Genomic DNA, 56,432 nt, shown 5'->3' on the forward strand with positions numbered 1-56,432 from the left:
CCCCCCCCCCGCCGCCGGTCACGCTGGATCAGTTGACGGTGATCCGCACCGAGTCGAACGCGGGCGTCTGGTTGGCCCGCTCCATCATCGGCAGGCGGTGCGAACCGTCGCCGGCCCAGACGGAGCACTGTGCCGTACCCGACTCCGGCAGGCCCGGGATCTGGATGGTCACCTCGTCAGGCTGGGCGCCACCGCGGCCGTCCTCGGTCGCGACGAAGAACGCGGGCACCTCCTGCGGCTCCGGCGGAGCGGTCAGGCTGTCCAGCATCCGGCATGCGGTGTGGAAGTGGCCCCGGACCAGGCCCTGGGCGTTGAGCAGCGAGCTCTCCACGTAGTAACCACCCTGACCGGCGGCGAGGAAGCGGTCCCGGACCAGGTTGCGGGTGCTGACCCGCAGGGTGAAGGCCTGGTTCTGGCCGACCTGCTGGGGGAACTGGGTGATCAGCAGTGACGGGTTGTTCGCGGCGGCGCCGACCTCACCGAACTCGGTGCTCACGCAGCGGTTGCCGTTCTGGAAACCGTTGTGCGGCTCGAGCTGGCTCTCGTCACAGTCGTTGGCCAGCACGCCGAGCCCGGCGCCGGGGGCGGTGCCACCGTTGTTCCCGCCGTTGTTGCCACCGGGAGTGGTGGTGGGGGTGGTGGTGGGGGTGCCGCCACCGTTGTTGCCGCCGGAGTTGTTGGTCGGCTGCACCTGGCACTCGGCGAGCTGCGCGAGACCCTGCGGCCGGGGACCGACCCGGTCGATGGCCGTCGTGATCCGGTCCAGCACCGCGCGCCGCTTGCCGGCCAGCGGTTGGAGGATCGCGCTACGGATGAACGCCTCACCCTTGTTGCCCTCGGCGGCCAACCGGCGGTCCGCCTCGGCGATCTGGGCCTGCAACTGGGCGAGGTTGCGGTCCACCTCGGCCCGCGCCCGGTCCGGCACCTGCGGCAGTTTGGCCGTCACGTCCGGGCAGGCAATGGCTGTGCCGGTGCCCACCGTGCCGTCCTTACCGTCCTCACACTCGGGGACCGACTGCTGTCCGTCACCCCAGTGATTACGCACCCACCGACCGTTCTGCCAGGTGCGGCTGGTCGAACCGCCGCCCGTCGGCGCGGTCGCGCCAGGGCTCGGTTCCACGCACTGCCCAGCAGCCGGGCGCGGCTTATTTGTCCGCCGGTCCTGGGCCGACGAAATCTGGGTCACGGCGACGACTCCGCCGAAGACCGCGAGCGTGCCGACAACGGCCAGCAGACGCTTGCTCCGCGCGTTGCCGGATGACCGGCCCGCCCGTGTGGACCTGCGCATCGAATTGTTCTCCTTCTCGATCCGGTAGTGGATTCCTGGCCTCGGCGGACCGACGGATGTCAGATGGCACGCCACGGCGGCGAGCACCGTGACCTACCCGGTAATGCGTCGATGGCCGACGATGCCCTTTCCACACCGTCCCCCGGGTCCCGACGACGCGGATGGGAGATCCTGTTCATTCGCGCAGGAGTACGGGTGGGCGACGGGGAAGGTTCAACCGGCGCACAGGAAATTGCCACGACCCGGCATCGAGCCGGCGCGGAGCGGAAAATCAGCAGGTGGAACGGGTGCCGATCAGTCGGCGCAGAGGTGGTCGAAGGCGAACCCGCCCACCAGTTCGTGGCGGCGCCCGCTCAGCGCGACGATCTGCGCGGTCAACTCGTCGCGCGGCACCAGGTCCGAGGCGACGTTCTCCCGCAGCCGTTCCCCGACGGCGACCGTGGCGAGGTCCTCGGCCAACCGGGCCGCGTCGATGCCGCAGGAGAAGCGGTGCTCGGTCACCGAGACCCGCTCGACGAGGCACGCGTCGGGGCGGACCTGCACCCAACTCCACCCCTGCGCCGGCCCGTGCACCCAGCGCACGTGCAGCCCTCGCACGATCGGGTCGGCCACCCGCCCGGCCACGTACGCCTCGACGGCCGCCGCCCGGGTCAGCGCGCCGAGGTCGTTGACCGGTCCGGTACGGCCGTCGGGCAGCCGACCGAGGATGTCCCGGAAACCCACCGGGGCCGGGTCGTCCCCGGCAGCGGTCACGCCGGCGCCTCCCGCGGCGTAGGCGCGCGCGTCGATCACGTACTCCACCAGGCGGCGGCCATGCTCGGCCGCCCGCAACGTCGGCGACCCGATCCGCAGCACCGGCAGGCCGACGGCGGCGCTCACCGCGTCCTTCAGCCGCTCGACGCGCTGCTCGGCAGAGCCGGCGGGCGCGACGGGGCCGATCTCCACGGCGACGATCGCCCGGCCGGTGTCGGCCGCGTAGACCACGAAGTCGAAGCGGGCGCGGCTGGCCGAACTCCACTGGCTGCCGGTGACACCGGGCGGGCGGCCCTGGACCAGGTCACTGAGCCGGCGCCCCGGGTAGACCCGGTGGCCCGCGCGGGTGAGCAGCGGGTCGCGCCCATACTCGGCGGGCACCGCCCGCAGCCAGCCGCGGTCGTCGCTGCCGATGCTCGTCATCTGCCTGATCCATCCGCCGGTCGGTCGAGCCGGGCCGAGTCTAGGTGGTCGATCATGACCTACACCTCGGCGGTGCGGCCGGTCCGGCGTACCCGGCCGACCGTTACTCGGCGGCGCCCATCACCAGGCCCTCGATGGTGTGCTTCTGCCGGATCGGCTCCAGCCGGTCCACGACCGGGCAGGGCAGGTGCTCCCGGACCAACGGCGGCAGGCTCTCCCAGTAGCCGCGGGTGACGGCCATGTCGTGGTGGGCGGCGTTTCCCGCTCCCGGGGCGTCGACGCCGAGCACCAGCACGGGGCGGGCCGACCGGGAGACGTTCGGGGTGCCGCGGTGGATGGTCAGCGCCGAGCGGGCCGAGATGTCCCCGCGCTGCGGGTACTTGCGCACCGCCCGCTGCTGGTAGCGCGGGTAGCGCTCCCGTGGCGGGAACATCTCGTGGTCGAAGTCGGCGCCGTGGTCCCACTGGGTGCCCGGGGCGATCTCGAACGGCCCCATCTCCTCCACCGTGTCGACGGTGGTCAGATTGAACGCCAACGAGGTGAGGCGCCGCTGCCTGCGGGTCTCCTCCGGCATCGGGAAGTCCCGGTGCCACGGTTGCATGGCAGCGCCGGGGAAGGGAATGTCGAAGCCCAGCTCGACGATCTCGTACTCCGGGCCCAGGACCGCCTGGCAGACCGACACCACCCAGGGCTGGGTGACCAGGTCGACGAAGCCCCGCAGCTGCTCCGGATGGATCTCCACGTACCAGCGCTGCGGGCCTCGTCCGACGGCACCGTCGGGCCGGGAGCGCGCCTCGTCGAACGCGGCGGCGACATCCTCGCCGACCTGGTCCACCCACGCCACGTCGAAGGCGCCCCGGCAGGCCGTGATGCCGTCGCGGTAGAGGTCGCCGAGCGCCTCGACCGGCACCTCGTCCGGGGCGACGGACGTGGGGTGGGCGGGCGACGCCGCTGGTGGGGCCGGGGAGACGCGCATCGGGGGCTCCTGGGGGTCGAAGCGTGGATTACAACGTTGTAGAAGCGTGTCAAGAACCAACAACCGGTGCCAGCGCTCGAGGCGAACGTGTGACGCAGGTCACGTCGAAGTCGTGTTCCACGGGTGCGCGGCGGGTGTATTCAGCCGGGTCGCCGGTAGCGGACCGGCCGGGAGGTCAGCATGTCGCGACAACAGCTCGGCACCCCCGCCGGGAGCGGTCTGGCCGCTGGCCAGCGTCAGGATGACCCGCGTCGCGTCCGCCGGCCCCGACTGGCCGGTGACCCGACCATCCGCCGGCGCCCTCGCGCTGATCGCGCGGGCCGACACCACCGGCTTCCTTCGCGGCCCGTCGCCATCCGCCCGACCGTCGGCACCACAGGGACCACACGCGTCATCCGGACCAGCAGCCCCACCACGCCTGCCGACGCGGGCCGGTATCCGACCAGTCGACGTCGTGCCGGGCCGGACCGCGGTGAGCCGGGCACCGTCACGGCGGCGGACGTCGCACGGATCGCGGTCGAAGCGGCCCGCCGGGTGTCCGGCGTGACCGGCGCCCACCCGACCGCCGTGCGTCTGGGCGGCGGGTCCGTGGGGCTCGACCTGCACCTGGTCACCTCGTACGGGCACAGCGTGCCCGCCGTGGCCGAGGCGGTCCGGGTGGCGGTCTCCGAGCGGGTGGCCGCCGGAACCGGCGTCGGCGTCACCGCGGTGACCATCACTGTGGACGACCTGCTCGTCCCCGGGGTGGACAGCGCTGAGGCAGGGCGGCCCGTCCGGCGGCCGGAGGCCGACATGCCGACGATCAACCGGGCCGCCACGGTGCTGCTGGCCGTCGCCCTGCTCGCCGGTGGTGTGCTGCTGGCCGTACAGGCGCTGCTGGTCACGCTGGGTCGCCCGGCGTCGCTGCTCGCGCGCACCGGCTGGTACGACGCGCTGACCAGCACCCGTTGGCACGACCCGGAGGTTCGCGCCGTGGCCGGCGGGGCCGTACTGCTGGGCCTGGTGATCCTGGCCGCCCAGCTGCGACGCTGGACACCGGCCCGGCTGCGGATCGACGAGCGGGACGGCTGGCACCTGCGGCGGCGGTGCCTGGAACGCCGGTTGACCGAGGCGGCCGCGACCGTGCCGGGTGTACACCAAGCACGGGTGCGCATCCGGCGGGACGGTGACCAGTGGCGCCCCCGGGTGCGAGCCACCGGCGACCCGGCGGCCCGTTCGGAGGTCGAGTTCGCGGTGAGCCAGGAGCTGCGGCAGCTCGCCTCGCATCGTGTCGGTCGGATCGAGATCCGGCTGCTGCCCCGCCGGCGGCCGGCATGACGGACGCCGCACACCGGCTGCTGTGGACCGTCGTCGCGCTGCTGCTGGTGGCGCTCGGAGCGACAGCGCTGGGGGCCAGCCTCGGCGCGCTGCCCGGCAGCGACCCGGGTGCGCCGCTGCTCGGGGCGGGGTTGCTGGACGCGTGGCGAGTAGCCGCGCCGTGGAGCACAGTGGCCGCGGCGGTCGCCGGAGCGCTGACCGCCCTCACCGGGCAGCGCCTGTTGGGCCGTGAGCTACGTCGGCCCCGCCAGGCACTGCACGGCATGCTGAGCCACCCCGGACGCCACCCGGGACGCACCCGCCTGGCTACCGACGTGCTCGTCGACGCACTGGAGCGCGACCTGACCGGCGACCCCGGGGTGCGCCGGGCCCGGGTGGTGCTCACCGGCACACCGGGACGTCCCGACGTGTGGATCCGGGTGGATATGGCGGCCGACGCCCGGGCCGACGCCGTACGCGAGCACGTCGACGCCGCGGTCCGCCGGTTCGCGACGACCGCTGGCTGCACACCCGCGCACCTCGACGTGACCGCCCGCATCGAGCCCCGCCGGCCCGGACCGGGGTTGCCACGACGGGCATGATCGGTGCCGGGACCGGTGGCGGACGGAGGTGCGCGGGTGCGGGTGGTGTCGTTGGTGCCGTCACTGACCGAGGCGGTGGCGGTGACAGTGCCGGGAGTTCTGGTCGGGGCCACGGACTGGTGCAGCCACCCGGCCGGGCTCGACGTCGCCCGGGTCGGCGGCAGCAAGTACCCGGACCTGGACCGGGTGCGCGCCCTGCGGCCGGATCTGGTGCTGCTGAACGTGGAGGAGAACCGCCGCGACGACGCGGAAGCGCTGCGGGCGGCCGGCGTGCCGGTGCGGGTCACCTATCCGCGTACGGTCGCGGGCGCTCTGACCGAGCTGGGCGAGCTGCTCGCCGAGCTGGGGGCGCCGACCGAGCCGGCCTGGCTGCGCGACGCCCGGCGGGCGTGGGCCGAGCCGCCCCGGCTGGCCCCGCCCCGCCGGGCGGTGGTGCCGGTGTGGCGTCGGCCGTGGGTGGTGCTCGGCGGCGACACGTTCGCCGGTGACGTGCTGCGTCGGCTCGGTGTGGTCAACACCTACGACGAGCATCCCGAGCGCTATCCCCGTCCCACGCTTGCCGAGCTGCGCGAGCGGGAGCCTGAGCTGGTGGTGCTGCCCGACGAGCCGTACCGGTTCACGGCCGACGACGGGCCCGAGGCGTTCCCCGGCGTACCGTGCGCGCTGCTCTCCGGTCGGCACCTCACCTGGTACGGCCCCTCGCTGGCCGAGGCGCCCGCCCTGCTGGCCGAGCAGCTGACCCGCCCGGTCATGGTCGGCTGACCCGACGCGGCCGGCGGCTCAACCGCCGGCTCCGGCGGCCTGGCGCCTCAGCGGCCGTTTCCGGGACGCCGCGCGGCTGGGATGCTGGCGCCGATGGAGACCGCCAGGGTCAGCACCACCACCGCGAGGGTCAACCAGACCGGCAGTTTGCCCACCGGCGTCTCGGCGAGGATGAGCTTCAGCCCCGCGAAGGCCAGCAGCAGCGCGAGCCCGTACCGCAGGTAGCCGAAGTGTCGCAGCAGGCCGGCGAGGCAGAAGTAGAGGCTGCGCAGACCCAGGACGGCGAACGCGGTGGCCGTCCAGACCAGGAACGTGTTGGTGGTGATGGCGAGGATCGCCGCCACCGAGTCGATGGCGAACACCACGTCGGTGGCCTCGATCGCGACGAGGGCCACCAGCAGCAGCGTCGCCACCCGCCGGCCGGCGACCCGGGCGGTGAACCGGTCGCCGTGGTAGCGGGCGTCGGTGGGCACCAGCCGACGGAACAACCGGACCACGACGTTGCGGTCCGGGTCGACGTCCGGCTTTCCGCGTACGGCCAGCCGCCAACCGGTCCAGATCAGGAAGGCGCCCAGCACGAACCCGGCCCAGGCGAGCCGGTCCAGCAGCTCGGCGCCCGCGAAGATGAACAGCAGACGGAAGAGAAGCGCCCCCACGACGCCCCAGAACAGCACCTTGTGCTGGTAGCCGGGCGGCACCTGGAAGTAGCCGAAGAGCAGGGCGAAGACGAAGACGTTGTCCACCGAGAGCGCCTTCTCCAACAGGTAACCGGAGAAGTAGGCGATGGCCGGGTCGCCGCCGAGGCCCCACCACACGACCAACCCGAACAGCAGACCCGCACCGATCCAGACGGCGCTCCACAGGATCGCCTCGCGCAGCTCGATGACGTGGTTGTCCCGGTGCAGGAGCACGTCCACGGCGAGCATCACCGCGATCACCGCGCTGACCGCCGCCCAGGCCCACAGCGGGACCGTGACCGTCGCCTCAGCCACCGACGCCCTCCGCATCGACCACGGTGCACCGCCCGCACCCCGCCGGCCGGCCGCTCCCGAGCCTAGGCGAACAGCCGGCCCTACGTCGGTGGTCGGTCGAAGTCCGGCGCCTCTGGTCGTACCGTCGAGGGGTTCGTCGTGGCCGTCGGCCCTGCCACCGGCGGCGCGGCGCGGTGGGCGATCGAGCAGGTGGCGGGTCCGCCGCACATCGGTGAGGGGCGATCCGGCAGGATCGACGGTGACCGGACACATCACCCAACACGGCAGGAGATCCCCGCATGAACCAGGCAGCAGGCGCCCGATCGGGCAAGCCCGAGGTGGGTCCGATCGAGGGTGCACCGCCGGCCGACCTCGTGATCGAGGACATCACCGTGGGCGACGGCCCGCAGGCCGAGGCAGGCCAGCTGGTCAGCGTGCACTACGTCGGGGTGTCGCACTCCACCGGCGGCGAGTTCGACTCGTCGTGGAACCGGGGTGAGGCGTTCGAGTTTCCGCTCGGCGGCGGTCAGGTCATCGCAGGTTGGGACCGGGGCGTCGTGGGCATGCGTGTCGGCGGCCGCCGCCGCCTGACCATCCCGCCGCACCTCGGGTACGGCGACCGGGGCGCGGCCGGCGTCATCGCGCCGGGCGAGACGCTGATCTTCATCGTCGACATGCTCGGCGTGCGCTGACCGATTGTCCGGGGGTCGCCGGCTCACGCCGGCGGCCCTCGCGGCGCGCCTCGGGTCAGGCGACCAGCTGCAGGTGCGCGGTCGCGGGAAGCGGGCGGCGCGCCGCCTCGACCACCCGGGCCGGCTCCAGGATCGGCATCACGCGGTGCAGACCGGTTGCGCGCAGCACCCGCGCCACCACCGGGCTCGGGTCGACCAGGACCAGCTCGCCGCCGCGAGCCCGCACGCGCAGATGCGCGGCGAGCAGAGTGCGGATGCCGGCGGCGGAGAGCAGCCGCAGCTCGGACAAATCAAGCTGGAGCACCGGACGAGGCGGCGCGGACCACAGCGCGGAACGGAACGCGGCGACCGTGGCGATGTCGACCTCGCCGGCCACCCGCATGAGGACCATCTGGTCACCCACGCTGACCTGCACGTCGAGCCGGTCGCTGTGCTCTTCCATGCCCTGAAATCTAGCCCCCACCCCCGACAGTTTCGCCCCTCCGCGGAGTGATTCCGGGTACGCCCAGGGTCATACCCCGAGGTGCTGCCCATCCCCCTCAGGGTGGAGCCGGGGGGCGACCGTCGGCACGCCGCGCGAGCGGCGAAACGGGGACGGCCGACAGCGGCGGTGGAGAATAGGCGGATGCTGATCCCCCGGCCCCGGCCGCCCCGGCTGATCCGTCCCGTCCGCGAGCCGGCAACCGTCCCTCCGGCACTGACCGGGGCGTGGGCTCCCACCGACCGCCGGCTCGACCAGGCCGAGGTGCTGCCCCTCCCCGACGGCGCCGTCGGGCCCGAGGACGTGCTCATCGACCGCACCGGGCGGGTGATCAGCGGCGACGAGGAGGGTCGACTCTGGTGGTGGCCGGTCGACGCGCCGGCCGGCACCCGACCCCGGCTGCTGGCCGAGACCGGTGGTCGACCGCTCGGCATCGAGCTGGACCCGTCCGGTGAGGCCCTGGTGGTCTGCGACGCGTACCGGGGGTTGCTGCGGGTCACGCCCGACGGCACGGTACGCGAACTGACCGGGACGACACCTCCGGTGCACCTGGCCAACAACGCGACGGTGGGCCGCGACGGCACCATCTACTTCACCGACAGCTCCGACCGGTTTCCGGTGTCGCACTGGAAACGGGACCTGCTGGAGCACCGCCCCAACGGCCGGGTGCTGGCCTACCACCCGGGCAGCGGTCGCACCGAGGTGGTGGCCGACGGGTTGTACTTCCCCAACGGGATCGCGCTGACCCCGGACGAGTCGGCCCTGATGCTGGTCGAGACCAGCACCCACCGTCTGCTGCGCGTGGAGTTGGGCGGCGGTGTGCGGGTTCTGGCCGACCTGCCCGCGTACCCGGACAATCTCGCCGCGGTGGGCGACGGGACGTACTGGATCGCGCTGCCCAGCCCACGGGTGCCGATCGCCGAACGGTTGCTGCCGCACCCGCGACTGCGCCAGATCGCCGCGCTGCTGCCCGACGCGATGCAGCCACAGCCACGCCGCTACGGGCTGGTCGCGCTGGTCGACGGCGACGGCGGGGTCCGCCGGACGCTGCACGGTCCGAACGGGCACTACCGGATGATCACCGGGGTACGCCAGCACGGCGACCACCTGTGGCTGGGCAGCCTGATCGGGACCGGGGTGGCCCGCGTACCCCTGGGGTGATCGCTCCCACGCCCATTGGCGGTGCGGCCCTTGCCTCGACGACGTCAAGGCGACGACGGGGCCGGTCCGCCAGGTGGCGGGCCGGCCCCGAAGGCTGGCGGCGGTGGCTCAGCGACCGCTGACCGAGGGTGCCGGGGCGGGCGACCCGCCGGCCACCGCTCCCGGGTGCGCCGGGGCGACCGGCGCGGGCTTGAGCCCGGGCGGCACCGGCAGGGCGCTGCCCCGGACGAACTCGTCCCAGCTCACGTTCCACGCGGTCCAGCCGTTGCCGGGCTGCAACTCCACCTCGGTGCCCTTGACGGTGACCAGGTCACCGACCTGGGTCACCCCCATCAACCAGTCCGCCGCGGTGGCGGACACGTTGGCGCAGCCGTGCGAGACGTTGGTGTTGCCCTGGTCCCCCTCCGACCACGGGGCGGAGTGGATGAACTCGCCACCCCAGGTGTAGCGCTGCGCGTCGTCGACGTCGACCACGTAACCACCGTTGGGCTCACCCCGGGTGTCGAAGGTGGTCCGTTGGTGCTTCTCCATGATCACCATCTTGCCGCTGGAACTCGGGGTGCTCGGCTTACCCAGGCTGACCGGGATCCGGCGGACCTGCTTGCCGTCGCGCATCACCGTCATCTGCTTGGTGGCGTTGTCGATCTCCAGTGAGACCTGGCGTCCGATCTTGGAGGTCGCGGTCCGCTCGGAGTCGCCCACCCGGTCCTTCCCGATCGGCAGACCCTCCAGGCCGGCCCGGACGCTGATCGTGGTCCCCGGCTTCCAGAAATCGGGTGCCCGGTAATAGACCTGACTTCCGTCCTCGAGCCACGACCAGGTGCCCGGCTGCGGGGGATTCGTTTTCACGAACAACCGCCGCTGCACATCCGCTCTGGCCTCTTTCGGAATTCCCGGGTCGAAGGCGACGGTTACCGGCATCGCCGTGCCGTACGTCCGATTGCCAACGAAATAGAGAGTGCTGGTGATCTGCGGTTTGGCGGATTTCGCCATCGTGGTGAACGTGGTGGTGCGAGTGGTGGTGGCACCGGAGTCGCCGGTGGCGGTCACCTCGGCGGTGTAGGTCCGTCGCGGTTGCAGCGGCGCGCTCGGCACCCAGCCCGAGCCATCCTCGCGCGGCTCGGCGTTGACCTGCTTGCCCTTGTCGTCGGTGAGGCGTACGCCAGTGACCCGGCCGCCCTTGACCACGGTGCCCACTTCGGCGCTGACCGGCACGTCGCGGGTCTTGTCCCCCGGTGTCACGGCGAGCTCCGGCGGGGCGGCGTGCCCCTTGGCCGAACCGGTCGCCGACTCCCGGTTGGCGGTGCACCCACCCAGGACGAGTGGTGCGGCTGCGATGGTTACCGCCAACATCGTCAATCGCCGCCTAGACGTCATGTTCAGTCCCCCCGTTTTTGACTTCCCTCTGTCACATTCTCGCTTCTTCGACAGGGGCGTCCACGGCATTCGCAAATAATCGGAGGCGCATTTATCGACGCATTTTCCGCCAATGTTCCGCTTGGCGGATGAGGCGTTCAAGCGACCCGTGTCACGCTCTTTGCTCTGCTTGAGCGACCACCACACCGGCTGTCCGGATCAGGGCGTCTCGCCTGGCCCGGCCCGGTCCCGCCTGGGCCCGCCTGGGCCCGCCTGGGCCCGCCTGGGCGGAAGTGGCGCGAACGAGGCGTGCGAGGGTCGCACCCGTCATGATCGACTCGGTTTCATGGAAGTCGGGGTATCGGGACGTCCCGGACACCGCGACTTCCATGAACGCGAGTGGATCACGCCCTGGGGCGGCGAGGCGCGGCGCGGCGCGACCCGGCGCGACCGGCGCGACCCGGCGCGAACGACGCGGCCCGGCGCGGCGCGGCGCGGAAGTAGGAGGTCGCGGCAGGCGGCGCACCTCGGGGGCGGACTTTTGTCAGTTGGAGCGAAACTTCTGCCGATCACGACGAAGCTTTGCCTTCGTCCGGAGGCAAGGGTAGGGTCACGATCCAGATAGAGGGTTGCCCATTCGTCGATCAGCTCGCCGCCACCCTGCCGGGTCGCCGCGTTCCGCCCCCGAGGGGTCCGGGCCGCACCCGAGCACCGTCCCTCACCGTCCAGCCGGAGCCAGCCTCCGGCCGGTTCGGCGCGTCCGGGCGACGGCAGCCGGGGTCGACTGCCGTAGACGGCATGCCAGCCGTCAGGAAGGGACCACCACCATGGATCAACAGATCAACCAACCGGAGCCGACAGCGGTGTCCGAGCCGGTCAGCCGCCGTGCGGTTCTGCGCGCCGCGACCGTTTCCGCCGCTGCCGTCGGCGCTGCCGGTATGTTCGCCGCTCCGGCCGCCGCCGCGCCCGCCGCGCAGTCCCACGGACGGCGCCGGGTGCCGGTGGACCGGATCAGTATCCAGCTCTACACGCTGCGCGATCAACTCGCCGCCGACCTGCCCGGCACCCTGGACGCGCTGCGCCGGATCGGCTACCGGCGGGTGGAGCACGCCGGTTTCGTCGGACGCACCGCCGCGCAGTTCCGGGCGGCTCTCGACGAGGCCGGGCTGCGCGCCACCTCCGGGCACACCGGCATCCCGCAGCCGTTCGACGCCGCCACCTGGGAACAAGCCCTCGCCGACGCGAACGTCGTGGGGTGCAAGAAGATCGTCCACCCGTACTTCGGTCGGGACGCGAGCGGCCAGGCGATCCGGGACCCCAACGTCTACCGGGCCCTGGCGCGCGACCTGAACAAGGCCGGCCGGATGGCCGAACGTGCCGGGCTCGACTTCGGCTACCACAACCACCAACTGGAGTTCGTGCCGTTGACCGACGGCTCGACCGGGTTCGACATCCTCACCGGGCAGACCGATCCCCGACTGGTCCACTTCGAGCTCGACCTCTACTGGACCTGGCGGGGCGCGCACGACCCGGTCGACGTGATCCGGGCCAACCGCGGCCGGATCCGTCAGGTGCACGTCAAGGACCTCGACGTCGAGGGCGGTTTCGCCGACCTCGGTGACGGCCTCATCGACTTCGGTCGGATCTTCGCCCACGAGCGCGAGGCCGGCATCGAGGAGTACATCGTGGAGCGCGACGACGCAGGCACCCCGCCGCGCTCCCCCGCCGACGCCCTGGACACCGCCCGGGTCGGCTTCGACTATCTCGCTTCACTCCGGTACTGAAAGCACCTCGGGGGACCACTTGATGAACAGGACCGCATTCGCGTCCGCCCTGCTGCTGGTGACGACCGGCCTGGTCGTACCACCGTCAGCCGCGGCCGCCGCACCGGCCGCACCGCCGGACAGCAGCTTCCAGAAAGTGACACTGAACGACTTCCCGGGCGAGCCGATGAGCCTCGCCGTCCTGCCCGACCTGCGGGTGCTGCACACCTCCCGCACCGGCGAGGTCCGCATCCACGACCCGCGCACCGGGCTGAACACCCTCGCCGCCGACATCCCCGTGTACGAGCACGACGAGGAGGGGCTGCAGGGGGTCGCCATCGACCCGAACTTCGCCCAGAACAAGTGGGTCTACCTCTACTACTCGCCGCCGATGAACACGCCGGTGGACGACCCGGCGACGCCCGACGTCAACGAGGGGGACGCGCCGGAGGTCGGCACGGAAGCGGACTGGCAGCGGTTCAAGGGCGCGCTGCGGCTGTCCCGGTTCAAGCTGGACGGGATGAGGCTGAACCTCGCCAGCGAGCAGCAGATCATCGACGTGCCCACCGACCGGGGCATCTGCTGCCACGTCGGCGGCCAGATCGACTTCGACAGCCTGGGCAACCTGTACCTGTCGACCGGTGACGACACCAACCCGTTCGCCTCCGACGGCTACATCCCGATCGACGAGCGGGCCGACCGTAACCCGGCGTACGACGCCCAGCGCACCTCGGCCAACACCAACGACCTACGCGGCAAGCTGCTGCGTATCAAGGTGAAGGCCGGTGGTGGTTACACGGTGCCGGCCGGCAACCTGTTCAAGCCGGGCACGGCGAAGACCCGCCCGGAGATCTACGCGATGGGGCTGCGCAACGCGTTCCGGTTCGCCGTCGACCGGCGTACCAACGACGTGTACCTGGGCGACTACTCCCCCGACGCCTCCAACCCGAACCCGGAGCGCGGGCCGGCCGGGCACGGCCGCTGGATGCGGATCGACAAGCCGGCGAACTACGGCTGGCCGTACTGCGTCACGCCGACGATCGCCTACCGCGACTACGACTTCGCCACCGGTCAGTCCGGCGCCAAGTTCAACTGCAAGCGCCCGGTCAACGACTCACCCCACAACACGGGCAAGCGGATCCTGCCGCCGGTGGAGCAGCCGGAGGTCTGGTATCCCTCCGCCGCCTCCGGGGAGTTCCCGCAGCTGGGTTCCGGCGGCATCGGCCCGATGGGCGGCCCGGCGTACGACTACGACGGGACCAGCACGTCGCGTACCCGTTGGCCGGCCTACTACGACGGGGTGCCGCTGTTCTACGAGTGGACCCGCGACTACATCAAGGAGTTCCGCCTCGACGAGGACGGTGACGTCACCGACATCCGGCCGGTGGTGCCATCGCTGGTCGTGGACAACCCGATGGACATGGAGTTCGGCCCGGACGGCGCGCTCTACGTGCTGGAGTACGGCGACGGCTACTTCGCCGAGAACCCGGACGCCCAGCTGTCCCGGATCGACTTCGTCCGGGGCAACCGGACGCCGATCCCGAAGATCAGTGGCACCCCGACGGTCGGGCAGGCTCCGCTGACCGTCGCGTTCTCCAGCGCCGGCACCACCGACCCGGACGGTGACAGGCTCAGCTACGCGTGGGACTTCAACGCGGACGGCTCGGTGGACAGCACCGACCCCAACCCGACGTGGACGTTCCAGGAGAACGGCTCGTACACCCCGACGGTGAAGGTGACCGACCGCACCGGGCGCTCCGCCTCGGCGACCCTGCCGCTGGTGGTCGGGCCGACCGCGCCGATCATCGAGTTCGTCGCCCCGGTGGCCGGGCAGCCGTTCCAGTTCGGGCAGACCGTCGCGTACGAGGTGAAGGTCACCGACGACCTGCCGGTGGACTGCTCCCGGGTGAAGGTCACCTACGTGCTCGGGCACGACGAGCACGGGCACCCGCTCTCCACGGCGACCGGGTGCTCCGGGACGATTCCCACCTTCGTGGACGGTGGGCACAGCGGTGCGGACAACCTGACCGCGGTGTTCGTCGCCGAGTACACCGACGCGCCGACCGAGCCGGGTGTGCCGCCGCAGTCGGCCTCGGCCACTGTCGTACTGGACCCGGACCCGGTGGCGGGTCTGGCCGGCTGATCACCTCACGATGACAGCGGCGGCCCCCGGCGGGAGCCGGTCGCCGCCGCTCCTCGTTCCACCACCGACCGCCGGTCGAGGGCCGTTGCCCGGCTGACCGCCGCCGCCGGGTGGTCGCTCAGGTCCAGTCGCTGTCGACGTGGTTGTCCCGCCAGCGTCCGCCCACCGGCGGGGTGTCGAGCTGCATCCCCTCGTCGGCGTTGCCGGCGAGGTCGTTGTCCTCGACCCGGCTGCCCACGCAACTGCCCCGATCGGTGATCCACAGCCCGTGCGTCTGGGTCTGGTGGTCGTGGTTGTCCCAGATCCGGTTGCCGCGGATGGTGGCCGAGTCGAACGGGGCGTCGATGGTGATGCCGGCCCGCCGCTTCGGCGCGGCAGCCAGTTCGTATCCACATCCCGGTGGCGGGATGTCGCCGCTCCACGCGCTGAACGCGTCCGGGCGGACCGGGGCGAGGGTGAGTTCGTCGCCGGTGTTGCCGGCGACCATGGCGACGGACCGTCCGACCCGCAGCATCTTGCCCCGGTGCCCGTCGTGCGGCCAGTTGGCCGACCGGTCCACCACGGACCGCTCGCCGTAGCGCACGGCATCACCCGTCCCGCCGGTGCCTTCGGCGTACTGTCGCCCGTTGTTGCGGATCCGGTTGTTGAGCACCACCGCGTCGGTCATCTGGTGGTCGACCCGGACCGCGTCCAACCCGTTGCCCCAGATCTCGTTGCTCTCGATCACCACGTCCCGGATCGCGCCCTGGTAGCCGCGCCTGAGGTTGCGCGTGTGATAGCCGTGCTGGCCGTTGCCGCTGATCCGGTTGCCCCGGACGGTGTACGGGCCGGGGGTGTTGCCGATGCTGACCCCGTCGCGCAGGTTGCCGTCGATGACGCAGTCGGTGAGCAGCCCGCCCCGGCCGGCCACCGACGAGGTGCCCTGCGACGACACGTCGAAGCCGGTCTCCAGGTTGCCGGTCATCGTGCAGGCCGAGACGATCAGACCGTCGGCGCCCCAGTCGGAGATGCCGAACCGGTTGCCCTGACTGTGGCAGCCGATGATGCGGTAGCCGCGTGGCGGCTCCCAGTAGTCCTTCTGCAGCTCCAGGAAGATCCCGTTGGTGCCGTTGGCCAGGGCGGTGCAGTTGGCGATGGTCAGCCGCTCCACCGGGCCCCACCCGCCGATGCCGATCCCGATGCCGGCGCCGCCGATCTGCTCGCCGTTGTCGAGGCGACCACAGCCGACCACCACCACGCCGTCGATCAGGGAGTCCTGGAGGAAGTCGCAGCCCAACCCGGTGGCGGCGGTGTGGTGGATGTAGAGGTTGCGGAACACGCCCCGCACCATGTACTGGATACCGAGGCCCTTGGCCAGGTAGCTGTACTCGGCCATCGCGACCCCGGAGCCGTCGATCTGGAAGTCGGAGAAGGTGCAGTCGGCGATGTGCCGGTCCCGGTCGGCGCCGTGCTGCACTGTGGTCCAGAAGGCCAGCGGCGTCGGATCGGCCCGGTTGCCCTCGTTGCTGAGCATGAACCGGGTCGCCGCCGGGCCGGCCCCGATCAAGGAGACACCGCTGCGCCACACCGTCCCCGCGTCCCGGATCGAGTAGATGCCCGGCGGGCAGTAGATGACGCGGGCCCGCCCGTCCGAGGCGTAACCGGCGCCGAGACGTTCCACGAGGGCGGCCAACGCCGGCTGGTCATTGGTCGCGCCGTCACCGGTCAGCCCGTATTCCAGCGCATCGCAGTAGAGGGGCGCGCCCGCCGAGGCGGGTCGTCGTACCCGGACCGAGTTCAGTAGCAGCTCGTTCGCCACGGCCACAGGTGGCTCCCTTCGACGCGTGCGGTGCGTTCCGGCGGGGCCGACTTCCCGATGACACGGCCGGGAAACCCCCGGCCCGACGACGCACGCCGGGAAACCCCCGGCCCGACGACGCACGCCGGGCAACCCCGGACATGGGCCGGCCCCGGCGCCCCCCGGGCGGCGCCGGGGCCGGGGGGTGTACGTCGTCAGACGGCGGCGATCAGCAACGCCGGGCGCTCCACGCAGTCGGCGACGTGGCGCAGGAAGCCACCGGCCACCCCGCCGTCGCAGACCCGGTGGTCGAAGGTGAGGCTGAGCTGGGTCACCTTGCGCACGGCGAGTTGCCCGTCGACCACCCATGGCTTGTCCACGATCCGCCCGACGCCGAGCAGTGCGGCCTCGGGGTGGTTGATGATCGGCGTGGAGCCGTCGACGCCGAACACCCCGTAGTTGTTCAGCGTGAACGTGCCTCCGGTCAGCCGGGCCGGCGGCAGGCTGCCGGCCCGCGCGGCGGCGGTGGTCGCCGCCAGTTCGGCGGCCAACTCGGCGGTGGTGAGCCGCTGGGCGTCGCGCAGCACCGGCACCAGCAGACCCCGGTCGGTCTGCGCGGCGATGCCGAGATGCACGCCGGCGGACTGGACGATCCGCTGCGCCTCGGTGTCGACCCGGGCGTTGAGCTGCGGGAACCGGCGTAGTCCGCTGAGGCAGATCCGGGCCAGCAGGGCCAGGATGCTCACCGGCGCGTCGGGAGTCGCCGCGTTGATCGCCGCGCGGGTCTCCAGCAGGCCGGTGGCGTCCACGTCGACCCAGATGGTCACCTCCGGGATCTCCCGCCGGCTGCGGGAGAGCTTGTCGGCGATGACCTTGCGTACGCCGGTGAGCGGGATGATGACGTCGCCGTCCCCGGCCGGGGCGAGCGCGACGTGCGGGTCGGGCACGGCGGTGAGCCGGGCTGCGGGCACGGCCAGCGCCGCCTCCACGTCGGCGCGGCGGATCACCCCGCCCGGTCCGGTGCCCCGCACAGTGGCGAGGTCGAGGCCCTGCTCGCGGGCCAGCCGCCGCACGATCGGTGAGATGACCAGGGCAGTCGCCGCAGCTGCGGCGGGATGACCGCCCGCGGTCGGACCGGTGTCGCCAGCCACGTCGGACCCGCGAGCGGGACCGGCAGTGGCCGGTTCGGGAGCCAGCGACAGGCGGGGTCGACGCCGGCGCCGGGTGGCACCGCCGTGCCCGGTGCCGTAGCCGATCAGCACATTGCCGGAGCCGGCACGCTCCTCCTCGCGGTAGGTCGCGTGCCCGGCCGGCTCGTCGCCGCCGTCCAGGGGCGCGATGGTGATCAGCGGCTGGCCGACCGGGCGTACCTCACCGGCCGCGCCGTGCAGGGTGACGACCCGGCCGGCGTACGGGCAGGGCACGTCCACGACCGCCTTGGCGGTCTCCACCTCGACCACGCTCTGGTCGACGGTGACGATGTCGCCCACGGCGACCCGCCACTCGACGATCTCGGCCTCGCTCAGCCCCTCGCCCAGGTCGGGCAGGAGGAAGACCTGCGTGCGCTCGACGGTGGTCATGCCGCGCTGCCCTGCGCCGCCCAGCGCGGGTCCGGCTGGTCGTCCCACTGCAACCGGGCCACCGCGTCGAGCACCCGGTCCACGCCGGGCAGGTGGGTGTGCTCCAGCATCGGCGCCGGGTACGGGATGTCCAGCCCGGCGACGCGCAGCACCGGGGCGTGCAGCGCGTGGAAGCACCGCTCCTGCACCCGGGCCGCGATCTCCGCGCCGACACCCGCGAAGCCCTGCGCCTCCTGGATCACCACGCACCGGCCGGTCCGCCGGACCGAGGCGGCGATGGTCTCGTCGTCGAACGGCACGATGGTGCGGACGTCGACGACCTCCAGGTCCCAGCCCTCCTCGCGGGCGGCCTCGGCGGCCTCCAGCGCGACCGGCACCGCCGGCCCGTACGCCACCAGGGTCGCGTCGCGTCCCGGCCGGCGCACGACGGCCCGCCCGAACGGCTCGGTCCGGGTCGGCAGGGCCGCCTCGGCGCTGCCGAAGTAGAGCTTCTTGGGCTCCATGAAGACCACCGGGTCGGGGTCGTCGATCGCCTCGCGCAGCAGCGAGTACGCGTCCTCGACGGTGGCCGGGGTGACCACCTTCAGCCCGGGGGTGTGCGCGTAGTACGCCTCGGACGAGTCGCAGTGGTGCTCGACCCCGCCGATGCCGCCGGCGTACGGCACCCGGATGACGATGGGCACGCTGAGCTTGCCCCGGGTGCGGTTGCGCAGCTTCGCCACGTGCGAGGCGATCTGCTCGAACGCCGGGTACGCGAACGCGTCGAACTGCATCTCGACGACCGGCCGCAGCCCGGACATGGCCAAGCCCACCGCGAAACCGACGATGCCGGCCTCGGCGAGCGGGGTGTCGAAGCACCGTTTCTCGCCGAAGCGGGCCTGGAGGCCGTCGGTGATCCGGAAGACGCCACCGAGTTGACCGACGTCCTCACCGAAGACGACGACCCGGTCGTCGGCGGCGAGGGCGTCGGCGAGCGCGGTGTTGAGCGCCTTCGCCATGGTGGTGGCCATCAGGCGTCACCCTCCTCGTCGCGAGCGGCGGCCAGCTCGGCGCGGACCTGCTCGCGCTGTTCGATCAGCTGCGGGGTGGGTTCGGCGTAGACGTGGTCGAAGAGGCTCATCGGGTCCACGGTGGGCTGCTCGTTCATCCGGGTCCGCAGGTCCGCCGCGTACGCCTCGGCCTGTTCGGCGACCTCGGCGACCGCCGCGTCATCGAGCACACCACGGGCGCGCAGGTAGGTCTCCAGGCGGGCGACCGGGTCCCGGTCACGCCAGGCGTCGACCTCGGCGCCGTCGCGGTAGCGGCTGGCGTCGTCGGCGTTGGTGTGCGCCTCCATCCGGTAGGTGTGCGCCTCGACGAGGAACGGCCCGTTGCCGGCGCGGGCGTGTGCGACCGCGCGGGTGAGGACGGCGAGCACGGCGACCGGGTCGTTGCCGTCGACCTGCTCGCTGGGTACGCCGTAGCCGACGCCCTTGTAGGCCAGCGACGGCGCGGCGGTCTGCCGGGACAGCGGGACGCTGATCGCGTACCGGTTGTTCTGCACGAAGAAGACCACCGGCGCCTTGAACACGGCCGCGAAGTTGATCCCCTCGTGGAAGTCACCCTCGCTGGTCGCGCCGTCACCGATGAACGCCAGCGCGACCGTGTCACGCCCCTGGTACGCCTCGCCGTGCGCGAGGCCGGCGGCGTGCACGCACTGGGTGGCGAGTGGGGTGCACTGCGGTGCGGTGTGCACCTCGGTCGGGTCGTAGCCGCAGTGCCAGTCGCCGCGTAGCAGGGTGAGCACCTCGACCGGGTCGATGCCCCGGGCAACCAGCGCCATCGACTCGCGGTAGGTGGGGAAGACCCAGTCGGTGTCGCGGACCGCGAGAACCGCGCCGACCTGGCACGCCTCCTGGCCCCGCGAGGACGGGTAGACGGCCAGCCGGCCCTGCTTGGTCAGGGCGGTCGCCTGGGTGTCGAAGCGGCGGCCGAGCACCATCCGGCGGTACAGCTCGCGCAGCACCTCGACGGGCGGCTCCGGATAGTCGGTGCGGGCCGGCAGCGGCGTGCCAGTCGGGTCGAGCAGGCGGACGGGTTCGGTGTTCGGCAGCAGCGGGCGCGCCGGGTCGGGCGGGGTGGCCGCCCGACGGGTGCGCGGGGATGCCCTGCGGACCGCCTGGGGAGTGGTCGTCACGGCGGAACCTCCTGGGACGTGTGGTGAGCCTATGCTTCCGCCTGTTGGATGATTGACTCAAGATCCACGTAGAAGGCGGGACGGTTGGCATGGGGAGGGACCGGCAGTGAGCCAGGAGACCGCAGACGGCGCGGGCCGGGCGGCGGGATCGGGACGATCGGCCCGAGCCCTGGACGAGGTGGACCGACGGATCCTCGACGAGCTGGTCCGGGACGGTCGAACGTCGGTGCGCACCCTCGCCGAGCGGATCCACATCTCCCGCACCAACGCGTACGCGCGGGTGGAGCGGCTGCTGCGCGACGGGGTGATCACCGGCTTCCGGGCACAGGTGGCACCCGAGGCTGCCGGGCTGGGCACCTCGGCGTACGTCGCGTTGACGATCGAGCAGAACACCTGGCGGGAGGTGTCGGCCGAGCTGGCCCGGGTCCGCTACATCGAGCACGCCGCGCTGCTCGGTGGCGACCACGACGTGCTCGCGCTGGTCCGCGCGCCGGACAACGCCGCGCTGCGGGATGTGGTGCTGGGCCGGGTGCAGAGCATCCCGGGGGTGTTGTCCACCCGCACCTGGTTGGTGTTCGAGGAGTTCGACGGGGCCGGCAGCCCCTGGGCCTGAGCGCTCAGCGCTCCGGTGGGGCCTCCAGCCCGTCCCGGTCGGCCAGCTCCAGCAACGGCTCCAGCGAGTGCCGGTCGCCGTCCAGGCCGGCGTGCGGGTCGCCACGCTCGGCGAAGCGGGCCGGCATGCTGAGCACGTCGACGGCGAGGTTGCCGCTCGGTCAGGCGATCAGCAGCGCGCCGACCACAATCAGTGGCAGCCCGACGAAGAGGAAGATGCCGACCCCGGTGAGCACCCGCCCGCCGCCGGCAGTCTCGCGCTCCGATGCGGCGCCGAAGATGGCGCGCGGGCCCAGCATGCCGATCCGACTCATCGTCAGGTCACCCGTCACACCGAGGAGCCCGCCCACCACTATCAACGCGATGCCCAGCCGGTTGGTGTACTCGCCGCCGGCGACCGCCACCCAGATCGCTGCCGCGACCGCGACCAGCACCCCGGCGATCACGAACAACAGAAGCGCTTCCCGCAGACCTCGCACGATCGTCACATCGACACATCCCCACCGGTCGCCCCGGACACATTGTTCCGCATCGAACCGTCGTGGCGCTGCCCCCCAAGCCGACAACTGTGGCTGGCGCACCGTGCTGGTGGTCGGCCGCTCCCCCTTGACCCCGGCGCAGTGTTGCCCGCCGGAGTGGCCGCGCCGCGCGAGTTCGACGGGGCCGGCAGCCCCTGGGCCTGAGCGCTCAGCGCTCCGGTGGGGCCTCCAGCCCGTCCCGGTCGGCCAGCTCCAGCAACGGCTCCAGCGAGTGCCGGTCGCCGTCCAGGCCGGCGTGCGGGTCGCCACGCTCGGCGAAGCGGGCCGGCATGCTGAGCACGTCGAAGTCCTCCGGGCGAGCGTCGTCCAGCTCCGCCCACTCCAACGGCGCCGAGACCAGGGCCTGCGGTGTCGGCCGGATCGAGTACGCCGACGTCACCGTGTGGTCGCGGGCCATCTGGTTGTAGTCGATGAAGACCGGCCGGTCGCGTTGGTCGCGCCACCAGGTGGTGGTGACCAGCTCCGGCAACCGGCGTTGCATCTCCCGGCCCAGGGCGAGCACCGCCCGGCGACACTCACCGAAGCTCCACCGCGGCTCGATCGACAGGTAGACGTGCAGGCCCCGCCCACCGGTGGTCTTCGGGTAGCCGGTCATTCCCAGCTCGGCGAGGAACGCGTTGACCTCGCGGGCCACCGGCACCACCTGCTCGAAGCCGACGCCGGGCATCGGGTCGAGGTCGATGCGCAGCTGGTCGGGGCGTTCCACGTCGGAGGCGCTGACCGGCCACGGATGGAAACGCAACGTGCCCAGGTTGGCCGCCCAGATCACCACGGCCAGCTCGCTCGGCGCGATCTCGTCGGCGGTACGGCCACTGGGAAACGTGATGTGCGCGGTGCGAACCCACTCGGGTGCGCCCGCCGGCAGTCGTTTCTGATAGAACGCGTCGCCCCGGTTGGTCTGTCGGGTCGCGATTGTCGCGCCCTCGAAGACCCCACGCGGCCAGCGCTCCAGCATCGTCGGCCGGTCCCGCAGGGCACGCAGGATGCCGTCACCGACCGCCAGGAAGTAGTGGACCACGTCCAGCTTGGTCAGCCCTCGCTCCGGGAAGTAGGGCTTGTCGGGGCTGGAGACGCGGACCAGCCGCTCCCCCACCTGGATCTCCTCGGCCGCCGTCGCCACGCCACCGAGGGTACGACCTGCCCACACTCCGGACGCCCACCGAGCGGACATCGGCATGGCGGATCACCGGACACGGTTACCGTCGGTGGCGCCCGGGTAGGGGTGCCGCATGGCGGAACTGGCAACCCTCTGGATCGTCCGACACGGCGAGAGCACCGCGAACGTCGCGGCGACGCACGCCGAGGCGTCGGGCGCGGAGCTGATCGATCTGACCCACCGCGACGCCGACGTGCCGCTCTCCGCGACCGGCGAGGACCAGGCCCGGGCGACCGGCCGTTGGCTGGCCGAGCTGCCGGAGGCGAAGCGCCCGGACGTGGCGGTGGTGTCGCCGTACCTGCGCGCCGTGCAGACCTCCCGGCTGGCGCTGGCCGGCACCGACATTCCCGTTCACCGCGACGAGCGGCTGCGCGACCGGGAGCTGGGCATCCTCGACGGGCTGACCGGACACGGGGTGCGGCGGCGGCACCCGGACGAGGCCGACCGTCGGGAGCGGTTGGGCAAGTTCTACTACCGGCCGCCGGGCGGCGAGTCCTGGACGGACGTGGCGTTGCGGCTGCGGACGCTGCTGGGCGACCTGCGCCGTGACCACGAGGGTAGCCGGGTGCTGCTCTTCGGCCACGACGCGCTGGTCTTCCTGCTTCGCTATCTGGTGGAGGGGTTGACCGAGGATGAGCTGATGGCGCTCACCCGCCAAGAGGTGATCGCCAACTGTTCGATCACCGAGTGGTCGGCCGACGAGGGCCGACTGGCGCTCACCGCCTTCAACCGTGTCGAGCACCTGCGGCAGCAGGGCGCCCGGCCAACCAGGGAGGACGAGATCCATGCCGAGCCGGTCTGAGGTGAAGGTGATCACGCCGGGGCTGCTGCGGGACTGGGCACTGCCGGTACCGGCCGGGGGCAAGGAGAGCCGCGGCACCGTGCTGGTCGTCGGCGGCTCCCGTTTCACCCCCGGCGCGGTGCTCCTCGCCGGTGTGGCCGCGTTGCGCGCCGGGGCCGGGGTGCTCCAGCTCGCCGCCGCCGAGTCCACCGCCGCCACGCTGAGCATCGAGGTGCCCGAGGCGCTGGTGGTCGGCTTGCCGGAGACCGCCGACGGCGCTGTCGCCGCCGACCGGGACGGCCAGCTCGGCGAGCTGGTCGCACAGGCCGACGTGGTCGCCCTCGGCCCCGGGCTGAAGGCGATCGACGAGACCAACCGCCTGCTGAGCCTGGTCCTGGACGCGGCCCGGCCGCAGACGTCACTGGTGCTCGACGCGTACGCGCTCGGTGCCCTCAGCCACGCACCGGACCTGCTGGTCGGCTCGGGCCGGCCCGTGGTGCTCACGCCCAACGTCACCGAGGCCGGTCACCTGCTCGGGCGGGACCCGGGCGACGACCTGGACGCCGAGGCGGCCGAGCTGGCCGTCCGCTACGAGGCGGTCGTCTCGTTGTACGGGCACGTGGCCGCCCCCGACGGGCGGGGCTGGCGGGAGGAGAGCGGCGACGCCGGGCTGGGCACCTCCGGCAGCGGGGACGTGCTCGCCGGGTTGCTGGCGGGGCTGCTGTCCCGGGGAGCCGACCCGGCTCAGGCCGCCTGCTGGGGCTCGTTCGCGCACGCGGTGAGCGGTCAGCGGCTGATCCCCCGGTACGGCCGGATCGGCTTTCTGGCTCGGGAGTTGCTCGACGAGATCCCCCGCACCCTGGCGATGGTCTGAGGCGGTTTCACCTGTTTTCCGCGTTCGGCGTGGGGGTACCGGACCCCCACCAGCCGAGACTTTTCAGGGAGGTCATACCGGTGTCGACCGATGCCATCGTCCTGCTCAAAGAGGACCACAAGGAGATGCGCCGCCTGTTCAAGGCCTTCCAGGATGCCGAGGAGGGGCCTGCGAGCAAGCGGCAGAAGCTGGTCGGGCAGATCATCGAGGCCCTGACCGTGCACACCTACCTCGAGAACGAGGTGATGTACCCGGAGGTCCGCCGGCTGCTGCCCGACCTGGAGGACGACATCCTCGAGTCGTACGAGGAGCACCACGTGGCCGACGTGCTCTGCGCCGAGCTGGCCGCCATGGACGCGGACCACGAGCACTTCAACGCCAAGACGACGGTGCTGATCGAGAACGTGACGCACCACGTCGAGGAGGAGGAAGAAGAGTGGTTCCCCAAGGTCCGCGAGGCCCTGGGTCGTAAGCAGTTGCAGGAGATCGGCGAGAAGATGATCGCGCTGCGGGCGGACGCCCCTCGTACGCCCAGTGACCCGAAGGCGATCAAGAAGGCGATCGACGCGGTGACCGCCTGAGGCGCCTGCTCACACCGAAGGGCCCGGCACGATGCCGGGCCCTTCGTCGTGCACCGGGTCAGTCGCCCGAACCCGGCTCGGCCATCCGGCGGTGCTGTTCGGCCTTGAGCTTGTCCGGAATGATCTTGCCGGCAGCGGTCTGCACCTTGTTCATCAGCGAACCCGCGGTGACCGTCTGATCGCCCTTCATCAGCGCCTCGAAGCCCTGCGCGGCGACCTTCGTCGGGTCGTCCTTGGAGCCCGAGCCGACCCGGGTGTCCTCCATGTCGGCCCGATCGAAGAACTCGGTGTCGGTCGGCCCGGGCATCAGCGAGGTCACCGTGACACCGGTGTCCTTCAACTCGTTGCGCAGCGCCTCGGCGAAGGACTGCACGAACGACTTCGAGGCGTTGTACACCGCCTGGAAGGGCCCCGGCATGGTCGAGGCGATCGACGAGGTGAACAGCACCCGGCCGGTGCCCCGCTCGACCATGCCGGGCAGCAACCGCTTCGCCAGGTGCACCGTCGAGCGGACGTTGAGGTCGACGATCTCCAACTCGTCGCGCAGGTCGGTGCCGCCGACGAAGGCGCCGCCAGCGCCCCGGCCGGCGTTGAGCGCCAGGGTGTCCACCGGACGACCGGTGGCGGCGATCGTGGACGCCAACTCCTCCACGCCCTGCTCACGGGCCAGGTCGACACGAACGGGCTGGACCTCCGGGCCTCCGTCGCGGCGCAGCTTCTCGGCCGCCGAGGAGATGCCGTCGTCTTCGGCGACCACGATGAGGTCGAAACCGTGCTCGGCGAACTGCACCGCCAGTTCGTACCCGATTCCGCTGGACGCCCCGGTCACCACGGCGAGCGGCCGGTCGGTGGACGGTGTGGTCATGATGGGTGACTCCTCTCGTGCGGGTGGCGGTCGTACCGGCAGGGGTGACCGCTCCCTACCGTGTGCCCCGACGTCGGCCGCCCAACCCTTCCGACGCGCGGCGTGCGGAGGTCGCCCGGGACGGCCCCGGCCGGCCCGGTAGGATCGGACCGGGCCGTTACTGGCGCGTGGGGATGGACAACCATCGGGGAGCGGCCCCGTCATGAGGACGTTTGCCGAGCGCCTGGGCCTTCCCGCACGTCTGTTGGAGGTCGCATGTCGCGCAACGCCGAGTCCACCGCATTCCGTAGTGCCCTTGAGGTGATCCGGGCTGTCGAGCCGCGGGTGGCCGACGCCATCGGCGCCGAGCTGACCGACCAGCGGGAGTCGCTCAAGCTCATCGCCAGCGAGAACTACGCCTCCCCGGCGACCCTGCTGGCCATGGGCAACTGGTTCAGCGACAAGTACGCCGAGGGCACCGTCGGCCGCCGCTTCTACGCCGGCTGCCAGAACGTCGACACGGTCGAGGCGCTCGCCGCCGAGCACGCCCGGGAGCTGTTCGGCGCCGCGCACGCGTACGTGCAGCCGCACTCGGGCATCGACGCCAACCTGGTGGCTTTCTGGGCCGTGCTGGCCGACCGGGTGGAGTCCCCCGCCCTGAAGAAGGCGCAGGTCCGCCACGTCAACGACCTCACCGAGGCCGACTGGTTCACGCTTCGCCGTGAGCTGGGCAACCAGCGGATGCTCGGCATGTCGCTGGACGCGGGCGGCCACCTCACCCATGGGTTCCGGCCGAACATCTCCGGCAAGATGTTCGACCAGCGCAGCTACGGCACCGACCCGGCGACCGGTCTGATCGACTACGACCGGGTGGCCGAGGCGGCCCGCGAGTTCAAGCCGCTGATCCTGGTCGGCGGCTACTCGGCGTACCCGCGGAAGGTGAACTTCCGGATCCTGCGGGAGATCGCCGACTCGGTCGGCGCGACCTTCATGGTCGACATGGCGCACTTCGCCGGCCTGGTCGCCGGCAAGGTCTTCACCGGCGACTTCGACCCGGTGCCGCACGCTCACATCGTCACGACCACCACCCACAAGTCGCTGCGCGGCCCGCGCGGCGGCATGGTGCTCTGCCAGCCGGAGCTGGCCGACCAGGTGGACCGGGGCTGCCCAATGGTGCTCGGCGGTCCGCTGCCGCACGTGATGGCCGCGAAGGCGGTCGCCCTCGCGGAGGCACGCCGGCCCGACTTCGCCGACTACGCCCAGCGGATCGTGGACAACGCGCAGGCGCTCGCCGAGGGGCTGCTGCGGCGGGGCGCGAAGCTGGTCACCGGCGGCACCGACAACCACCTGGTGCTGATCGACGTGTCCGGTTATGGGCTCACCGGCCGGCAGGCCGAGCAGGCTCTCCTGGACTCGGGCATCGTCACCAACCGCAACTCGGTCCCGCAGGACCCGAACGGGGCCTGGTACACGTCCGGCATCCGGGTCGGCACGCCCGCCCTGACCACCCGGGGGCTCGGCACCGCCGAGATGGACCAGACCGCGGAGCTGATGCACACCGTGCTGACGCAGACCACCGCCGGCGCCAACGCCGACGGCACCCCGTCGAAGGCGAAGTACACGCTCGACCCCGCTCTGGCCGACAAGGTCGCCCGCCAGGCCACCGACCTGCTGGCCCCGCACCCCCTCTACCCGGCGATCGACCTGACCTGACCGGCCCCGACCGCGGCGCCGGCCGCGTCGATCATGGAGTTGTGGTGCCCGAAACGGGCGGATGCACGGCGTTCGTCCACCACCACAACTCCATGATCGACGACGCGGGTGGGGCTCGGGGGCGTCGCGGGGGTTAGTTCATGGGGCGCTTCAGGTGGTAGCGGTGGACCTCGGTGCTTCCCTGGACGTTGTTCACGTCCTCGGCGGCGGAGACCAGCTCCCATCCCTCCCGGCCGGCGCGGTTGAGGTGCGCGATGGCGGTGTCACCGAAGGCGGTGATGTCCTTACGGGACCCGTCCGGCGCGTACCAGACGAACGAGACATGGAAATTGCGGCCCTGTCCCTGATAGCGGCGGACGAGCAGGGCGTACTCCCAGGCAACCATGCGGCCTATTATGACCGTCCAACCAGGACGACGGCACGCGGGTCGTCGCGCATTGCCATCCGATGAACGCGCTGTGTCAACCCGCCCGGCGGGCCACCTCGTCGGTGATCAGGGCGGCCAGGCGGTCCAGCCCGACGTCGATCTGTGGTGGTGTCACCGCGCTGACCGACAGCCGCAGCGCGCACACCGGCGCGGTGTCGTCGTAGAAGTGCGCCATCGGCGTCCACAGCACGCCGTAGTCGCGGGCCGAACGGTCCAGCAGCGCGTCGTCGACCGGAAACGGCACTGTCACCACAACGAAGAAGCCGCCGGCCGGCACCGTCCAGCGCACCGCCGCCGGGCCGCCCGCCCGGCCCGGGAACCGCCGGCGCAGCCCGGTCACCAGATGGCGCAGATTCCGGGTGTACGCGGAACGCTCCCGGGTGTTCGCGGCCACCAGGCTGCACCCGTTCTCCAGCAGCCGGCCGCCGATCACCGCCTGCGCGATCGGTGACGTGTTCACCGTGACCATGCTCTTGATCATGGCGAGCTGGTCCGCGAGCGGGCCGACCCGGCCGTCCGACCCGGCCACCCGCTGGTCGGCGACCACGTAGCCGACCCGCGCCCCGGGCAGCACGGTCTTCGCGAACGAGCCGAGGTAGACGACCCGACGCCCGGTGTCCAACGCCTTGAGGGTGGGCGGGCGCGGCCCGTCGGCGGAGTGGAACAGCCCGTACGGGTTGTCCTCCAGCAGCAGCAGGTCCTCCTCGGCGGCCAGCGTGAGCAACCGTCGCCGGTCCTCCGCCGAGATGCTGACCCCGGACGGGTTGGCGAAGTCCGGCATCACGTAACAGGCACGCGGCCGAAGCCCCGCCGCCCGGGCCCGCCGCACCTGGGCCGACAGGTCGGCCAGGTCCACCCCGGACGGTCCGCCGGCAACCGGCCACACCGGCAGGTCGACCAGCCGGGCCGCCCCGGTCAGCCCGACGTAGGTCGGGGCGACCGCGAGCAGCACATCCTCCGGCCCGGCCCGCAACGCCCGCAGCACCAGGAACATCGCCTCCTGGCAGCCGACGGTCACCACGACGGCCTCCGGGTCGACGGTGATCCCCTCGTCGACCGCGAGGTTGCGGGCGATCAGGTGGTGCACGATGCCCTTGGTCCGGCCGTACTGCAGCAGCAGCCGCCGGGCCTGCTCGGACGAGTGACCGAGGTCGTCGGTGAGGTGCCGGTGGAACGTGTCCAGGTGCCGGTGCACCGCCGCGAGGTCGAAGAACTCCTCGTACGGCCGGCCGGCCGCCAGCGACACCGCAGCCGGGTAACGCTCGGACACCTCGTTGAGGAAGTTCATCGAGGTCAGCGCCGGATCGCCCAGCGCGGGGTGCAGGTCGGCGACGGCCAGGTCGACCGGCTCGGTGGCAGTCACCGCTCAGCCCGCATCGAGCGTCCGCAGCGCGGCGGCCGCCGCGGGGTCCGCGCAGCCGGCCAGGGTGAGCGCGTCGGTCAGCTCGGCGGCGAGCAGCGTCAGCGCGTCCCGCGCGCCGCGTTCGCCACCGGCGGCCAGCGCCCAGAGCAACGGCCGGCCGACCAGCACCCCGGCGGCGCCCAGCGCGAGCGCCCGCAGCACGTCGGTGCCGCCGCGGATGCCGCTGTCCAGCAGCACCTGACAGTCGCCGCCGACCGCGTCGACGACCTCCGGCAACATGGTGACACTGGCCGGCGCGCCGTCGAGTTGCCGGCCGCCATGGTTCGACACGACCAGCGCGTCCGCGCCCACCCGTACCGCCTCGACCGCGTCGCGGGGGTCCAGCACTCCCTTGACCACCAGCGGCAGGTCGACCTGCTCGCGTAGCCAGGCCAGGTCCGCCCAGCGCAGCGCCGGCGCGAACGAGGAGGCGGTGTGCGCGGCGAGCGCGGACACCCCGGGTGCGCCTGCGTGCGCCAGGGCGTCGCGCCCGTCGGGCAGGTTCGCGGCCACCACGTCGTCCGGCAGCCGGAAGGCGTTGCGCAGGTCCCGGGGACGCCGGCCGAGCACCGGGACGTCCACGGTGACCACCAGTGCCCGGCAACCGGCCGCGACGACCCGGGCCAGCAGGTCGCGGACGAGGGCCCGGTCGCGCAGCCAGTAGAGCTGGAACCACACGTCCGCGCCGACAGCGGTGACCTGTTCGAGAGGTGTGCTGCCCAGCGTGCTCGCCAGGTACGGGATCCCGGCCGCGCCGGCCGCCGAGGCGAGACCCAACTCCCCGTCCGGGTGCACCAGGCGCTGGTACGCCATCGGCGCCACCCCGACCGGCATGGCGTACGGGCGGCCGAGCAGCCGGGCGCCGAGGTCGACGGTGTCCACCCCGCGCAGCATCCGGGGCAGCACGGCGACCCGGTCAAACGCGCGACGGTTGGCCGACACTGTCACCTCGGACGCGCTGCCGCAGTCGACGTAGTCCCACACGTCCTCCGGCAGCACCGTGCGGGCCCGCTCGGCGTAGTCGGTGAGCGACACGGCCGGCAGGTCGGTCAGCACCGGCTCAACCACCGCGCACCGCCGTGCCCGTCGGGTCGTCCGCCGGGTCGTCACGCCCGGGCGCCAGCCCGAACCGTTCCCGCAGGAACGCCGCCGCGTCGGCCTGCGCCCGCCGGCCGTCGGTGAAGACGCCCGGCATGGCGAAGAAGCCGTGGATCATCCCCGGGTAGTGCCGCACCCGGGTGGGTACGCCGGCGGCGGCCAGTCGCTCGGCGTACCGCCGCCCCTGCGCGCACAGCGGGTCCAGCTCGGCGGTGACCACCAGCGCCGGGGGCAGGCCGGTCAGGTCGTCGGCGAGCAGCGGCGACGCGAGGGGGTCCTGGGCGTGCGCCTCGTCGGTCAGGTAGTGCGTCCGGTACCAGGCCACCGAACGGCTGTTGAACAGCGTCGGGTCGTCGTCGGCCGGGCCGGTGGGCTCGCCGCTCTGGTCGGTGTTCGGATAGACCAGCAGCTGGGCGGCGAGCGTGGGCCCGTGCGCGCGGCTGAGCAGGGTGACCGCGGCGGCCAGGTTCCCGCCGGCGCTGTCCCCGCCCACCGCCAGCCGGTCCGGGTCAACGCCCAGCCGGTCGGCGTGCCCGGCGACCCAGCTGGCGGCCGCGTGGCAGTCGTGCACCGCCGCCGGGAAGGGATGTTCCGGGGCGAGCCGGTAGCCGACGGTGATCACCTGACAGGGCACGGCGTTGGCCAGTCGACGGCAGATGCCGTCGGCGGTGTCGATGCTGCCGAGCGTCCACCCGCCGCCGAAGAAGTACAGCAGGGTGGGCAGCGGGCCCGACCCGGCCGGCCGGTACACCCGCAGCGGCAGCTCGCCGGCCGGGCCGAGCATCCGCTCGTCGCGTACCTCTGCCACCGGTTCGACCGCGCCGGAGCCGGCGCGGATCGCGGCCAGGTCCGCGGCGCGCGCCTCGGTCAGCGTCTGCGTGTACAGCGGCGGGGTGCCGGTCGCGGCGCGGGCCGCCCGGTATGCCGCCACCTCCGGGTGCGGGGCCATGTCGCTCCTATCCGCCGGTGCTGACGAGCAGCTTGTCGATGCCGCGCAGGAACAGGCTGCCGCTGTACGTCGGCGTCTCGGTGACGGTCAGCTCGGGGAACCGGGCGAACAGGCGGGGCAGCGCGAGGCGGCCCTCCAGTCGGGACACCGCCGCGCCGAGACAGAAGTGCAGACCCACCCCGAAGGCCAACGACGGCGGGCCGGGTCGGGTCGGGTCGAAGACGTCCGGGTCCGGGAACCGTGCCGGGTCCCGGTTGGCCGCCCCGATGATGATCAGCACGTTGTCGTCCCGGGCGACCGGCACATCACCCAGCACCATGTCGGCCGGCGCGGCACGGGCCAGGAAGTGCACGGGGCTCTCCAACCGCAGCACCTCGTCGACGCAGCCCGCGGTCAGCTTGTCGTCGGTGGGCATCGCCGCGACCGTCTCCGGGTGGGCCAGCAGCAACGGCATCCCGTTGCTGAACATGTAGACGGTGGTGACGAAGCTGGCGTTGAACAGCACGATCAGGTTGCTGACCAGCTCCTCCTCGGTCAGCTCCACCTCACCCGAGTCGAGGGCCTCCACCAGCCCACTCAGCAGGTCGTCCCCGGGCACCCTGCGGCGGTGCGCCAGCAGTTCCCGGTAGAAGACCCGCAGCTCCTCGGCCGCGGTGTTGGCGGCGGCCAGACGTTCCGGGGTCTTCCCGGCGACGTCCAGGAACTCGTCGATCCATTCCACCCGCTCGCGATACCACGCCAACTCCGCCACCGGGATGCCGATGAACTCGGCCATCACCAGCGCCGGGACCGGGTACGCGAAGTCCGCCACGAAGTCCACCACGGCGTTTCCGGCGTCGGCCATCCGGTCCAGCAGCTCGTCGACCACCCGCAGGATCACCGGTTCCAGCGCGCCCAACCGGCGCGGGGTGAAGGTGCGGGAGAACACGTGCCGCATCCGCGTGTGGTCGGGCGGGTTCACGAACATCATCGACGTCTGGAAGGTGCGCAGGATCTCCTGCTCCTGCCAGCCCGGCGGCGGCTGTTTGGTCCACTCCGGATCGCGCAGCAACCCGTCGACGAGGTCGTAGCCGACCGCCACCGCCGCCACCGTGCGGTGCTCGGCCCGGGCCGGGACCGCGCTGACCGGCCCGAGCTTGTGCAGGCCTGCGTACCACGGGTACGGGTTCTGTCGGCCCTGCTCGCTGTACAGGCCGGTGAGCAACTCCTGCGCCGTCACGACGCGCTCCTCCCCAGGATGTCGGTGCCGGGGCGGCGAGGATCACCCGCCGCCCCGGCCGGTGTCACAGGCCGAGCAGCCGCAGCGGCACAGCGTTCGCCAGCGCCTGGTTGCCGGCGTCGTTCGGGTGGATGTGGTCACCCGAGTCGTACGCGGGCAGCAGCTGACTGGGTCGCGCCGGGTCGCGCAGCACCCGGTCGAAGTCGAGCAGCCCGTCGAACTCGCGGCTGCCGCGCAGGTACGTGTTCACCGCCTGCCGGGTGGCTTCCTTCTGTGGAGTCCACACGCCGGGCGCCCCGTGCCCCTCGTACGGGGTCAGCGTGGCCACCAGGCTGGTCAGCCCCCGCTGCTGGAGCTGCTGGTTGATCTGCCGCAGGGTGGCGATGATCGCCTCGGGTGAGTCGTTGGACATCCAGATGTCGTTGATGCCCAGGTGGGTGACGACAGTGCGCACCCCGGTCTGGGGAAAGACGTCCTCGTTGAGCCGGGCCGCCGCGTTCGGGCCGAGCTGGTAGTAGCCGGGGTAGTTGCCGTCGCCCGGCTCGGTGCCCTCGTGGTTGAGGCGGTTGCCGGCCAGGCTGAGGTTGAGCACGCCCGGGGTGCGCGGGTCCGGCCGGTCGGCGAGCAGCCGGTCGGAGAGCAGGTCGGGCCAGCGTCGATTGGCGTTGACGGTGCTGCCGTTGCCGTCACCGATGGAGTCACTGAGCACCACCACCGCGCCCGGGGTGGCCCTGCGCTGCACGTCGATCCCGGAGAGGAAGAACCAGCAGCAGGTGGGGCGGGTGGTGAACCCGGTGCCCTCGGCGGCACCGGTCAGGTCGCCGGCGCCGATGAAGTTGGCCTGCTGCGACTGCCCGTGGAAGGTGGTCGGGCCGGTCGGCGTCGGGAAGTGCACTGTGACCACCAGGTCGCTGTCGTCTGCGACCGGGAACGTCAGCGGGTCGCTGAGCAGCTCCGCGCCCCGGTTCATGGTCGCCGAGGCGTTGTCGGTGAAGGTCAGCGGGCGCACCGAGGCCGGATCGATGTCGGAGAGGTCGTCGGCGGTGGCGGTGTTGGGTCGGGCGACGGTGGCCCGACCGACCGCTACCGCCTGCTCGCCGTAGAGGTTGCTCAGACGGACCCGCAGCGCCGGACCGCCCACCGAGACGTGCACGATCATCCGTACGCTCTGGTTGTTCAGGCCGGTGTTGGTCAGCCCGACCGAGTTGCCCCGGGTGACCGCGGTGGCCCAGCTGCCCGCCCACTCGGAGCGGTCCGGTCGGGCGGCGGCGGTCCCGGACGGACCGGCGCTGGCGACGACCGCGGGTGTGCCTGTGACCAGCAGCGCGGCCGCGGCGGCGATGACGTGCCATCTCTTCGGGGTCGACATTGAACCTCCATCGTGTGGCAGCCCAGGGCCGTCCGCTGACGGCGCCCGCCTGGACGATGGTCCAGAAACCTAGCCGCCGCCGCTGACGGGCGTCAATCAACCTGATCGACGCGATCAAATGTCCGGCGGGCCTGTCGGATCGCCCCGTCGGCACGGTTCCGACCAACCGTTACCGGCCTAGGCTCGCAGGCGGCGGGCTCACCGGAGCGCGCGCCACCGTCGCGTCGCCACCGGGCGCTGCCCGGGGACCGCCGCTTTCTCGGATGGGGGCAGTCGGATGACTGACGGACCTGGGCACACCTACGTGGACCGAGTGCTGGATCTCTTCGCCGGCTTCGGTGACCGGGAGGCACTGGTCGGCGGGGACCGCCGGCTCACCTACACCGAGGCCGCCGTGCTGGTGCGGACAATGGCCGCGACGCTGACCCGGCACGGCGTACGCCCCGGTGCGGCGGTGCTGGTGACAGTGGCGAACGCGGTCGAGGGCCCGTTGCTTCAGCTCGCGCTGCATCTCATCGGCTGCCGGACCATGTGGGTCGCGCCGGTGACCGCGCGCCGGGAGGTCGACGAGTTCATCCGCCTGGCCCGCCCGGACGCCCTCGTCTACGACGCCCGGGACCCGGCCGGTCTCGGCCCGGACCTGGCCGCCGCGCTGCCCGGCACACCGGTGTGCTGTCTCGGCCCGGGGGGCGCCGGCCCGGACCTCACCGCCGACGCCGACGCGGCGGAACTGCCGACGAGCGTGCCGGCACCGGAGTCGTTCCTGCAGACCAGCGGCACCACCGGCAGCCCCAAGCTGGTGCACCACCGGGAGAGCTTCTACGCGCAGATCCTCACCCTGGCCGCCGACTTCCGCGCTGCCGGGTTCCCGCTGCTGCGGCACCTGTCGCACTCGCCGATGTGGTTGGCCAGCGGGCAGATCACCACCCTGTTCAACCTGTTCACCGGCGGGGTGCTGTTCCTGCGCGACGACTGGGACCCGGTGGCGTTCGTGGACAAAGTGCAGCGGGAGCGGATCAACTCCACCTTCGTCACCCCGCCGATGCTCTACGAGGTGCTGGACCACCCGGCGCTGGTCGGCGCGGACTTCAGCGCCATGTTCATGTTCAACGTGGGAGCGGGTCCCGCCGCGCCCGCCCGGCTGCGCCAGGCCATCGCGCGGTTCGGCCCGGTGCTGCGCATCGTGTACGGCCTCAGCGAAGCCGTGGTGATCACCGCGCTGCCGGGGTTGACCGATGACCCGGAGCACCCGGAGCGGCTGCGGTCCTGCGGTCGACCCTATGGCGACGTGCGGATCGAGATCCGCGACGACGACGGCACGGTGCTGCCGCCGGGGCGTGACGGCGAGGTGTGGGTGCAGACCCGACTGAGCTTCGCCGGCTACCATGGCCAGCCCGAGCTGACCGCGCAGACGCTGGTCGACGGCTGGGTGCGTACCCGCGACATCGGGCACCTCGACGACGACGGTTACCTCTACCTGGTCGACCGCGCGCACGACATGATCGTCACGCACCGGCGGAACTGGGCGATCTTCTGCCGCCCCATCGAGGACGTGCTGGCCGGGCATCCCCAGGTGCGGGCCGCCGCCGTGATCGGCGTACCGGACGACACCGTCGGCGAGGTCCCGTACGCGTACGTCGTGGTCGCCCCGGACGCCACGGTCACCGGCGCCGAGCTGATCGACCTGGTGACCGCGGAGCTCAACGAGATGTGGGCGCCGGCCGCTGTGGAGTTCGTCGAGGTGTTGCCGGTGAACCGGTCGGTCAAGGTGGACAAACGGGCGCTGCGCGAGCGGTACGCGGCGCGTCGGGCGGCGGCGGTCGGGGCGTGACCCCCCGCCGGCAACTGGTCGTCCTGGTCGGCGCGGACCTGATCTCCAACCTGGGCACCCGCATCTCGGTGGTGACCATCCCGTGGCTGGTGCTGGTCACCACCGGCAGCCCGACCAAGATGGGCCTGGTCGCGTTCGCCGAGACCCTGCCGTACCTGCTGTCCAGCGCGCTGGGCACGCCCTGGGCGGACCGGATCGGCCTGCGCCGCACGTCCATCCTCTGTGACGCCGGCAGCGCGGTGGCCATGGTGGTCGTCGCGCTGACCCCGTGGTTGGGTTTCGGTTCGCTGGTGGCGCTGGTGGCGCTGGCCGGCGCGCTGCGCGGCATCGGGGACCGGGTGAAGCACGTGATGTTCCGGCCGGTCGCCGAGGCCGCCGGGGTGCCGCTGATCCGGCTGACCTCGGCGTACGACGGGCTGAGCCGGGTGGTGACCCTCTTCGGCGCCGCAGTGGGCGGCGTGCTGATCGCCGCGTTCGGGGTGACCGAGGCGATCCTCATCGACGCGGCCAGCTTCGGTGTCTGCGCGCTGCTGATCGGTGTCCTGGTCCGGCCACCGGCCCCGCCGGCGAAGCCCGCCGAGCCGGAGAGCTACCTGCGCGCGCTGCGTGCGGGATTCGGCTACCTGGGCCGGGACCGGCCGCTGCTCAGCATGCTGCTGGTCATCTCGGCGCTGAACATGGTGGCCAACGCCAGTGTGGCCGTCTACATCCCGGTCTGGGTCGCCCGGGAGCTGCACGGGCCCAGCGGGCTCGGTCTGGTGCTGGCGGCGTTCTCGGCGGGCGCGCTGCTGGGCAACGTCGTCTTCACCGCGCTCGGGCCGAGGCTGCCCCGCCGGCTGACGTTCCTGGTCGGGGCGCTGATCGCCGGCACACCCCGGCTGGTCGCACTGGCGATCAGCGACGAACTGCCGGTGGTGCTCCTGGTGACCTTCCTGTCCGGCATCGGCATAGCGGCGGTCAACCCGCTGCTCGGGGTGGCGCTCTACGAGCGGGTGCCGGCGGAGTTGCAGACCCGGGTGATCGGCATCGCCGGTTCGCTGGCCTTCGTCGGTCTGCCGGTCGGTGCGCTGCTCGGCGGCTGGTCGGTGGACGCGCTGGGTCTCACCCCGGCGCTGCTGACCATGGCGGTGGCGTGCCTGCTGGTCAGCGCGTACCCGCTGCTGACCCGGCCGTCCGAGCCGAGGACACCGACGCGGCCCACCCCTGCCGTCGCGCCCTGACAGTTGGGCTCGCACGAGCACACTGCAGCCCGCTGGGCGCGTACCGTGTGGACATGCCGAGCTGGGAGGACGTCCGCCGGATCGCGCTCGCTCTGCCGGAGACCACCGAGCGTCCGTCGTACGACGGGTTGCCGGCCTGGCGGGTCCGGGACAAGCCGTTCGTCTGGGAGCGACCGCTGCGCCGCGCGGACCTCGACGCCCTCGGTGACGCCGCGCCCGACGGCCCGCTGCTCGGCGTACGGGTGGCCGACCTCGGCGTCAAGGAAGCCCTGCTCGCCGACGACCCGGCGGTCTACCTCACCACCTCGCACTTCGACGGGTACCCGGCGGTGCTGGTCCGGCTCGACCGGATCAGCATGTCCGAGTTGACCGAGGTGGTCACCGAGGCGTGGTATTCCCGCGCCCCGAAACGCCTCGCCGCCGCCCACCGCGCCGATCAGGAGCCCACGAACGCCTAGACCGCGTCAGCGGGTGGCCGGGGCGGCGTGTTCGCTGCGGCAGCGGGGGCAGCGCAGGCGCGCTCCGACACCACCGCGCCGGCGACGCCAACTCGACAGCGCCGCGAGGTGCTCGGCTGGCGTTGGGCTGATGGCAGGGCGGGCGCCTGGCGGGCCTGGCCGGGCGGGCGGTGGTCGGTTAGCGTGCCGGAATGGCATCGACGTTGGCCGAATCGACTGATCCGTACTGCCTGCGTGCCGGCGAGGCCGCCGAGCTGCTGCGCGGGCACCCGTGGCGGCGATTCATCGCGCTGGGCGACAGCGTGGTCGAGGGCAGCTGCGAGCCGACGCCCGGCTACTCGGACGTGCAGTGGGCCGACCGGGTCGCCAGCGAACTGGACGCCGCCCGCCCGGGTCTGGCGTACCTCAATCTCGGCCGCAGCGGGCTGCGCGCGCACCAGGTGCGAGCCGAGCAGCTCGCGCCGGCGCTGGCCTTCGCGCCCGACCTGGCGCTGGTGGTCTGCGGTGGCAACGACGCCTTCCGCCCGGCGTACGACGCGGACGCGGTCGACGCGGAGCTGACCGCGATGATCATTGCGCTGCGGGACGTCGGCGCGCACGTGATCACGGTGGGGATGTTCGACGTCTCGTACAGCCCGGCGGTCCCGGAGGCCCTGCGCCCCGGCCTGCGGGAGCGGATGCGCCGCCTGTCCGCGCGCACCGCGCGGCTCGCCGAGCGCCTGGGCACCGTCCACGTGCACCTGACCGATCACCCGCTGACGGCCGACCCGACCCTCTACAGCACCGACGGCCGACACGGCAGCGCCCGCAGCGACGCCATAGCAACGGCCGAAACCCTCCGCGCCCTCTCCCCCCACCGCCGCCCCTGACCGACCCCGCGCCCCCCGGTCCCCACCCGGTGATCAAGAGGTTTCGGTCACGACACGCCAGGTCCGGTGACGCAAACCTCTTGATCACCGGGGCGATCGCGTGGGGGGCGTGGTGGGCGTGGGGGGCGTGGGGGGGTCAGTCCTTCAGGAGGACTCCGGTCATCAGGACGCCGTGGGCCAGGTTGAGGACTCCGTCGCAGCCGGGGTAGCCGACCCTCGCCAAGCCGCCGGAAGCGTGCCGGCCGAACAGGTACGGGGCGAGGGAGTACGGCACCTCTGCCGTCACCGTCTCGCCCGTTTCGATCTGCACGAAGTCCATCGACACCCGGTCGGTCGGCAGGTACTCCTGAAGGATCGCGCCGCCCTGGTCGACGGCGGCCCGTACCCCGTCGGCCCAGTCCGTCGGGGTCAACTCGGGGCCGAGCAGCACGCCGTGCCCTGCGGAACCGTCGGCCGGTTTGGCCACCAGCTTCGCCTGGTCGGCGATCGCCCGGTCGAGCACCGCGGCGGTCAGCGGCACCGTGTACGGCACGTGCCGACGAATCAGCGTCTGGTCGTCGGCGGGCAGACCGCCCATGTCCTCCCACAGCCACGCAAAGGTGATCTTGTTGCCGAGCAGCCAGGCCGCCGCCGAGACGAACATCGGCAGCGTGCCCGCCGCGAGGGCACCGGCCACCGCGTCCAGGCCGGCGGTCGGGGTGACCCGGTTGGGCACGAACAGCCGGAACAGCGCGTCGACCGGCGCGCCGTCGACCACCAGGCGACTGTCGGCGTCCAGGGTGGCGGTGGAGACCGGGGCGATGACCAGGTCGATGCCGAAGTCCCGGGCCCGTACGGCCAGTGGGTCGAGGATCCGGATGAACGTCTGCGGGTCGTCCAGACCGGGGTAGTCGGAGTCGAAGTCCATCAGCAGCGCCACCCGGGCGCCGTCGGGCAACCGCAGCTCCTCGCGGATCGCCACGAACCGTTGGTCGAGCAGTGACGGTGCGGCCCGCGCCGGCAGGTCGTCCAGGATGCCCTGCTCCTGGTAGAGCCGTGCGAACCGCTGGATCACGGTGTCGGCGTCGAAGCCGCCACCGAGGCTGCTGTCGATGTTGTACTCGACGAACTTCGGCACCCCCGCCGAGAAGATCACGTCCGGCCGGTACGCGGCCAGCAGCGCCTCGCTCAGCGGCTCCGACTCGTCCAGCAGGCGGGTCTCCCCCGCCGGTACGTCGAGCAGCCGGCGCAGCTCACCGGCGGTGCCCGCCCGACGACGACAGGCGTCGAGGATCAGCTGGGCGAGCCGGTCGCAGACCTCGTTCAGCTGCCGCCAGGCGTCGGCGGTCAGGACCGGGGGGCGGGCCAGCCGCCACTGCTTGTTGTAGGTGGCCCGGCCGTGGAAGACCTGCTCCCAGGCCGCCGCCCCACTGGTCACCATGGCTCGTCGGGCCGGCTCCGGCAGGTCGGTCCAGGCTCGGTCGGCCGCCGGCCACGCGTAGTTGGGGTCGATCATGATCCGTCCTTCATGGTCAGGTGGATGGCGGTGGCGAGCTGGTCCCGGGACGGTTGCACGGCCCGGTCCAACGCCGGCGCGAACGGCAGCACCGCCCCGTCCGGGCGGGTGACCCGGCGGGGAGGGGCGAGCAGTCGGACGCGCTCCACCACCGAGGCGATGATCTCGGCGGCCATGCCGCAGGAGCGGTTGGCGTCGTCGAGCACCACGAGCCGCCCGGTGCGCGCCACCGACTCGGTGAGGCCGTCGATGTCGAACGGGTACAGCGTGCGCGGGTCGAACACCTCCACCGAGACCTGGTCGGCCAGCTCCTCGGCCACCGCGAGCGCGTCGTGCACCAGGTGCCCGACCGCGACCACTGTGACGTCGTCGCCGAAGCGGTGGATCCGGCCCCGGCCCAGCGGCACCGGGGTCAGGTCCTCGACGTCCTCCCGCAGGTCCATCGCGCCAGCCGGGGCGAACACCACCACCGGGTCGTCGTGGCGGATCGCGGTGACCAGCAGCCCGTACGCGTCGGCCGGGGTGGCCGGCACGACGGTGACCACGCCGACGTGCGCGAAGAGGCTGTACGGCTGGTCGGAGTGCTGCCCGGCCCAGCCGGTGCGCGAGCCGGAGCCGGGGACCAGGTAGGTGACCGGGACGGCGCACTGCCCACCGGTCATCAGTGGGAACTTGTGGGCGTGGTTGACGATCTGCTCGAAGACCAGGAACAGCAGCGACGGGATCTGGAACTCGATCACCGGCCGCAACCCGGCCAGCGCCGCGCCGGTGGCGAAGCTGGTGAACGCCTGCTCGGACAGCGGGGTGTCGCGTAGCCGCTCGGTCCCGAAGCGCTTGGCCAGGCCGGTGGTCACCATCGACGCCCCGACCTGGACGTCCTCGCCGAGCAGGAACACCGCCTCGTCGCGGGTCAGCTCGTCGGCGAGTGCCCGGGTCAGCGCCCGGCGGTACGACAGTCGGGGCACCTCAGCCACCTCCGGTGCGGACGGTCATTCAGCCACCTCCGGTGCATGCGGTCATTCAGCCACCTCCGGTGCGGGCGGTCATGCCGCTGGCGTACAGGTAGGCCAGGGCATCGGCCGGGTCGGGTTGTGGGCTGGCCAGGGCGAAACGCACGGCCGCGTCGAGGGTTTCCTCGACCTCGGCGTCCACTGCGGCACGGTCGACGTCGGAGAGGCGCTCACCCTGGATACGCACCGGGTCGCGGGCCCGACCCCGGGTCACCTCGTCGGGCGGGCGGTAGTCGAGGCGTACCGCGTGCTCGAAGGTGTGGTGGACGTCGAAGCGGTAGGTACGGGCCTCGATCAGCTCGGGACCGCCGCCGGCGCGCATCCGGTCGACGGCGGCGGCCGCGGCGACGCGTACCGTCTCGGGGTCCTGGCCGTCGACCTGGGCGGCCGGGACGCCGAACGCGGCGGCCCGGCCGGTGATGCTGCCGGCCACCGCGCCGGCGACCGGCATGGTGGTGGCGTAGCCGTTGTTCTCGCAGACGAACAGCACCGGCACCCGCCAGAGCGCGGCCAGGTTGAACGCCTCCAGCAGCATCCCCTCGTTGACCGCGCCGTCGCCGAAGAAGCTCACCCCGACGGTGTCGCGCCCCCGACGGCGGTGGGCCCAGACCGCACCCGTGATGATCGCCCCGGAGGCCCCCACGATGGCGTTGGCGCCGAGCACGCCGAGGCTGAAGTCGGCGGCGTGCATCGAGCCACCCCGCCCGGCGTTGAGGCCGGTGACCCGACCGCACAGCTCGGCGAGCATCCGGGCCGGGTCCGCGCCCCGGGCCAGGACGTGCCCGTGTCCGCGATGGGTGCCGGCGATCACGTCGTCGGCACCCAGGGCGGCGCAGACGCCGGCGGCGATCCCCTCCTGACCGAGGTACGGGTGGATGCCGCCGACGATCTGCCCGCCGTGGACCAGCTCCACCGCCCGTTCCTCGAACCGGCGGATCAGCCGGACCGTGCGGTAGAGCCGGACCGGGTCGGCGTCGGTCACGCCGGTCCCTTGATGGCGGCGAGGATGTCGTCCCACAGTCGGGCCCGGGCGGTGAGGGCGGTGTTGACCGTGTCGGCGCACTCCTGCCACTTGGTGTCGTCGTCGCCGCACAGGTCGGCGAGCATCTGCATGGCCATCGGGGTGTGCTGTTCGCCGTCGACCTCGATGTGCCGCTCCAGGTAGTCGACGAACGTGTGCAGCCGGTTGCTGCGCTCGTTGACCGAGACGACCTGCGTGAACATGTCCGGGATGAGGTCCTCGCGACCGAACGCGAAGGCCGCCGCCTGGCAGTGCACCGGGGTCGACTCGATGATCCGCCAGGTGGTGGCGGCGAACCTCGCCGACGCGGCCGGCACCCCGGCCTCGGTGAGCGCGTCGGTCACCGGCCGGCCGGCGCGCAGCAGGTCGACGAGGGCGTTCACGGCGGTGGTGTCCGCGCCGGCCTCGACCATGCCCTGCACGTACAGCTCGAAGTGGCTGATGTAGCCGCCGCCCAGCTCGTCGCTCTCCTCGACCATGACGATGTCGTTGATGAGGCGGCGGCTGCCGGTCGGGCCGGTCGGGATCCACGGCACGGTGACGCAGGTCAGCTGCCGTTGCAACGACTTCAGCAGGGACATGAAGTCCCAGACCGCGAAGACGTGGTGCTGCATGAAGGTGACCAGCGCCTCATGGGTGTCCAGGTTGGCGTAGAGCGGGTGCTTGACCACCACGTCACGGCGGTCGGTCACCGCCTTTTCCAGCCGTTCGATGCCCGGGTGGGTCTTACCCCAGTCGTAGCGTGACATGTCAGCCTCCCTGTTGGGCGCGGTGGCGCCAGATGACCGGGCAGTAGTCGGGATCCGCGTAGTCGGGCCGCCCCTCGTGGGTGCGGCGGACCAGCACGTCGTGGTTGTACGCGGCGAGCGTGCCGTCGGAGAGCGGATACTCCCGCCAGGCGTTGTCGCCGTCCTGCAGGTGCAGCGAGATCGCCTGCCGGGGGCGACCGCTGACGTTGGGGCCGCTGCCGTGATAGGTGCGGCAGTGGTGGAAGCTCACGTGTCCCTTGGGGATCACCATGGGGATCTTGCGGATCTCCGCGCCGTTGTACGCGGCGTTCTCGGCCAGCATCTCCTCCAGCTGGCTGCGGTCCCGGTCGGCGAAGTGCCGCACCACTGTGTCGTCGGCGCCGATCTCCTTCCACCGGTGCGAGCCGTCGACCATGGTGATGGTGCCCATCTCCTCCCCACAGTCGTGGAAGGGGATGAACGCGGTGAGCATCTTCTCCGACGACGAGGACGCCCAGTAGTGCTTGTCGAAGTGCCAGGGCACGATGTTGCTCGGCTCGCCGGAGATCGGCGGCTTGTAGATCAGCGTGGACTGGAAGACCCGGATCTCGTCGGCCTGGGCGAGCCGGGCCGCCACCGCCCCGACCAGCGGCTTGCGCAGGATCGCGCCGAGCCCGTCGTGCTCGTGGTGGACGTAGTCGTTGTGCCGTTGCACCGGCCCCGACGACGGCTCCCAGTAGGCCAGCTTCGGGGGCCGCACCGGCAACCGCCGGTCCCGCTCACCGTCGTAGTAGCGCTGAGCGGCGGCGGCGAGGGCGTCCACCTCGTCGTCGGTGAACACCTTCTTCGACAGGTACCAGCCGTGCTCGGCGTAGTGCCGCACGTCGTCGTCGGACGGCAGCAGGGCCTGCTCCTCGGCGGTCAGCGTCGGTTCGTAGCCGGTCACGCTCACGCCCCCACCCCCTGTGGTGTGGCCGCCACCGCGGCCAACTCCCGTTCCTTGGCCTCGTAGAGCGCCTTGATGTTGCCGCTGCCGAAGCCCCGCGCGCCGCGCCGCTCGATCAGCTCCAAAAAGAGCGTGCGGCGTACGTGCATCGACTCGGCGAAGATCTGCAACAGCTGGCCGTCGTGGTCGGAGTCGACCAGCACGCCCAGCTCGCGCAGCCGGTCCAGTGGGGCGTCCACCCGACCGACCCGCGCCTCCAGGGAGTCGTAGTAGCTGCCGGGTGTGCCGGCGAAGCGCACCCCGCGCCGGCCCAACGCCTCGACCGCGGTGAGGATGTCGTCGGTGCGCAGCCCCAGGTGCTGCACTCCCCCGCCGGCGTGCTGGTCCAGGAACGCGTCGATCTGCCCCGGTCGCCGGGCCCGGTCCGGTTCCAGCAGCACCACGGTGACCCGCCCGGACGGGCTCTGCACCACCTTGGAGTTCATCCCCTGCCCGTCGACCTCGATGTGTTCCTCGAAGATCTCCGCGAAGTCGAACAGCTTCTCGAAGTGCCGGACCGTCTCGTCGAGCTGACCGGGCGGCACGCAGACCGCCAGGTGGTCGATCTCGGCGAGCACCGGCGGATGACCCTCCCCGCCGGACGGTGCCGGTGTGATGACGCCGGGCAGGAACTCGGCCCGGTCACCGCGGCGCTGCACCAGCCGGTGCCGCACGTCGGCGAAGCCGTCCACCTCGGCGGTCACCACCTCGGCGTCCGCACCGGTGACGGTGGTCGGTGGCGTCACCCCGGTCGCGCCGCGGCCCACCAGCTCGGCGTACGCGGACGCGACGTCGTCGACCTCGACCGCGACGACGGCGATGCCGTCACCGTGGCGCTGGACGTACCTCGCCGCCGGATGCTCAGCGCTGAGCCCCGAGGTGAGCAGCAGTCGGATGTCGCCGTGGCAGAGCAGCAGCGAGCGCTGCCCTTCCAGCCCGGTCTCCGGGCCACCCTGGCCACAGATCTCGAAGCCGACGGCGGTGCTGAAGTAGAAGGCCGCCTGTCGGGCGTCCCCCACGTAGAGTTCGATGTGGTCGATACCACGGATGTCCATGTCCCCTGAAACCCCTCCCACACGCTTCCCCCCGTGTTGCCGTCCGGGCGCGCCCGCCCGGGATGCCGCGTCGATCACCTCCTCGGCTCGGCGACGCGCGCGAGCAGCAGGCTCACGTTCTGACCGCCGAACCCGAACGAGTTGGTGACCGCGTACTCCGGGTCGGCCTTGCGGGGCGCGCCACGGATGTGGTCCGCCGGGCAGGCCGGGTCCGGGTCGTCGAGGTGGTACGTCGGCGGCAGCAGCCCCCGACCGAGCGCCAGCGCGGTGACCGCCGCCTCCAGGACCCCGGAGGCGCCGAGCAGGTGCCCGGTGAGCGCCTTGGTGGAGCTGACCGGCACCCCGCCGACGCCGAACACGTCGGCGAGGGCGGTGGTCTCCGCGATGTCACCGAGCTTCGTCGCGGTGCCGTGCGCGTTGACGTAGCCGACCGCCGCCGCGGGCACACCGGAGCTGCGCAGCGCGCGCCGGATGCACGCGGCCGCGCCGGCACCGTCCGGGCGGGGTGCGGTCGGGTGGTACGCGTCAGTGGTCGCGCCGTGGCCGGCCACTTCGGCGTACGCGGTGACGCCCCGCGCCGCGGCGTGCTCGGCGCGTTCCAGCACCAGCAGCGCGGCGCCCTCGGCCAGCACGAACCCGCTGCGGGAGGTGTCGAACGGCCGGCTCGCCCGGGCCGGGTCGTCGCCTGCTCTGGCCAGGGCGCGCGCGTTGCCGAAGGTGTCGGCGAAGGTCGGGAACAGCGGTGCCTCGCTGGCCCCGCAGAGCACCACGTCGACCTCTCCGGTGGCGATGAGCCGAACCCCGTCGGCGACCGCCTGGGCACCGGAGGCGCAGGCGGTGCCGACCGACGAGCTGTAGCCGCGGATGCCGTGCGCGATGGCGATCCGCGCCGCCGGCATGTTCGGCAGGATCCCGGTGAGCAGGTACGGGCTGACCGCCGCCCGACCCCGGGCGGCCCGGGCCAGCACCTGCGACTCCAGGGTCGCCATGCCACCGACACCGCCGACGATCACCCCGATCCGGTCGGGGTCGACGTCGCGGCCGACCTCGATGCCGGCGTCGGCGAGCGCGTCGGCGGCGGCGAGGAGTGCGAGCACCACGATCCGGTCCAGCACCCGGGTCTCCGGCCCGGACGCGACGGTGCGCGGGTCGATGTCGGGCAGCAGGCCGGCGACGTCCAACGACTCCCTGACCGGGTGCCCCTCGGGCGGGCGGGTCAGCCCGGAACGGCCGGTGGTCACCGCCTCGAAGGTCTCCTCGACGCCCCGCCCGACCGGGGTGAACAGACCCATCCCCGTGATCAGGGCGGTCACGCCGCCACTCCGCTTCGCTCCGCGCCGGCGCTGAGCTGCCTGATTCGCTCGCTCATGACGCCGCCTCGGTGAGGTAGCGCTCGCGCAGGACCACCTTGCGGACCTTGCCGGTCACCGTGACCGGGATGTCCGCGGAGCGCACCGGCACGACCCGGCGCAGCGTGCCGCCGACGTCCGCGCCCAGTGCGGCGCGGACCCGTTCGGTGCGGTCCTCGGCCTCGTCGGCGCCGGCGGCCAACTCCAGCAGCACGTCGGTGACCACACCGTCGGCCTCGGCGACGATCACCACAGTGCAGTCGGTGACGTCCGGGCAGGCGGCCAGGATGCGCTCCTCGGACAACGCGGTGAACAGGCGTCGGCCGTCACCGGCGTCGACCGAGTCCACCGCCCGGTCCAGGTGGTAGTAGCGCCCCTCGGCGTCGGTGCGGACCAGGTCGCCGGTCAGGTACCAGCCGCGCTGACGGAACCGGTACGTGGTGACCGAGTCGTTCCAGTAGCCACGGAACAGCGACGGCGAGTCGACGCCCAGGAAACCCACCTCGCCGGTCGGCACCGGTTCGCCGTCGGCGTCGAGCACCGCGACCCTGGTGAACTGGTACGGGCGGCCGATGCAGCGGCCGTACCGGTCGGTGTCGGCGCGGTGGGTGATGTGGAACATCGAGTGCCCCATCTCGCTGGAGCCCAGCCCGTCGATGAAGACCGAGCCGGGCACCCGCACCACGCCGTCGCGGGTGACCGTGTCCCGGGAGCCGACCGCGACCAGCCGCCGGATGTGCGGCTCGTGCGAGCAGTCGCCGGTGTTGAACCACAGCCGCACCGAGTCCAGGTCGTACCCGGACAGGTCGAAGCGGGCCAGCTCGGCCCAGGTGACCGAGAAGCCGAACACGCCGTCGGGGTGCCAACGTTGGATCGCGTCGAGCACCCGCTCACCGTCCTGTTCGGACAGCAGCAGCATCTGCGCGGAGTTGCCCAGCGCCTGGTTGACCATCAGCACGGTGGCGGTGTGCGGGGCGGGCAGCGCGTTGAGGATCCGGGTGGTGCCCTGCGCCTGGGGCATGGTGAGCAGGTGCCGGGTCGCGGCGAAGAGGCTGGCGTGCGAGTGCAGCACCGCCTTGGGCACCCCGGTCGTGCCGGAGGTGTGGGTGATCACGATCGGGTCGTCCGGGTGGTGCCGGTAGTGCGCCGGGGCGGCGGACGGGTCACCCATACCGGCCTGCGCGGGGGTGCCGAGCAGGGGTACGCCCAGATCGTGCCCGGCCAGCAGCGCGGTGTGCGCGTCGTCGGCGAGCACACCGACGCCCCGCAGCCGACGGATGTACTCGGCGGCGATCTCGGGACGGAGCTTGCCGTTCATCAGCGCCGGAATCGCCCCGAGGCGGGCCAGCGCCAGGAAACTGAGCACCATGTCGGCGGCGGCGGTGGCCCAGACGGCGACCGGGTCGCGGGGACGTACCCCGCGCTCGTGCAGCCAGGCCGCACGAGCGGCGACGCGCTCGTCGAGCCGACCTAACGTGAGCGGCTCCTCGGCCGGGTGCCCGTCGACGGCCGTGTCGAAGGTCAACCCGGGGCCGTCCGGGTCGGCGCCGTGTGCAAGCACCCGGGCCAGGACGTTACCCGCGCCCACCTCGGTGTCGGCGGCCAACGCGCCCCGCAGTCCTCGTGTCCTCATGGTCGTCCTTCTCCCCCCAGCAGCACCGCGACCGCCTCGGTCGACGCGTCGGGCGCCTGTTCGATCAGGATCAGCAACACCTCGTCGGCGTCGCCGTCGTACCGCAGCAGGTCCGCCTCGGCGGTGCCGTCGGCGTACGGGTCACCGGTCGGGCTCAGGCAGACCACCGGGCCGCGCAGGCCCCAGCGGGCCGCGAGGTGCCCGGCGACGCTGTTGGGCACCGACTGGAAGAAGAACAGTGGGCCGATCCGCCCGCCGGCCTCCACAGTCGCCCGTACGTGCCCCGCGCTGGTGCGGTCGCCACTGGCGCTGACCAGCACGATCGCGGTCCGCCTCCCCGGGGGCACGCCGGCAACCCCGTACCCGCGCCCCAGACACCGCTCCGCCACCGCCGCCACGACCGGCGCGAACTGCGAGGACACGAACCCGGGGACTCCCGGTGCCGGCCCGTCGTCGCCCGCCTCGGGCCACCGCGCCTGCGCCAACACCCTCGTCCCCCGCTCCGCCGACCCCGCAACGACGGGTGCCGTCTCGGGTTCGTCGGGGCGGACGGTGGACGACCGCCCGGTCATGGCGCGCCGACCAGGAGGGCGGTGTTCGCGCCGCCGAACGCCGCGTTGAGGGTCAGCGCGTGCGTCGTGGTCGTCCGGCGAGGGTGGTCCCTGATGACGTCCAGGGGGCACGCCTCGTCCGGGGCCAGCCAGCCGGCGTTGACCGGCAGTTCGCCCTGCCGCAGCGCGAGCGCGGTGACCACCAGTTCGAGCAACCCGGACGCCTCCAGGGCGTGCCCGTGCACCGCCTTCGTGGAGCTGACCGGGACCTGCGCGGCGTGCGCGCCGAGAACCCTGCGCAGGGCTGCCGCCTCGGCGGCGTCACTCTGTGGGGTGCCGGTGGCGTTGGCGTTGACGTAACCGACGGCCTGCGGCGGCAGCCCGGCCCGGCGCAGCGCGGCGTCGACCGCACGGGCCAGGCCGGCGCCGGTCGGGTCCGGCTGGCACGGATGGAACGCGTCCCCGGCCCGCCCCCAGCCCACCACGGTGGCCAGTGGCTCGACGCCCCGCCGCCGCCCGGCGCTGGATTCCAGCACCACCGCGGCCACGCCGTCGCCGAGCAGCAGCCCGCGTCGGTGGGCGCTGAACGGGCGGACCGCCCCGTCCACCGCGAGGGCCCGGCCGGCGTCGAACAACGCGAACTGGTCCGGCTCCACCAGGTAACCGGCGGCGACCACCACCCGGTCGACGTCACCCCGGGCGATCAGGGTCGCCGCGTCGGCCACCGCTGTGCTCGCCGACACGCAGGCGCTGGTGTAGACCCGGGTGTGCCCCGAGAGCCCACACTCCGCGGCGAGCTGGGCGGCGAGCGCACCCGGGGTGGGGCCCGCTCCCGGTGCCGGTCCGCCGTGCACGGCGAGCAGCAGAGCGCACTGCTCGCGCTGCGCACCGGCCAGGCCGGCCGCGCGGCACGCCGCCTCGATCGCGGCGGCCAACTCGTCGCCGAGCGAACCGACCTCGGGCAGGGTTGCCGCCACGGTGACCCGGCGGGCGGCGGTGTCGAAGCGGCGTACCGCGCCGAACGCCGGCACCCCGGCCAGCACGCCGGCGAGCTGCGCCTCGGCGCCCCGACCAAGGGCACTGACCGCGTGTACGCCGGTGAGCTGGGTGACGCGCGGCTCAGCCATCTGCGGGGGTGGTCAGCGACGCCCGGAACACCGCCAGGGCGTCGTCGACGGTGCGGATGCCGGCCAGCTCGTCGTCGGTGAGGTCGAGCTGGCGGTCGAAGCGTTGCTCGACGAGGTGCACCAGCCAGGCCAGCTCCATCGAGCCGATCCGGTCGGGCACCTCGGCGGCCGGTTTCGTGGTGAGTTCGGCGAGCATCGTCAGCAGGTCAGCTCGCCCCAGGTCGGGCTGACCGTCCATCAGGCTTTGTCGCTCGTCGCCTCGGTCACCCGGTTGGCGACCATGGTGGTGAACTCGCCGACCGTCATCAGGGCCAACTGCTCCGACTCGTCGTCGGCGAACGTCACGCCGTACCGGTCCTCGACCCGGACGGACAGGTCGGCCAGGGCGAGCGACTCCAGGTCGACGCCGGCGGGGCCGAGCGTCGTGTCGTCGTCGAGCCCCTCGACGTCGTAGTTCATGTCGGCGAGCTGCTCGACGACGAAGGCGCGGACCTCGGCTCTCATGGATACCCTCTCTGCGTGGGTCAGCCGACGGCGTCCGGTCGGGACACCGCCTACGTGTGGGTCGGTCGGGATACCGGCGGTCAGCCGGATCCGGCCGCTGAGCTGCTGTGCCAGGCGGGACGCCTGCTGCTGGACCGCCCGAGGGCCGAGTTGGTGCTGACGTACGGCCCGGGTGGGCGGCCGCTCGTCCGGGCCAGCGATGACCCGGCCGGGTCGGTCGGGTTGCCGGTCAGCGTCAGCCGCACCGCCGGGCTGGTGGTGGTCGCCGCCCGCCGTGCCGGCGCGATCGGCGTGGACGTGGAGCGGGTGCGCCCGCTGCCCGCGCTCGCGCTGGCCCGCCGCTGGTTCCCGCCCGCCGAGCTGACCTGGTTGGCCGATCGGCCCGAAGCTGGCCGGGCGGTGGACTTCCTGCGGCTGTGGACTGCGAAGGAGGCGGTCGGCAAGGCGCTCGGGCAGGGCCTGCGCGGCGGCGGACTGCGCCGGGAGATGCCGCCCCCGGGGCTGCCGTGGCGACCGGTGCCCGGTGCCGAGACCCTGTGGGTCGGCCACCCGGAGTTGGGCGGTGACCTCGTCCTGGCGGTCGCGGTGCACGCCACCGGGCAGGTCGACGTCGAGGTGGTGCAGCCGACCGGTCACGGTGCCGTCGAGGTGGTGCAGCGGCCCGGTCACGGGGTGGCCGCCGTGCGCAGCGCGTCGGTCGAGCGGACCAGCTTGCCGGTGGTGGTGCGGGGCAACTGGTCGAGCAGGTGCAGCACCCTGGGCCGCTTGTAGCCGGCCAACCGCTCGGTGAGGAGCTTGTCCAGCGTCTCCTCCGACAGCGGGCCGTCGGGTTGGACGTACGCGGTGATGCCGTCGTCCCACACGACCACCGCCGCGGTGACCCCGGGCAGCTCGGCGACTGTCGCCTCCACCTCGGTCAGGTCGACCTTCATCCCGCCCACGGAGACCTGCGAGTCGAGTCGGCCGCGCACGGTGACCAGGCCGGTGGCGGGGTCGACGGTGCCGGCGTCGCGGGTGTGCAGCCAGCCGTCGGCCCAGCGGGTCGGGTCGCTCAGCCCCACGTACGGCGACGCCGGGCAGGACACCCACAGCTCGCCGTTGGTCTCGCGGACCTCGATGCCGGGTGCCGGGACGATCGACGGTCGGTGCGATCCGTGCAGGTCGGTGCCGATCACACCGACCTCGGTCATCCCGTACATGTTGCCCAGCGGTACGCCGTACCGGTCGGTGAACGCCTGGGCGACCGCGGCCGGCACCAGCTCGCCGCCGGTGGTCATCCGCTTGAGCTGCGGCAGCGGACCGGTGGGTCGGGTGGAGGCGAGCAGTCCGATGTGGAACGGCACGCCCAGCACGGTGGCGGGCGTCGCGCCGGCGCTGATCGCGGCCAGCACGGCGTCGCCGCTGAGCCGCGCCGGCGGCACCAGCTCGACCCCGGCGTGCAGGCCGTAGAGCAGGCCGCCGACCAGGCCGAGCACGTGCACCATCGAGGGCAGCAGGATGATCCGTTCGCCGGGCAGTGCCACCCCGTCGATCCGGGTGTAGCGGTGCACCTCGGCAACCAGGTCGGCGGCAGTGCGGCCGATCACCTTGGACGGTCCGGTGGAGCCGGAGCTGAGCTGGATCACGGCGTGGCCACTGACCGCCGGGCCGTCGGCGTACCGGGAGACGCCCTCGGTGACGTCGACGAAGATCCGCAGCGCGCCGCCGCCGCTGCGGACCGGCGCGACGACCACCTGCGGGGTGAGCCGGACCAGCGCGCGGTCCACCTCGTGATCGGTCAGTCGGTGGTCGAGCAGGATCGCCTGCGCCCCGGCGCGCCAGGTCGCCAGGAGGTTCACCACGTACGCCAGTGACGGCGGCAACCGCAGCGCGGCAGCGCCACCGGGGCGCAGTCCGGCCGCTACGAGACGGTCCTGCGCGGCGGTGACCAGCCGGTGCAGGGTGGCGCGGTCGATCGGCTCGGGCAAACGGAGACAAATGTCTGTCGGGCGGCCGGCGAACAGGACTTCGTCCACCCATCCTGGGTCGGTCGCCGTAGGATCTTCTGTCGTCACTGCCGTTCACCGCCCAGCATGAAATAGGGCAAATATGCCCATGACGTACGCTTGTCGGGGTGCTGCGGGGAACCATACGACGCCCCGCGCGGCCATTGCTAGATGCAAATGGCTGGATCAAAAGAGGCGGCCAGCCGGATTGCCGACAGCCCGTTCGACGGGCAGGATCAGGCGCGTGCCTCGGCAGATCGTCACCGTGGGATGACCCCTCGTACAACCGTCGTGCGGCCCCATCCGGACGGCCGATGGTGCCCCCGGGTGAGCCCGACGAGGGTTGCGAGTCGCGCCACGCTGGTGGTTGCGCGGCCGCTGTGGGCGATCTCGGCGATGAGGGTACGGGCCGGGAGCCCTCACGGTGGGCGGGGACATGACACCAGCCTGCCGCTCTTGCCGGCGACTACCGCCGCACACGCCGCCTCACCCGCGACAGCTGACAATCTTGGACAGTTTCCGTTACGAGGTAACGGAAACTGTCCGAGATCTACCCTGCCAGCTCTCCGTCACGCCGCTACCGACGTCGTCGGCACGGTCAGATCATTGGACGCACCAACGCCTCCGCTCATCGAGCCGTCCAGATACGCCGGCTGGCACAGGTGAGCGCGACCATCTCGGCGGCCCGAGGGCCGTCAGGCGAGCGCCGGCGTCTGCGCGTGGATGTGGAACCGCAGCGAGCGGGCGTCGGTGAAGCACTCCCGCATCGGACGCACCAGGTCCCGGTGTTCCGGGCTGCGTTCCCAGCTCTCGAAGTCGGCCAGACTCGCCCACTCGCTGGTGATCAACCACTGCTCCGGGTCGGTCGACGAGCGGCACACCTGGTCGACGAGGTGCCCGGGCACGCCGCCGGCCACCAGATGCCGCACCTGCTCGTACGCGGCGAGGAACTGCTCGGTGCGCGGCACCGGCACCCGCACCAGAAAGACCACCCGGGCCCGCTGCTCACTCATGACGCCTCTCCCCTCATCGGTGCGGCACCCCGCAGGACCAGCGCGCTGTTGAACCCGTCGAAGCCCCGCGCGCACACCAGCGCGAGCCTGCTGCGCGGCCGGCGGTGCTCCCGCAGGAAGTCCAGCTCGCACCCGTCGGCCACCTCGTCCGGGCCCGCCGACGCCGGCAGCGTGTCGTGCGCGAAGGCGAGCAGCGCGGTCGCCACGTCCAACGCCGAGCCGCCCTGGTACGCCCGCCCGGTCAGCGACTTCTGGGTGGTCACCGGAGGCGGCCGGTCGGCGAACACCGCCCGCAGCGCCTCGGCCTCGCTGCGGTCGTAGCGGGGCACACCGAGCGCGTCGGGCAGCACCACGTCCACCCCGGCCGCCGCGACGCCCGCCCGGTCCAGGGCCAGCCGCATCGCCCGCGCGTACTGCGCCGGATCGCCGGCACTGTCCGCCGTGGTGTGCGCGGCGTCGTGGGTGGAGCCCCAACCGCTCACCTCGCCGTAGACCCGGGCTCCCCGGGCCAGCGCGTGCCCCAACTCCTCCACCACGAACACCGCTCCCCCCTCCGCCGGCAGGTAGCCGCTGGCCGTGGCGTCGAACGGCCGGTACGCCCGCTCCGGGTCGGCGACGTCGCTGAGCAGCCCGGAGCGCAACTGGCAGGCCAGCGCGTACGGGCTCAGCGGGCACTCGGTGGCCCCGGCGATCACGACCGGAGTGCCCCGGCGCACCGCGCGGGCCGCGTGCGCGAGGCTGTCCAGCCCGCCGGCCGCCTCCGCGACCAACACCCCGCTCGGGCCCTTGAACTGGTGGTGGATGGAGAGCTGCCCGACGCTCGCCGCGTAGAACCAGGCGATCGACTGGTACGCCCCGACCGTCCGCGACGACCCGCCCCACAACCGTTGCAGCTCCCGCTGGCCGAACAGGTTGCCTCCCGACGAGCTGGCCAGGGTCACCGCGTAGCCGTACGGGTCGGGGGCCCGCTCGGGCAGCCCGGCGTCGGCCAACGCCAGCCGGGTGGCGGCGAAGCCGAGGTGCGTCCACCGGTCGGTCTGCACCAGTTGTCGGCTGTCCGCGTAGGAGTCGGCGGTGAAGCCGGGCACCTCCCCGCCGAATCGGGTCGGGTAGCCGGACGGGTCGAACAGCGTGATCGGCCCGGTCCGGCGGGTGCCGGCCAGCACCGTACGCCAGTGGGCGTCCGCGCCGATGCCGCTGGGCGCCACCACACCGATGCCGGTCACCACCGCGCGGGCGGTGCTCACGCCGTCGGTGTGTAGGACGCCCCGGTGCTGCGCGGTGCTCACGCCGCCACCGTTCCGGGGAGGCGGCGGAACACCATCGCCGACTGGAAGCCGCCGAACCCGCTGCCCACCGAGAGGGCCACGTCGACCGGGACCTCCCGCGCCTCGTTCGGCACGTAGTCCAGGTCGCACTCCGGGTCCCTGGTGCTCCAGTTCGCCGTCGGGGGCACCACGCCGAACTCGATGGCCATCGCGCACGCGGCCATCTCGATCGACCCGATCGCGCCGAGCGAGTGCCCGACCATCGACTTGATCGAGCTGATCGGCACCCGGTACGCGGCCTGGCCCAGCGCCCGCTTGAACGCGGCCGTCTCGTGCCTGTCGTTCTGCCGCGTGCCCGAGCCGTGCGCGCTGATGTAGGAGACCTGCTCGGGCAGGATCCTGCCCTGCTTGAGCGCGTCGGTGACGGCCAGGCCCATTTCCAGCCCGTCGGGGCGTAGCCCGGTCATGTGGAAGCCGTTGCTGCGGCTGGAGTAGCCGGACACCTCGCAGTAGATGTGCGCCCCTCGCCGTAGCGCGTGCCCGGCCTCCTCCAGCACCAGCACTGCCCCACCCTCGGCCAGCACGAACCCGTGCCGGTCGGCGTCGAACGGGCGGGAGGCGTGCGCCGGATCGTCGTTGTCCGGGCTGGTCGCCTTGATCGCGTCGAACGAGGCGACGGTGACCGGCGAGATCGGCGAGTCGGCAGCCCCGGCCAGCATCACGTCCGCCTCACCGTCCACGATCATCTGGTGGGCGTAGCCGATCGCGTCGATGCCGGAGGTGCACCCTGTCGACACGACCTGCGCCGGGCCGTGCAGCCCGTACCGGCAGGCCACGTCGGCGGCGAGGCTGCTGGGCACCAAGGCCTGATAGAGGTACGGGCCGCCGCGCGCCGCGTCGACCAACCAGCGGCTGCCGTGCTCGCTGACCGTGACGTACTCCTGTTCCAGCGCCATCGTCCCGCCCACGGCGGTGCCCAGCACCACCCCCGCCCGGTTCCGCTCGGCGTCGGTCAGCACCAACTGGGCGTCAGCGACCGCCTCCGCGGCGCAGGCCAGCGCGAACTGCACGTACCGGTCGGACCGGCGTCGCTCCGCCTCGGTGAGCCCCGCCGCGACCGGGTCGAAGTCGCACTCCGCCGCGATCTGGGACCGGAACGGCGACGGGTCGAAGAAGCTGATCCGCCGGGTGGCGGTCCGCCCCTCGGTGATGGTCTTCCAGAAGCGATCCCGGCTCGCGCCGCCCGGAGCGACCACCCCGACGCCGGTCACCACAGTGCGACGACCGGTCATGACCCGCCCCGCTGCTCGACCAACTCGGTGTCGACGTGCCCCAACTCGGGGCGGGGGGCGAGCGGGCCCAGGTGGAAGACCACCTCGGCCGGTTCGACGCCGGTGTTGCGCAGTCGGTGCCGCACGTTCACCGGGACGAACAGTCCCTCCCCGGCGGCCAGGAGCGTCGGCTGGTCGTCCAGGTCGACGGTGATCGCGCCACGCACCACGTACAGGAACTCCTCGCTGTACGGGTGGTAGTGCTCGGCGATCCGCTCCCCCGGCGCGAGCGCGGCCACCCCGAGGAAGCCCGAGGTGCTGCCGACGGTGCGGGGGCCGAGCAGCACCCGCAGCTCACCGCCGCGACGCCGGTCGGCAGGTACGTCCCGGGCGGCGATCGGCCGGGTGCTCAGGTCACTCATCGTCGGCCTCCGTCGTCTCGTCGGTGGCCGCCGGGCGACCCTGGTCGGCGCGCTGCCGGGCGATCCGCTCCACCCGGTCCTTGATCACTGCGAGTTGGATGACGCTGTTGGTGTTGATCCGCTCGGTCATCCCGGCGTTGTCGACAGGTGCGGTCGGCTTCATCGCGAAGTCCTGCGTCCAGGTCATCCGGGTGCCGCCGGCCTCCTCGGTGTAGCGCCAGTGGATGCGCATGTACTCGAACGGCCCGGTCTCCACCCGGTGTGCCCGCACCTGGCGGCTCACCGGGTCGGCGGTGCGCTCACTGACCCAGCTCCACGACACCCCGTTCTCGTCGGGGTACATGGTGAGCCGGAACCGCACCGTATGCCCGTCGCGGTGCAGGATCTCCACCACCGCGTACTCGGTGAACAGCTCCGTCCAGTTCGCCACGTCGTTGGTGACCTCCCAGACCAGCGCGAGCGGCGCGTCGAGGACCACGCTGTTCTCGGTGTGCCCGGGTGGGTCGGCGCGGCGGGTGACCAGGTCGGCCACCGCCGGAATGCTGAGCTGCCCGGCCTGCTCGGGAATGGTCACCTGCCACCGGTCGGCGACGACCGCGGAGAGTTCCAGCAGGGCGAGGGAGTCCATGCCCAGTTCCTCCAGCGACGCGGCGGGCGCCCGGGCCGCGGCGTCGGCGTCCAGCCCGCAGTGTGCCACCAGGATGTCGGTGATCTCGGCGGTCATCGGGCGACCATGGGTGACGGTCATCGGGTCCTCCTGTGGGTTGCGTCGGGCTTTGCGGCGGGCGCGGGGCGCGGGGCGGGGGTGGCCGTCGGCCGTTGCGCGGGCGCGGCACCGGGCACGCCGAGCAGACGGTCGACCAGGCCTGTGGT

55 protein-coding genes, 1 pseudogene and 1 riboswitch (1 of these 57 running past the window's edge) are annotated in these 56,432 nt (G+C 72.5%); of the genes and pseudogenes, 17 read left to right on the forward strand and 39 right to left on the reverse strand.

Annotation, left to right across the window (positions count from 1 at the left end):
- Positions 1-28: 28 nt before the first annotated feature.
- The 3 genes from KBX34_RS08450 to KBX34_RS08460 all read right to left on the reverse strand — a co-directional run bounded on the left by KBX34_RS08450 (position 29) and on the right by KBX34_RS08460 (position 3,440).
- Positions 29-1,288 (reverse strand): hypothetical protein, encoded by a 1,260-nt coding sequence (locus KBX34_RS08450; RefSeq protein WP_210924282.1) that lies wholly within the window; start codon positions 1,286-1,288, stop codon positions 29-31.
- A 294-nt stretch (positions 1,289-1,582) separates the two neighbouring features.
- Positions 1,583-2,464 (reverse strand): DUF2726 domain-containing protein, encoded by an 882-nt coding sequence (locus KBX34_RS08455; protein WP_210924283.1) that lies wholly within the window; start codon positions 2,462-2,464, stop codon positions 1,583-1,585.
- Between the two features lie 103 nt (positions 2,465-2,567).
- Complete coding sequence (locus tag KBX34_RS08460) at positions 2,568-3,440, reverse strand: phytanoyl-CoA dioxygenase family protein (protein ID WP_210789419.1); 873 nt, start codon at positions 3,438-3,440, stop codon at positions 2,568-2,570.
- Positions 3,441-3,620: 180 nt separating this feature from the next.
- Between KBX34_RS08460 and KBX34_RS08465 the strand changes: the two genes are divergently transcribed.
- Genes KBX34_RS08465 through KBX34_RS08475 form a run of 3 tightly spaced genes read left to right on the forward strand, consistent with a single transcriptional unit; the run spans position 3,621 to position 6,100 of the window.
- The gene (locus KBX34_RS08465; RefSeq protein WP_210924284.1) at positions 3,621-4,757 is read left to right on the forward strand and encodes an Asp23/Gls24 family envelope stress response protein; all 1,137 of its coding nucleotides are present in this window, start codon (positions 3,621-3,623) and stop codon (positions 4,755-4,757) included.
- Complete coding sequence (locus KBX34_RS08470) at positions 4,754-5,338, forward strand: hypothetical protein (RefSeq protein WP_210924285.1); 585 nt, start codon at positions 4,754-4,756, stop codon at positions 5,336-5,338. Before KBX34_RS08465 ends, KBX34_RS08470 begins: the two co-directional genes overlap by 4 nt.
- Positions 5,339-5,374: 36 nt before the next feature.
- Positions 5,375-6,100, forward strand: coding sequence for a helical backbone metal receptor (locus KBX34_RS08475; RefSeq protein WP_210924286.1), 726 nt, complete (start codon positions 5,375-5,377; stop codon positions 6,098-6,100).
- Between the two features lie 47 nt (positions 6,101-6,147).
- On the opposite strand, the gene KBX34_RS08480 is transcribed toward KBX34_RS08475, so the two are convergent.
- Entirely contained in the window at positions 6,148-7,107 is a 960-nt protein-coding gene (locus tag KBX34_RS08480) for a TerC family protein (protein ID WP_088948314.1), read from the reverse strand.
- Positions 7,108-7,370: 263 nt separating this feature from the next.
- Between KBX34_RS08480 and KBX34_RS08485 the strand changes: the two genes are divergently transcribed.
- Complete coding sequence (locus KBX34_RS08485; protein WP_210924287.1) at positions 7,371-7,763, forward strand: FKBP-type peptidyl-prolyl cis-trans isomerase; 393 nt, start codon at positions 7,371-7,373, stop codon at positions 7,761-7,763.
- 55 nt (positions 7,764-7,818) lie between these two features.
- Here KBX34_RS08485 and KBX34_RS08490 read toward each other — a convergent pair whose 3' ends face one another.
- Positions 7,819-8,205, reverse strand: coding sequence for an STAS domain-containing protein (locus KBX34_RS08490; protein ID WP_210924288.1), 387 nt, complete (start codon positions 8,203-8,205; stop codon positions 7,819-7,821).
- 183 nt (positions 8,206-8,388) lie between these two features.
- Between KBX34_RS08490 and KBX34_RS08495 the strand changes: the two genes are divergently transcribed.
- Positions 8,389-9,405: an SMP-30/gluconolactonase/LRE family protein gene (locus KBX34_RS08495; protein ID WP_210924289.1), complete on the forward strand. Its 1,017-nt coding sequence runs from the start codon at positions 8,389-8,391 to the stop codon at positions 9,403-9,405.
- 108 nt (positions 9,406-9,513) lie between these two features.
- On the opposite strand, the gene KBX34_RS08500 is transcribed toward KBX34_RS08495, so the two are convergent.
- The gene (locus tag KBX34_RS08500) at positions 9,514-10,782 is read right to left on the reverse strand and encodes an Ig-like domain-containing protein (protein WP_210789442.1); all 1,269 of its coding nucleotides are present in this window, start codon (positions 10,780-10,782) and stop codon (positions 9,514-9,516) included.
- A gap of 806 nt (positions 10,783-11,588) precedes the next feature.
- Between KBX34_RS08500 and KBX34_RS08505 the strand changes: the two genes are divergently transcribed.
- Together KBX34_RS08505 and KBX34_RS08510 are read left to right on the forward strand one after the other, a co-directional pair.
- Entirely contained in the window at positions 11,589-12,545 is a 957-nt protein-coding gene (locus KBX34_RS08505; RefSeq protein WP_088948319.1) for a sugar phosphate isomerase/epimerase, read from the forward strand.
- A gap of 22 nt (positions 12,546-12,567) precedes the next feature.
- A complete protein-coding gene (locus KBX34_RS08510; protein ID WP_210924291.1) occupies positions 12,568-14,667 on the forward strand; it encodes a PQQ-dependent sugar dehydrogenase in 2,100 nt (699 codons plus the stop codon).
- A 118-nt stretch (positions 14,668-14,785) separates the two neighbouring features.
- On the opposite strand, the gene KBX34_RS08515 is transcribed toward KBX34_RS08510, so the two are convergent.
- From KBX34_RS08515 to pdhA, 4 genes are all read right to left on the reverse strand, one after another.
- A complete protein-coding gene (locus tag KBX34_RS08515) occupies positions 14,786-16,465 on the reverse strand; it encodes a right-handed parallel beta-helix repeat-containing protein (RefSeq protein ID WP_231927402.1) in 1,680 nt (559 codons plus the stop codon).
- A 194-nt stretch (positions 16,466-16,659) separates the two neighbouring features.
- Positions 16,660-18,024 (reverse strand): dihydrolipoamide acetyltransferase family protein, encoded by a 1,365-nt coding sequence (locus KBX34_RS08520; RefSeq protein ID WP_210924293.1) that lies wholly within the window; start codon positions 18,022-18,024, stop codon positions 16,660-16,662.
- Complete coding sequence (locus KBX34_RS08525; protein WP_199177261.1) at positions 18,021-19,037, reverse strand: alpha-ketoacid dehydrogenase subunit beta; 1,017 nt, start codon at positions 19,035-19,037, stop codon at positions 18,021-18,023. Before KBX34_RS08525 ends, KBX34_RS08520 begins: the two co-directional genes overlap by 4 nt.
- Positions 19,034-20,200 (reverse strand): pyruvate dehydrogenase (acetyl-transferring) E1 component subunit alpha, encoded by a 1,167-nt coding sequence (gene pdhA / locus KBX34_RS08530; protein ID WP_088948323.1) that lies wholly within the window; start codon positions 20,198-20,200, stop codon positions 19,034-19,036. The genes KBX34_RS08525 and pdhA overlap by 4 nt, the downstream gene beginning before the upstream one ends.
- A gap of 106 nt (positions 20,201-20,306) precedes the next feature.
- On the opposite strand from pdhA, the gene KBX34_RS08535 reads away from it, so the two are divergent.
- Positions 20,307-20,813: an Lrp/AsnC family transcriptional regulator gene (locus tag KBX34_RS08535; RefSeq protein ID WP_088948324.1), complete on the forward strand. Its 507-nt coding sequence runs from the start codon at positions 20,307-20,309 to the stop codon at positions 20,811-20,813.
- A gap of 4 nt (positions 20,814-20,817) precedes the next feature.
- On the opposite strand, the pseudogene KBX34_RS08540 reads toward KBX34_RS08535, so the two are convergent.
- The 3 genes and pseudogenes from KBX34_RS08540 to KBX34_RS08550 form a co-directional block, all read right to left on the reverse strand.
- Positions 20,818-20,952 (reverse strand): annotated as a pseudogene (locus KBX34_RS08540) (ATP-dependent DNA ligase); the annotation flags it as partial.
- A 21-nt stretch (positions 20,953-20,973) separates the two neighbouring features.
- On the reverse strand, positions 20,974-21,300 hold the full coding sequence (locus KBX34_RS08545) for a hypothetical protein (RefSeq protein WP_088948325.1): 327 nt from the start codon (positions 21,298-21,300) through the stop codon (positions 20,974-20,976).
- Between the two features lie 199 nt (positions 21,301-21,499).
- Complete coding sequence (locus KBX34_RS08550; RefSeq protein WP_210924412.1) at positions 21,500-22,522, reverse strand: DNA polymerase domain-containing protein; 1,023 nt, start codon at positions 22,520-22,522, stop codon at positions 21,500-21,502.
- Between the two features lie 58 nt (positions 22,523-22,580).
- On the opposite strand from KBX34_RS08550, the gene KBX34_RS08555 reads away from it, so the two are divergent.
- The 3 genes from KBX34_RS08555 to KBX34_RS08565 all read left to right on the forward strand — a co-directional run bounded on the left by KBX34_RS08555 (position 22,581) and on the right by KBX34_RS08565 (position 24,743).
- Complete coding sequence (locus KBX34_RS08555; RefSeq protein WP_210924295.1) at positions 22,581-23,309, forward strand: histidine phosphatase family protein; 729 nt, start codon at positions 22,581-22,583, stop codon at positions 23,307-23,309.
- Entirely contained in the window at positions 23,293-24,162 is an 870-nt protein-coding gene (locus tag KBX34_RS08560; protein WP_088948327.1) for an NAD(P)H-hydrate dehydratase, read from the forward strand. Before KBX34_RS08555 ends, KBX34_RS08560 begins: the two co-directional genes overlap by 17 nt.
- An 80-nt stretch (positions 24,163-24,242) precedes the next feature.
- Complete coding sequence (locus KBX34_RS08565) at positions 24,243-24,743, forward strand: hemerythrin domain-containing protein (protein ID WP_099853849.1); 501 nt, start codon at positions 24,243-24,245, stop codon at positions 24,741-24,743.
- 58 nt (positions 24,744-24,801) lie between these two features.
- On the opposite strand, the gene KBX34_RS08570 is transcribed toward KBX34_RS08565, so the two are convergent.
- Positions 24,802-25,608 carry an SDR family oxidoreductase gene (locus KBX34_RS08570; protein ID WP_210924297.1) on the reverse strand — a complete coding sequence of 269 codons (807 nt, stop codon included), beginning with the start codon at positions 25,606-25,608 and terminating at the stop codon, positions 24,802-24,804.
- 146 nt (positions 25,609-25,754) lie between these two features.
- Positions 25,755-25,844: riboswitch (ZMP/ZTP riboswitch) on the forward strand.
- Between the two features lie 19 nt (positions 25,845-25,863).
- Here KBX34_RS08570 and KBX34_RS08575 point away from each other — a divergent pair.
- A complete protein-coding gene (locus KBX34_RS08575) occupies positions 25,864-27,300 on the forward strand; it encodes a glycine hydroxymethyltransferase (RefSeq protein ID WP_099853853.1) in 1,437 nt (478 codons plus the stop codon).
- Between the two features lie 133 nt (positions 27,301-27,433).
- On the opposite strand, the gene KBX34_RS08580 is transcribed toward KBX34_RS08575, so the two are convergent.
- The 6 genes from KBX34_RS08580 to KBX34_RS08605 all read right to left on the reverse strand — a co-directional run bounded on the left by KBX34_RS08580 (position 27,434) and on the right by KBX34_RS08605 (position 33,737).
- Positions 27,434-27,694, reverse strand: a complete 261-nt coding sequence (locus tag KBX34_RS08580; RefSeq protein ID WP_088948331.1) for a hypothetical protein — start codon at positions 27,692-27,694, stop codon at positions 27,434-27,436.
- Between the two features lie 67 nt (positions 27,695-27,761).
- Positions 27,762-29,090, reverse strand: coding sequence for an aminotransferase class I/II-fold pyridoxal phosphate-dependent enzyme (locus KBX34_RS08585; RefSeq protein WP_210924299.1), 1,329 nt, complete (start codon positions 29,088-29,090; stop codon positions 27,762-27,764).
- A 3-nt stretch (positions 29,091-29,093) separates the two neighbouring features.
- Positions 29,094-30,197, reverse strand: a complete 1,104-nt coding sequence (locus KBX34_RS08590) for an alpha-hydroxy acid oxidase (protein ID WP_210924300.1) — start codon at positions 30,195-30,197, stop codon at positions 29,094-29,096.
- A complete protein-coding gene (locus KBX34_RS08595) occupies positions 30,190-31,176 on the reverse strand; it encodes an alpha/beta hydrolase (RefSeq protein WP_210924302.1) in 987 nt (328 codons plus the stop codon). Before KBX34_RS08595 ends, KBX34_RS08590 begins: the two co-directional genes overlap by 8 nt.
- 7 nt (positions 31,177-31,183) lie before the next feature.
- Positions 31,184-32,395: a cytochrome P450 gene (locus KBX34_RS08600; protein ID WP_210789467.1), complete on the reverse strand. Its 1,212-nt coding sequence runs from the start codon at positions 32,393-32,395 to the stop codon at positions 31,184-31,186.
- A gap of 64 nt (positions 32,396-32,459) precedes the next feature.
- A complete protein-coding gene (locus KBX34_RS08605; RefSeq protein ID WP_210924414.1) occupies positions 32,460-33,737 on the reverse strand; it encodes an SGNH/GDSL hydrolase family protein in 1,278 nt (425 codons plus the stop codon).
- 304 nt (positions 33,738-34,041) lie between these two features.
- On the opposite strand from KBX34_RS08605, the gene KBX34_RS08610 reads away from it, so the two are divergent.
- The 4 genes from KBX34_RS08610 to KBX34_RS08625 all read left to right on the forward strand — a co-directional run bounded on the left by KBX34_RS08610 (position 34,042) and on the right by KBX34_RS08625 (position 38,142).
- On the forward strand, positions 34,042-35,595 hold the full coding sequence (locus KBX34_RS08610; RefSeq protein WP_210924304.1) for a class I adenylate-forming enzyme family protein: 1,554 nt from the start codon (positions 34,042-34,044) through the stop codon (positions 35,593-35,595).
- Entirely contained in the window at positions 35,592-36,815 is a 1,224-nt protein-coding gene (locus KBX34_RS08615) for an MFS transporter (RefSeq protein ID WP_210924306.1), read from the forward strand. The genes KBX34_RS08610 and KBX34_RS08615 overlap by 4 nt, the downstream gene beginning before the upstream one ends.
- Positions 36,816-36,868: 53 nt before the next feature.
- Complete coding sequence (locus KBX34_RS08620; RefSeq protein ID WP_210924307.1) at positions 36,869-37,273, forward strand: MmcQ/YjbR family DNA-binding protein; 405 nt, start codon at positions 36,869-36,871, stop codon at positions 37,271-37,273.
- 191 nt (positions 37,274-37,464) lie between these two features.
- Positions 37,465-38,142, forward strand: coding sequence for an SGNH/GDSL hydrolase family protein (locus tag KBX34_RS08625; RefSeq protein ID WP_210789480.1), 678 nt, complete (start codon positions 37,465-37,467; stop codon positions 38,140-38,142).
- Between the two features lie 136 nt (positions 38,143-38,278).
- On the opposite strand, the gene KBX34_RS08630 is transcribed toward KBX34_RS08625, so the two are convergent.
- The 12 genes from KBX34_RS08630 to KBX34_RS08685 form a co-directional block, all read right to left on the reverse strand.
- Complete coding sequence (locus KBX34_RS08630) at positions 38,279-39,637, reverse strand: hypothetical protein (RefSeq protein ID WP_210924309.1); 1,359 nt, start codon at positions 39,635-39,637, stop codon at positions 38,279-38,281.
- Positions 39,634-40,602, reverse strand: coding sequence for an alpha-ketoacid dehydrogenase subunit beta (locus tag KBX34_RS08635; RefSeq protein WP_210924310.1), 969 nt, complete (start codon positions 40,600-40,602; stop codon positions 39,634-39,636). Before KBX34_RS08635 ends, KBX34_RS08630 begins: the two co-directional genes overlap by 4 nt.
- Before the next feature lie 55 nt (positions 40,603-40,657).
- Entirely contained in the window at positions 40,658-41,629 is a 972-nt protein-coding gene (locus tag KBX34_RS08640) for a thiamine pyrophosphate-dependent dehydrogenase E1 component subunit alpha (protein WP_210789489.1), read from the reverse strand.
- Positions 41,626-42,417, reverse strand: coding sequence for a DUF3050 domain-containing protein (locus KBX34_RS08645; RefSeq protein ID WP_210924311.1), 792 nt, complete (start codon positions 42,415-42,417; stop codon positions 41,626-41,628). Before KBX34_RS08645 ends, KBX34_RS08640 begins: the two co-directional genes overlap by 4 nt.
- 1 nt (position 42,418) lies before the next feature.
- A complete protein-coding gene (locus KBX34_RS08650) occupies positions 42,419-43,348 on the reverse strand; it encodes a phytanoyl-CoA dioxygenase family protein (protein ID WP_088948343.1) in 930 nt (309 codons plus the stop codon).
- Positions 43,345-44,436 (reverse strand): 4-hydroxyphenylpyruvate dioxygenase, encoded by a 1,092-nt coding sequence (gene hppD / locus KBX34_RS08655; protein ID WP_141909546.1) that lies wholly within the window; start codon positions 44,434-44,436, stop codon positions 43,345-43,347. Before hppD ends, KBX34_RS08650 begins: the two co-directional genes overlap by 4 nt.
- 74 nt (positions 44,437-44,510) lie before the next feature.
- A complete protein-coding gene (locus KBX34_RS08660) occupies positions 44,511-45,749 on the reverse strand; it encodes a beta-ketoacyl synthase (protein WP_088948345.1) in 1,239 nt (412 codons plus the stop codon).
- Between the two features lie 52 nt (positions 45,750-45,801).
- Positions 45,802-47,418 (reverse strand): class I adenylate-forming enzyme family protein, encoded by a 1,617-nt coding sequence (locus KBX34_RS08665; RefSeq protein ID WP_210924312.1) that lies wholly within the window; start codon positions 47,416-47,418, stop codon positions 45,802-45,804.
- Positions 47,415-47,906, reverse strand: coding sequence for a beta-ketoacyl synthase chain length factor (locus KBX34_RS08670; RefSeq protein ID WP_210790774.1), 492 nt, complete (start codon positions 47,904-47,906; stop codon positions 47,415-47,417). The genes KBX34_RS08665 and KBX34_RS08670 overlap by 4 nt, the downstream gene beginning before the upstream one ends.
- Before the next feature lie 80 nt (positions 47,907-47,986).
- Positions 47,987-49,096, reverse strand: a complete 1,110-nt coding sequence (locus tag KBX34_RS08675; protein ID WP_210789499.1) for a beta-ketoacyl synthase — start codon at positions 49,094-49,096, stop codon at positions 47,987-47,989.
- Positions 49,089-49,334 (reverse strand): hypothetical protein, encoded by a 246-nt coding sequence (locus KBX34_RS08680; protein WP_088948349.1) that lies wholly within the window; start codon positions 49,332-49,334, stop codon positions 49,089-49,091. The genes KBX34_RS08675 and KBX34_RS08680 overlap by 8 nt, the downstream gene beginning before the upstream one ends.
- Positions 49,334-49,600: an acyl carrier protein gene (locus tag KBX34_RS08685; protein WP_088948350.1), complete on the reverse strand. Its 267-nt coding sequence runs from the start codon at positions 49,598-49,600 to the stop codon at positions 49,334-49,336. Before KBX34_RS08685 ends, KBX34_RS08680 begins: the two co-directional genes overlap by 1 nt.
- 15 nt (positions 49,601-49,615) lie before the next feature.
- On the opposite strand from KBX34_RS08685, the gene KBX34_RS08690 reads away from it, so the two are divergent.
- Positions 49,616-50,371 (forward strand): 4'-phosphopantetheinyl transferase superfamily protein, encoded by a 756-nt coding sequence (locus KBX34_RS08690; protein WP_210924313.1) that lies wholly within the window; start codon positions 49,616-49,618, stop codon positions 50,369-50,371.
- Here KBX34_RS08690 and KBX34_RS08695 read toward each other — a convergent pair.
- From KBX34_RS08695 to KBX34_RS08725, 7 genes are all read right to left on the reverse strand, one after another.
- Positions 50,266-51,615, reverse strand: a complete 1,350-nt coding sequence (locus KBX34_RS08695) for a class I adenylate-forming enzyme family protein (protein ID WP_210924314.1) — start codon at positions 51,613-51,615, stop codon at positions 50,266-50,268. The two genes, KBX34_RS08690 and KBX34_RS08695, sit on opposite strands and share 106 nt — an antisense overlap.
- Positions 51,616-52,280: 665 nt before the next feature.
- Positions 52,281-52,598, reverse strand: coding sequence for an antibiotic biosynthesis monooxygenase (locus tag KBX34_RS08700; protein WP_088948353.1), 318 nt, complete (start codon positions 52,596-52,598; stop codon positions 52,281-52,283).
- A complete protein-coding gene (locus tag KBX34_RS08705; RefSeq protein ID WP_088951776.1) occupies positions 52,595-53,845 on the reverse strand; it encodes a beta-ketoacyl synthase N-terminal-like domain-containing protein in 1,251 nt (416 codons plus the stop codon). The genes KBX34_RS08700 and KBX34_RS08705 overlap by 4 nt, the downstream gene beginning before the upstream one ends.
- A gap of 38 nt (positions 53,846-53,883) precedes the next feature.
- Positions 53,884-55,158 (reverse strand): beta-ketoacyl synthase, encoded by a 1,275-nt coding sequence (locus KBX34_RS08710; protein WP_210924315.1) that lies wholly within the window; start codon positions 55,156-55,158, stop codon positions 53,884-53,886.
- Entirely contained in the window at positions 55,155-55,559 is a 405-nt protein-coding gene (locus KBX34_RS08715) for a cupin domain-containing protein (RefSeq protein ID WP_088948355.1), read from the reverse strand. Before KBX34_RS08715 ends, KBX34_RS08710 begins: the two co-directional genes overlap by 4 nt.
- Positions 55,552-56,307, reverse strand: coding sequence for an SRPBCC family protein (locus KBX34_RS08720; RefSeq protein ID WP_088948356.1), 756 nt, complete (start codon positions 56,305-56,307; stop codon positions 55,552-55,554). Before KBX34_RS08720 ends, KBX34_RS08715 begins: the two co-directional genes overlap by 8 nt.
- A protein-coding gene (locus tag KBX34_RS08725; RefSeq protein ID WP_210789509.1) for an acetyl/propionyl/methylcrotonyl-CoA carboxylase subunit alpha crosses the window boundary here: on the reverse strand, positions 56,304-56,432 show its 3' end. Its footprint extends 1,314 nt past the window's final position; only the last 129 of its 1,443 coding nucleotides appear in the window; the start codon falls outside the window, past its right edge; the stop codon is at positions 56,304-56,306. The genes KBX34_RS08720 and KBX34_RS08725 overlap by 4 nt, the downstream gene beginning before the upstream one ends.

The organism is Micromonospora sp. M61 (assembly GCF_018070245.1).
Lineage (GTDB): Bacteria > Actinomycetota > Actinomycetes > Mycobacteriales > Micromonosporaceae > Micromonospora > Micromonospora zamorensis.

Coding starts and splice junctions, on each gene's coding strand:
- KBX34_RS08700 (WP_088948353.1), bottom strand. CDS start 52,598: ATGAGTGAGCAGCGGGCCCGGGTGGTCTTTCTGGTGCGGGTGCCGGTG.
- KBX34_RS08450 (WP_210924282.1), bottom strand. CDS start 1,288: ATGCGCAGGTCCACACGGGCGGGCCGGTCATCCGGCAACGCGCGGAGC.
- KBX34_RS08460 (WP_210789419.1), bottom strand. CDS start 3,440: ATGCGCGTCTCCCCGGCCCCACCAGCGGCGTCGCCCGCCCACCCCACG.
- KBX34_RS08510 (WP_210924291.1), top strand. CDS start 12,568: ATGAACAGGACCGCATTCGCGTCCGCCCTGCTGCTGGTGACGACCGGC.
- KBX34_RS08645 (WP_210924311.1), bottom strand. CDS start 42,417: ATGTCACGCTACGACTGGGGTAAGACCCACCCGGGCATCGAACGGCTG.
- KBX34_RS08520 (WP_210924293.1), bottom strand. CDS start 18,024: ATGACCACCGTCGAGCGCACGCAGGTCTTCCTCCTGCCCGACCTGGGC.
- KBX34_RS08470 (WP_210924285.1), top strand. CDS start 4,754: ATGACGGACGCCGCACACCGGCTGCTGTGGACCGTCGTCGCGCTGCTG.
- KBX34_RS08675 (WP_210789499.1), bottom strand. CDS start 49,096: ATGGCTGAGCCGCGCGTCACCCAGCTCACCGGCGTACACGCGGTCAGT.
- KBX34_RS08505 (WP_088948319.1), top strand. CDS start 11,589: ATGGATCAACAGATCAACCAACCGGAGCCGACAGCGGTGTCCGAGCCG.
- KBX34_RS08485 (WP_210924287.1), top strand. CDS start 7,371: ATGAACCAGGCAGCAGGCGCCCGATCGGGCAAGCCCGAGGTGGGTCCG.
- KBX34_RS08465 (WP_210924284.1), top strand. CDS start 3,621: ATGTCGCGACAACAGCTCGGCACCCCCGCCGGGAGCGGTCTGGCCGCT.
- hppD (WP_141909546.1), bottom strand. CDS start 44,436: ATGGACATCCGTGGTATCGACCACATCGAACTCTACGTGGGGGACGCC.
- KBX34_RS08575 (WP_099853853.1), top strand. CDS start 25,864: ATGTCGCGCAACGCCGAGTCCACCGCATTCCGTAGTGCCCTTGAGGTG.
- KBX34_RS08480 (WP_088948314.1), bottom strand. CDS start 7,107: ATGCGGAGGGCGTCGGTGGCTGAGGCGACGGTCACGGTCCCGCTGTGG.
- KBX34_RS08720 (WP_088948356.1), bottom strand. CDS start 56,307: ATGACCGTCACCCATGGTCGCCCGATGACCGCCGAGATCACCGACATC.
- KBX34_RS08625 (WP_210789480.1), top strand. CDS start 37,465: ATGGCATCGACGTTGGCCGAATCGACTGATCCGTACTGCCTGCGTGCC.
- KBX34_RS08685 (WP_088948350.1), bottom strand. CDS start 49,600: ATGAGAGCCGAGGTCCGCGCCTTCGTCGTCGAGCAGCTCGCCGACATG.
- KBX34_RS08680 (WP_088948349.1), bottom strand. CDS start 49,334: ATGGACGGTCAGCCCGACCTGGGGCGAGCTGACCTGCTGACGATGCTC.
- KBX34_RS08495 (WP_210924289.1), top strand. CDS start 8,389: ATGCTGATCCCCCGGCCCCGGCCGCCCCGGCTGATCCGTCCCGTCCGC.
- KBX34_RS08560 (WP_088948327.1), top strand. CDS start 23,293: ATGCCGAGCCGGTCTGAGGTGAAGGTGATCACGCCGGGGCTGCTGCGG.
- KBX34_RS08455 (WP_210924283.1), bottom strand. CDS start 2,464: ATGACGAGCATCGGCAGCGACGACCGCGGCTGGCTGCGGGCGGTGCCC.
- KBX34_RS08715 (WP_088948355.1), bottom strand. CDS start 55,559: ATGAGTGACCTGAGCACCCGGCCGATCGCCGCCCGGGACGTACCTGCC.
- KBX34_RS08620 (WP_210924307.1), top strand. CDS start 36,869: ATGCCGAGCTGGGAGGACGTCCGCCGGATCGCGCTCGCTCTGCCGGAG.
- KBX34_RS08595 (WP_210924302.1), bottom strand. CDS start 31,176: ATGGCCCCGCACCCGGAGGTGGCGGCATACCGGGCGGCCCGCGCCGCG.
- KBX34_RS08710 (WP_210924315.1), bottom strand. CDS start 55,158: ATGACCGGTCGTCGCACTGTGGTGACCGGCGTCGGGGTGGTCGCTCCG.
- KBX34_RS08610 (WP_210924304.1), top strand. CDS start 34,042: ATGACTGACGGACCTGGGCACACCTACGTGGACCGAGTGCTGGATCTC.
- KBX34_RS08500 (WP_210789442.1), bottom strand. CDS start 10,782: ATGACGTCTAGGCGGCGATTGACGATGTTGGCGGTAACCATCGCAGCC.
- KBX34_RS08665 (WP_210924312.1), bottom strand. CDS start 47,418: ATGAGGACACGAGGACTGCGGGGCGCGTTGGCCGCCGACACCGAGGTG.
- KBX34_RS08570 (WP_210924297.1), bottom strand. CDS start 25,608: ATGACCACACCGTCCACCGACCGGCCGCTCGCCGTGGTGACCGGGGCG.
- KBX34_RS08550 (WP_210924412.1), bottom strand. CDS start 22,522: ATGTCCGCTCGGTGGGCGTCCGGAGTGTGGGCAGGTCGTACCCTCGGT.
- KBX34_RS08630 (WP_210924309.1), bottom strand. CDS start 39,637: ATGATCGACCCCAACTACGCGTGGCCGGCGGCCGACCGAGCCTGGACC.
- KBX34_RS08490 (WP_210924288.1), bottom strand. CDS start 8,205: ATGGAAGAGCACAGCGACCGGCTCGACGTGCAGGTCAGCGTGGGTGAC.
- KBX34_RS08555 (WP_210924295.1), top strand. CDS start 22,581: ATGGCGGAACTGGCAACCCTCTGGATCGTCCGACACGGCGAGAGCACC.